The following is a 57,671-nucleotide window of genomic DNA, read 5'->3' as shown; positions in this document are numbered from 1 at the left end:
CCAGAAATTCCTTGAGTTCCGCCAGAACCTGTTTGAGCAGATCGTTACCCTGTACGAGCGCCACATCAAGCCGACCCTGGTGTTTTTGAACCCGGATACGCGGCTGCCGGATGGCAGCAACCTGTTCGAAACCCTGGAAGCGATGGTGCGGTTGCTGGAAAATCACGGCGATCACAGCCTGGCAGATCAGTTGTTCCGTTCCTCCATTAGTTTGAACGCCCTGTACAAACCCATTCAGGCGGTGGCCCAGGAGGTGGAGCACTTCCTGCGCAAGACGCGCCAGGGCATGGTCCAGTACAACGCCATGGAGCATTTCTACGGCAAGCTGCAGGAACTCAAGGGGGAAACCGAGACCCTCAGCCTGAAACGAAAATGGCTGGAAGGTGGAGACTTTGCCCGCAGCACCGGTTTTCTGATCGGCCTTCGGGCCCAGCAACGACCGAAACACTACGCCTTCGGTGAATCGTCCAGCTACTACCAGCTGTTGTTCAGCGAACTGGAGCTGCGCCTGAACGACCTCCGACGCAAGGCTGAAGTGCCGGTTCTGCAGCAAGTGGATGGCAGCGGACGCCATACCCGGATTGATGTCCAGCGTATCAACCAGCTCTATCAATGGCTGGAAACCCTGGAACTTCGGCCTACGACCGACCTGGTGCGTGAGCTGCACGGCCGCCTGGACGGCTTTATCCCCGGCTATCGCTTTCCGGACCTGCTGGCGGCGTTAAACCGGCTGGTAAACTCGCCCCCCGAGGGCTTGCAGGTGGTGACTACCAATCGCTTCCGAATCCTCGATCAGTCATCCGACAGTGAACAGTTTGTCTACCGAAAGCGTCGCCTGGAGCAACAGAATGTCTGAATTTGAAGAAATCCTCCCGGCCCACAGCGCTGCCATCTACCGGGAATTCCAGGCCGGCCGGGTGATTGTGCGTGATGTGTGGGACAGCAACCGCTCGGAGTTGCGTGCCAATCCGCTCTACAATCTGCTGTATAACCATCTGTCCCACTTCCGGACCTTATACGAGCACCTGGGCAGCGAGCTGGTGTTCAACGAAACCGGCGCGTTTTTCTTCCTCAAGGAAAGCAGTGACGACGAGAATGAAGAGCACGACGAGAACGCCTTCCGCGTGCAGGTGATCCTACTTTTGATAGGGCGTTATTTCGCACGCAGCGGTCGGGATCTTGAATACCTTGGCCGGCCCGACGCCGGGCTGAACGAGCAAGACCTATCGGCCCTGGCGAGCGATGAGGAATACCAGGAGATCCTGAGGGCCGCACGGTTTGAGAAAGGCCTGCCGGAAGCCCTGGACTACCTCGATAAACGCCACCTCTTGTTTCGAGCCGGTGCAGGGCGGTGTTTCCTGAGTTCCGCCGGGCTGTATTTCCTGCAGGAGTTGGTTCGGGAGTTTGAACAGGGGTAGTGTTTTCCTGGTCAGAAGCTGGCCAGGAATTCTTCAACTTTGTTTGCCGGCATGGGCTTGGCATAGAGAAAACCCTGAGCGAGATCACAACCCAGTTCGGTGACCAATTGGGCCTGTTCATCCGTCTCAACGCCCTCGACCAGCACGCTTAAGCCCAGACTGTGGCCGACGGTAACCATTGCCTCCATGATGGCCATGTCGGCGCTGTTCTGCATCGCATGTTGAAGAAAACTCCTGTCGATTTTTATTCCGCAAACCGGGAGCTTTCTGAGATAGACGAGAGAGGAGTGGCCGGTACCGAAGTCATCGATCGAAATGTGAACGCCTGCCTGTTTCAGTTTTTCCAACTGTTTGGTTTGGCTTTCATCGCTCCCGAAAACCTCGTTCTCGGTCAGCTCCACCCCAAGCTGGTGTGGCTGAAGATTGTAACGCTCCACCGTTTCGAGAATGTGGCTCGCGAGATGTGGATTGGTGAGCTGTCGTCCCGACAGGTTGATATCAACCCGCAGGTTTTTCAGAGGGGTATCCTGCCATGCGTCGAGTTGCTTGCAGGCTGCTTCGATTACCCATTCGCCGATCCGGTTGATGAGACCGGACTTTTCAGCTACTGGAATGAAAGTAGCTGGCGACACGGCCCGGGATTGACCGTGAAAACAGCGGAGAAGTGCCTCGCAGGAGTCGCTTTTTCGATCAGCCAGGCTGATCTGGGGCTGGAAAAACAATTCCAGCCCATCGTTATTCAAGGCGTCTCTGAGCAGGTTGGTGATTTCCTGATAATGGACCAGCCTGTCGTTGATGTCGGGGGTATAGAAACACACGCCGTTCTTGCCGGTTTCTTTGGCCTGGTACATGGCCGCGTCTGCATTGCCCATCAGCTCGGCCACGGTAGTGCCATTATGGGGGAAAAGACTGACGCCGAAGCTGGCGGTAACCTGGTAACAGTCGCCTTCCAGATGCACTCTGTGTTCCAGAGCGTCTATCAACCGAAAAACAAGTTCGTGAATACCTTCAGGGCCTTCGAAATCGAAGATCAGCAAGACAAACTCGTCCCCGCCAAAGCGGCTCAACAGGTCTCCGCCTCGAAGTTCGGCCCTCAAGGTTTCGGCCACCGCTTTCAGGAGGCTGTCACCATGATGATGGCCAAGCGTATCGTTGATAATCTTGAAATTGTCCAGATCGATAAAGACGACCGCCAATTCCTGATGCAGGCGATCAGCCTCATCCAGTCGGCTCGACAACTCGGCTTCCATAAAGTGCCGGTTGGGTAATCCGGTCAGGTCGTCAAAACTCGCGCGCCGATAAAGCTCGTCTCTGGCTTGTTTCTGCTCTTCGAGGCTTATGTCGATGCAGAACATTTCACAGGCCCCGCTGTCCTGTTTGATCATCACATGGCTTGAGTAAACGGGAACCAGATGTCCTTCTTTGTGTTTCAGTTCAAGTTCGTCGGCGGGAATGCTGATGTTTTTCTCAAGCCAATTGCGGTGCGCGTCGATCACAGCGTTGCGCATGTGATCGGGGATGATCAGGTCCTCCAATAACTGTCCGAGCGCTTCCTCGTGCGAATAGCCATAAAGGCGTGTGCTTGCCTCGTTCCAATATATTACCCGCCGGTACCTGTCATAGCCCTGAACAGCCACCATGGGCAGACTCTCGATCAGCTCGTAAAACCTGTTTTCACTGTCCTCGGTAGCCGATCGACTTCCTTGTCCAATATCCATTGCGGGTCAGCATCCTCATGATTAGCGATAAACGTTTCGCGAAGCGATGATGCAATAGAATGAGAATAGTTCGGGATCCCAGGGTTATCTAGTTGGTTTACTGATTGGTAGGGCGGTGCTGTCTTTAGAGCGGCGTTGCAGTCTGCTCTGCGGTTTCCTGCTCCAGCTCTTGCTCCAGCCTGGCGATACAGCGATCGAATGCCCGGCTGATCCTGGTCTGGTCCTTGATCATGGCCAGCCGTGGCCATGTGGCCTGTTCACCGAGATTGATATACATCTCGAGATCTTCAGGGGTCGGGTTGGAGAGGACCTTTCGGTAAAGGGACGCCTTGGGCGGGAAATGGATGTTGATGTCCCCGAGGTATTGCTGACTGGTCATGGCGTAGGCCTGCTCGATGAGTGGCCGTGGCTTCTGCTGGGTGCGGGTGGGGGAGACGGAGATATTCAGTGTTCGGCCACTGTGCTCATAGGCTTCCTTGAAACTGACGCTGCCCAGATTGTGCTGGAGATGCTCCTGAAGTTGGCGTGGATCCATGGCATGGCCGGCCCTCAAGCCTTCCGTGACGCCGAGCCAGCGGAAGGCATTCAGGTGAATCCGTTCCGGATGGTTAAAGAACTCTGCCAGTTCCTTGTCGTTCCGTGTGCAGATGGCACCCGCCACGATGGCACCCATGCTGGAACCGGCCATGACATCCGGCAGCAGATCCTGTCGCCAGAGCGCCCGGGTGACACCGATGTGGTAAATACCAAAGGCCGCACCACCGCTGAGCATCAGGGCCGGCCGGCCATAGACCCGCTCGGCGTCCTGAAACATTTTCAGTTTTCGGGCGGTTGTCACTTCCGGAATAGGGTGGTCGCAAATGAATTCCATGGACGTCTCGACGGCATCCAGGAATTCACCCACCAACCGATTGGTGCCGCTGCGCGCCACGGTGTAAAGATCGGGATAGGATAATTCGCCCAGGTGACGGTAGAGGCTCTCCTGAAGGATCCGGATCAGTCGCCGCGTGTCGCCATTCTGCCGGCAATGGTCCATGAGGCCCATGTGCTTGCGCATCAGGCTTTCATGCAGCATCCCGGTCTCTTCCTGCTCGCGCCAGTCCAGCAGCCCGTCCATGTCATCGAGCGCGGTAGCGGCCTCGCACCAGTGCTCGTAGTCGTGGGCCTGTTCCAGTTGCTGCTGGAGCTGTTTTCGGGTCTTCAAGGCGTGTTTCATGCTTTTTACCTTAACCCATACGGCCCAAGCTGTGCAGAGGCTGGTTTCCTGGCTCCGGGTTATTTGCTATGTTTAGGCCCGTGGGTTGGGTTTTATTACCAATCAGACATGTCTGCGGGAGAGACTGAATCCCTTGCGATCAGCGCCGAAGGAGCAACTGCCCCGGAAACTCTCAGGCAAAAGGACCGCTGGCATGAATACTTTCCGAAGAGCTGTCGACAATCGCGTCAGTCGGCACACCGAAGGAGCAAACGACCGTTTTCGTTAAAACGGCTCGTGAATCTCTCAGGTCCCGTGACGGAAGGGGTGCTTTCTGCCATTTCGAGCAGGGAGGAAACCCTTGGCGCTCACGGAGATTGGAATGAAGCGAATCGCAGTAATTGGCGGTGGTATCACTGGTATTACCACGGCCTACACCCTTGCCAAGCGCGGGCTTGACGTTACGGTTTACGAGAAGCATCGCTATGCGGCGATGGAAACCTCCTTCGCCAACGGTGGACAGCTCTCCGCTTCCAACGCAGAGGTCTGGAACAACTGGCAGACCGTGATGAAGGGCATCAAGTGGATGTCCCGCCGGGATGCGCCACTGCTGGTCAATCCCAAGCCTTCCTGGCACAAGCTGAGCTGGTTCGCCGAGTTCATTGCCGCCATTCCCCAGTATGAAAAGAACACCACGGAAACTGCACGCCTGGCCATTGCTGCCCGTGACCACCTGTTTGCCTGGGCGCAGGAAGAAGGCATCGATTTCGACCTGAAGAAGCAGGGTATCCTGCACATCTACCGGGACAAGGCCGGGTTTGATCACGCTGAAAAAGTATCGCGCCTGCTGGCGGCTGGTGGCCTTGAGCGCCGGTCGGTGACCCCGGAGGAAATGAAATCCATCGAGCCGACCCTGGCCGGCAACTATTACGGCGGGTTTTTCACAGAGAGTGACTCCACCGGTGATATTCACAAGTTCACCAATGGACTGGCGGATGCCATCAAGCGGCTGGGCGTTAAAACCTGTTATGGCCACACGGTGACCGAGCTGAGCGCCGATGAGCGTAATGCCTGGGTGACCGCCCACGATGGCACCGAACAGTCCCGGGACACATTTGACGGCGTGGTGATCTGTGCCGGCGTCGGCAGTCGCGGACTCGCGAAAAAGCTGGGTGACCGGGTGAATATCTATCCGGTTAAGGGTTACTCAATTACCGTGGAGCTGGACGACGAAGCCTCGCAAAAGGCGGCACCGACCGTGAGTTTGCTCGACGATGCCACCAAGATCGTCACCAGTCGCCTGGGCGATGGCCGTTTCCGGGTTGCCGGTACCGCCGAGTTCAGCGGTTACAACCGCGATATCAAGGACGACCGCATCCGCCCGCTCACCCGTTGGGTTGAGCAGTGCTTTCCCGGAGTCTGTACTCGCAAGGTAGTGCCCTGGGCCGGCTTGCGGCCAATGCTGCCGAACATGATGCCAAGGGTTGGGCCAGGTCGCCTGCCGACCGTGTTCTACAACACCGGTCACGGTCACCTGGGCTGGACGCTCTCTGCGATTACCGCTGAGTTGGTCGCTGAGAGCGTTACCGGGGATAGCCGGTAATCTCGCGGATTTTCCGGTACAGGGGTTGAAGCTGAGGGTACATCTTCAGATAAACCTCGGAATACAGCCGCTGGTAAAGAGCCCGGGTTTCTTCGTTGGGATGAAAAACGTCGCCAACCCGGGTCATCTTCGCCACGGCGGTGTCGAAATCCGGATGCAGCCCTAGCCCGACAGCGGCATCAATGGCGGCGCCGAGCCCGGAGGTCTCATAGGTGTGAGGCCTCTCGGCCGGCAGCCCGAGCACATCGGCGGTGAGTTGCATCGCCGCATCGCTCTGTGAGCCACCGCCGGCCACTCGCAATTTCCTGATCTTCACGCCGCTTCGCTTCTCGATTTTTTCCTTTCCTTCCCTGAGCGCGTAGGCCAGACCTTCGAGGATGGCGCGATAAATGTGGGAACGGGTGTGAACGTCCCCGAACCCGATGATCGAGCCTTTCGCTTCCGGCCCCGGCTGGCGCACGCCGGGTGACCAGTAGGGCTGAAGCATCAGGCCCATGGATCCTGGTGGCACTGCCTTGACCAGTTCATCGAACAGCGCTTCCGGCTCGATACCTCGTTCCTCGGCCAGTTTCTGTTCTCTCAGCCCGAACTCCCGCTTGAACCAGCTCACCATCCAGAAACCCCGGTAGATCATGACCTCCGTCGAGTAATGGCCGGGCAACGCAGACGGATAGGGCGGCATCAGCCGGATCGGTTCGACGTAACGCTGGCTGGTGGTGTTGATGGTGGCAGTGGTGCCATAGCTCATACAGCCGATATCGGGTGTCAGCCCGCCGGAGCCGAGAATTTCGCAGGCCTTGTCGGAAGCTGCGGCGATTACTGGGAGGCTTTTTGCCAGGCCCAGGTGCTTGCAGGCTTCGTCGGTCAAATGGCCCAGTGTTTCGCCGGGTGCAACCAGCTCAGGCAGCATGGAAGGCTCGACTGGCATCGTCTGCCATTTGAAATCCCGCCGGCCGGCCCAGCGATGCTTTTTATAGTCGAATGGCAGGTATCCCACCTGGCTGCCGGTCGAGTCCCGGAATTCTCCAGTGAGTCGGTAGTTGAGATAGCCGGACAGCAACAGGAAATGCCGGGTTTTGGCCCAGATCTCGGGTTCATTCTGAGCGATCCAGTTGGCCTGGGTTTTTTCCCGGAACCGGTTGATAGTGTCTGCCAGACGGGCAACTTTGAACAGCCATCCCCAGGGCCCTTTGACGGGGCCTTCTACCCTTGCATGGCGCTGGTCGAGCCAGATGATTGCCGGACGTAGAGGCTGTCCATTTTCATCCAGATTTATGACGGTGCCGCGCTGGGTGGTCACGGTAACGCCGGCAACCTGATCCGGTGTCGCGTCTGTGGAGCTCCAGAGCAATTGGCAGGCTTCCGCGAGCTGCTCCCAGAAGTAGTCCGGGTGCTGCTCGGCCCAGCCGGGCTCTCTCGAAAAATAGGGCTCTATTTCCTGCTTGCCTTTGCCCACCAGATTGCCACTGGTATCGAAGAGCAGCGCCCGAACGCTCTGGGTGCCATTGTCGATGGCCAGGATGAGCGGCTCAGCTGGCATCGGAGGCCTCCTGCGGTGGCAGCGAATAGGCGTTGTGATAGATCGACAGATAGCGGGCCTGTTCCTCCTCCCAACGCTGGTCAGCCCAACCAAGCAGCGGCTGGCAGTGGTTACGAATCTGCGGGAGAAGGGCTTCGCCGGCATTCGGTAGTACCATGCCTAACCGCGTTCGTCGCAGAAGCAGGTCATCCAGATGCTGCACATCTTCTCTCCGGCACGCCCAGCAAAGCTCCGCCCAGAGCAGGTTGGAAGCCCGATTTGGAGTGACAGGCTCCAGTGGGCCCGAAGCAAGCAGTTGATCAAGCTCGGGGCCATAGAACCCCTGCAGTCGCTGCCAGCACTGGTGGCTAATGGTGGCTGGCCTTGAGGGGTGATCTGTGCCCTGAAACACCGGTTTGGATGCGGGCCGCAGAACCTTGCTGGCGTCTTCTCCAAGCCCCTGGACGAGTGCCTCGCGGGCGATGACCCGGAAGGTGGTGAGCTTGCCGCCGGCAATGCTGACCAGCCCCCGATTCACCCGAAGTGCGTGTTCCCGGTTTTCCTTGGACGGCGCCTTACCCGTACCATCGGTTACCACCGGCCTTACACCGGCCCAGGTTGAAAGGATGTCGCTTCGGGTAATGGGGCTGCCCGGAAACAATCGTGAGGCGATTTCAAGCAGGTAGGCGGTCTCGGATTCAGAAATCACCGGCTCCTGATCCAGGTTTCCCTCATGGTCGATATCGGTGGTGCCGAGAACTGTAGTGCCCAGCCATGGGAAGGCAAACACCGGGCGGCCATCTTCCGGATGAAACAGGGAAACCGAACAGGACACCGGCAGACTGGACCAGGGCAGCACCAGGTGGCTGCCACGCAGGGGCCGGATGTGCATGGTGTCTTCAGAGGTCTCGCTGGACTGCAGCCGATCTGCCCAGGCACCGGTGGCGTTGATGACCAGGGGCGCGAAGACCTCAATGGGCGTATCGTTTTCCTCTGCTTGAATCAGCAAGCCGGATACATCGCCGTTGCTGCGCTTTATTTCACCGGCTCTTGTGTAATTCAGGCACATGGCTCCGTCCCGCCGGGCTTCGGCAATCAGGCGCAGGACCAGGCGCGAGTCGTCGGTGACTGCATCGGTAAAACCGCTGGCGCCGGCGAGTTTTTCGCCCGTCAGGCCCGGCACCCAGAGCATGGATTCGGCCGGGGTCAGAAAGTGGCGGCTTCGGTTGCGGGCAATAAAGTCGTAAACCCGAAGCAGTGTCTGGAACAGGCGCGGTCCGGGGAACTGGCCTTTAAAGTGTGGCATGATGAAGCGCAGGGGCTCAATTAACCCCGGTGCTTCCGCCATTAACCGTTCCCGCTCGCGCACGGCGTCCCGGGTAAGACCGTAATGCCCGCTGCCCAGGTACCGAAGGCCACCATGCACCATCTTTGAGGACCGGCTGGAGGTACCCCAGGAAAAGTCCTTCTGTTCCACCAGAAGCGTGCGCAGCCCGCTGCCTGCTGCTTCCCGGGCCACGCCAGCGCCGGTAATTCCGCCGCCGACCACCACCACATCAAATTTGTTGGTCCCTGAGCGCAGCGCATTGAGAATGTCAGTCCGGTTCATATTGGGGCTCCCTTTGGGCGTTGCGCTCATTTGACCAGTGTTTCCGGGTTCAGGATCGCGTCGGGGTCAAAGGTGCTGCACAGGGAGCGGATGGCAAGCATTCCCAGTTCCCCTTTCTCCACCGGCAGATAAGGGGCGTGATCCTTGCCGACACCGTGCTGGTGGCTGATGGTGCCGCGGTTGTTCACGATCAGTTCGGACGTGGTGGTCTTGAGTTTTTGCCAGCGGGCGAGCGTTTCCTCGTAGCTGTCGCCCACCCGGAACACGTAAGTGGTGTAGATGCTGCAGCCCTGGCTGTAGAAATGGGACAGGTGAGTGAATACGTGGGTGTTCTCCTGCTGGTCGTTCAGCCCCTCACGAAGATTGGTCTCGATCAGCCCCAGCAGATTGTCGGCGTTGTCCCAGTCGGTGGCGGTTTCGAGAGTGTCTACGGCGTACCCCATCTGCCAGAGCGCCTCCCTCAGATAGGGCATGGTAAAACGTTTGGCCGCCCATTTGTCGCCGAGCCGGGTGCCGGTATAGACGCCGTTTTGGGCCTTGCAGATGCTGCGGGCTTCTTTCAGGGCATTACGGGTCTGGCGTCGGGTGCCGGTGATGCCGAAGGTCATCATGCATTTGCCGGTACCCGCGCCACGGAGCGAAAGAAAGCTCTCGAGCATACCAATCAGTTTGGGGTGGCCAGCCAGGGCCAGCTGGGTTTCGGTTTCCACTGCATTACTGAGCCTGAGCATGGACAGCTGGGTGCGGTTTTGCACCAGCCGGCGGCTGGTCGTCCGGGCGCTTTCCCAGTCCGGGAAAAAGACCACATGGAAACTCTCATGTTCGGGCAGCGGGGTTACCCGGACCTTCACCTCGGTGATCAGCCCGATACGGCCCTCAGAGCCCAGAATCATTTCCCGGATATCGGGGCCGGCGCTGGAGGCCGGTATAGTTGGCAAGGTGAGGGTGCCTTGCAGGATTTCGACGCGTCCACCCGCAAAGAGCTGTTCAATGCGCCCATAACGCAGGGACTGCTGGCCACTGGACCGGGAGGCCACCCAGCCGCCAACGGTGGACAGCTCGAAAGACTGCGGAAAATGCCCGAGGGTATAGCCGTGGGCCCGGAGCTGGGATTCCACCAAAGGGCCCGGCGTACCCGCGCCGAACGTCGCGATCTGGCTTTCCGGATCCAGATCCAGCAGGCGATTCATCTTGCCCATATCCACGGTCAGCACCGGCTTGCCCCTGTCCAGCGGGTTGATATGCCCGGCCACACTGGTGCCACCACCGTAGGGGATCAGGTGAATGCTCTGGTCGGCGGCCCAGGCGAGCAGGGTTTGAACGTCGTCGCTGGTGGTGGGGAGGGCAACGCCATCGGGAAACACACCAAACTCGCCACTGCGCATCGCCAGCCAGTCCGCAAGGCTCTGGCCACGGGCATGGCGCACCCGCGCTTCCGGGGCTGTATCGATCAGTGGTTCCAGCTCTGCTGGCGGGTTGAGGCGGGATTCCGGCACTTTGGCGCAGACTGACTCCAGGGTGGCGTCCGCAAGCGGGCGGCCGTTACCGATCCGCGCAGCCAGGAAGTCCTGACCCTGTTCCGGCATTGCCAGATTGAATCCTTCGTCACCCCAGCCGTTCCAGCGTCGCATGTGTCTCATTCTCCCGGTTAAAAACAATGGGGCGCATTCTAGCGGGTCTGCGCCTTCTGAAGATGTCGCTTGGCGCCAATGGCGCTGTCATTTGCCGCCAGCCGATACGTTGAAATAGAGCTCAGGGCCGGAGTGATTCGGTCAGCCGGCTGTTGAGGTCCTGCCACCGTGAGAGTTTGCCCGCTTCGCCGATCCGGGTGCGCGCTCCGCCGGACTGGTTCAGCCAGAGGCCTTCACCGTTGAAGCTGTAAACGGGTTCAAGATCAGTACGTTGAGATGCAGGTTTAATGTCATTTATCAGGTTGTCCAGAATCAACGGATCGGCGTCTGGCTCCGGGTACCACGCCAGCACCATGTGGGCCTGGTTCAGTTCCAGCGCTTTGACATACACGATCCGGAGCTGATCATCGGGCACGCCCATGGACTTGAGGGTCAGGTATTTGGCAATTGAGAAATCCTCACAGTCACCACCGTTGGTGGTCAGCAGTTCTACCGGGGTTGCCCAGTAGTCTTCCTCGCCCCAGTGGCGGATATCGCTGACAAAGGTGACTCGATTGAAGAAGGAGTTCACCAGCCGGAGCTGTCGGTCGATGGGGGCATTTGCGGCAAGAGCATGCAGGCGCTGCCAGTTTTCCAGACGCTGGTGGGCTTCGGTTCCGAATTCTTCCTGAACATAGTTCATCAGACGGGAGCCCAGCTCGAAGGCACTCACAAGAGAGACCACGAGCAATAACGCAGGCAGAAGAGTGGAACGGCGGCGAATCTGAAGGGCGGCCGTTTCCATAGCGCGCCTCAGTTATTGTTCCGTAGGCGTTCCCTGAGCTGCTCAAGGCGCCGGCGGATTTCCTCCCGGCGCTGCTCATCGCTGGTGGCGGAAGCGGGCGCTCTCGAGGGTGAGGGGGATGCAGCCTGCTGGACGGCGGGCGAAGGCTCTGCCTGCTGGTCGGCCGTAAAGGATATGCCGCTGCGGTCTTCGGATTCCGGGAAGTAGAGGTTTTCGAGTTTGCCGGAACGTTCAATGATCACCCGGTTCGGATGTACCGAGCGCAGTGTGGCATTACCGGGCAGTTCGTCACCCACCAGGTAGGCTTCGGTTTTACTTTTGTCATCTTCGATCAGCGCGCTGCCCGGGAAATCACCATCCGCGGCCAGTACGCCCCGAAGGAACAGCCGGAGGTTGGTTTCAGGGAGATTCTCGGTATCCATTTCTACCGGCTCGCTTTCGCCGGATGCAGCTCCGAACAATTCCAGGGAGGAAAGGTCCACGCTGGGTGGCTCGCGACCGGCGGCCGGGTCGGAGACCAGTGGCTGCACGTTATCGTACTGTCCCTGCTGGCCTTCCATTTGCCAGAAACGGTAACCCTGCCAGGCTGTCAGGGCGACCATGGCCGCCCCTGCCACGAGCGCGAGAATCAGGGGAAACCGTTCATTGTTTAGGAGCATTGATCATCCTGAATGCAAGTTTGTGGGCCGGGAAAAAGCTCACAGGTTATCAGACTGCAACGTTTTATTGGGAGTATAGTGTATAGAGTTATTCAGCGGGTCCATATCCTGTGGTAGCCTTTCTGAATTAGTTGAATCGAAAAGGGTTTCACGAACGAGGACGACCTTGACCACAGACACTGAACTTCAGCCGCAGGATGCTCCGCTGGGCCGTCTTCCGTTTACTTTTGCCAAGCGCAACGGAGTAATCCTGACCCGTTCGGACGCCGGCGAGCCGGTTATTCTGGTTCGGCCCGGTGCGTCCCATTCTGCGCTGGCGGAAGCGAACCGTATCAGTGGCGGTCGTGCCCGTTTTGCCACCATCGATCCGGACCGTTTCGACCAGGCCCTGAATTCCGCCTATCAGAACGATTCTGCGGAAGCGATGCAGATGGTGGAAGGCATCGGCGATGACATGGACCTGGCCTCACTCGCTGACTCCGTGCCGGAAACCGAGGATCTTCTGGAGCAGGAAGACGATGCTCCAATCATCCGTCTGATCAATGCCATTCTCACTGAAGCAGTGAAAACCAGCGCCTCGGACGTTCACATTGAAACCTATGAAAAGCGCCTTGTGGTTCGCTTCCGGGTGGATGGTGTGTTGCGTGAAGTGGTAGAGCCCAAGCGCGCACTGGCCCCGCTGCTGGTGTCCCGGATCAAGGTTATGGCGAAGCTGGATATCGCTGAGAAACGGGTGCCCCAGGATGGCCGTATTGCGCTGAGGGTCGCTGGTAGGGAAGTGGATATTCGTGTGTCGACCATGCCGTCTTCTAGCGGTGAACGCGTGGTTCTGCGTTTGCTCGACAAACAGGCAGGTGCCATACGGCTGGAATCCCTTGGCATGGCGGGGCAGGACCTGAAGGTTCTGCGCAAGCTGATTTACCGGCCTTATGGCATTTTGCTGGTCACTGGCCCGACGGGTTCCGGTAAGTCCACCACACTCTATGCTTCGCTCCAGGAAATCAACGATCGTAGCCGCAACATCCTGACTGTTGAGGACCCCATCGAGTATAACCTGCCGGGCATCGGCCAGACCCAGGTGAATACCAAGGTGGACATGACCTTTGCCCGGGGTCTTCGTGCCATTCTGCGTCAGGATCCCGACGTGGTTATGATCGGTGAGATTCGGGATCTGGAAACGGCAGAAATTGCCGTACAGGCGAGTCTGACGGGCCACCTGGTCCTCTCCACGTTGCACACCAATACCGCCGTTGGCGCGATTACCCGGCTTATGGATATGGGTATCGAGCCCTTCCTGATTTCATCAAGCCTGGTGGGCATTGTTGCCCAACGGCTGGTTCGGGTTCTGTGCAAGGAATGCCGGGAGCCGTATACACCTACAGAAGAGCACTGCGAGTTTCTGCAGCAGGATCCCGCCAACCCGCCCACCATTTACCGGGCAACCGGCTGTAGCCATTGCAACCAGCTCGGTTACCGTGGGCGTATTGGTATCTATGAGGTGGTGGAGATCTCCGAGGAAATCAGTTCTCTGATCCACAAACGTGCCGGGGAGCTGGGCCTGGAAAAGGTGGCTCGCCAGCATGGCCCGAGTATTCACGCAGACGGCGTGCAGAAAATCCTGGATGGTGTGACCACGGTGGAAGAAGTACTCCGCGTTACGCACCGGGGTCAGTAAACCATGCCAGCATACGAATACAAGGCGCTCGATTCCCGAGGCAAGCAGAAACAAGGTGTCGTGGAAGCCGATGCGCCGAGAGCCGTTCGCCAGCAACTTCGGGAGCGAGGCCTCACGCCGCTGGCCGTCGAACCGGCCGCCGAGAAACAGGCCAGGAGCAATCCCCTGGGCAGCCGGGGTTCGCTGGCCGCGGCCGATCTTGCACTGGTTACACGCCAACTGGCAACCCTGATCCAGTCCGGCATTCCCATCGAGCAGGCGCTCTCGGCGGCCGCTCAGCAGTCACCGAAACCCAGAATACGCAGCATGCTGATCGCCATTCGCGCGAAAGTCATGGAAGGCTACACCCTGGCGGACAGCCTGGGTGAGTTTCCCCGGGCGTTCCCGAGGCTGTACCGGTCTACCGTTGCTGCGGGTGAGCACGCCGGCCATCTCGATCTGGTTCTGAACCGGCTGGCGGATTACACCGAAAACCGTCAGGAGGCTCGCCAGAAAATTCAGCTGGCGGCCATCTACCCCATCATTCTCAGTATCGTCGCCATTGCCATCGTCGTGTTCCTGCTGACCTACGTGGTGCCGGATATCATTGATGTGTTTCTGAAGCAGGGGCAGGAGCTGCCAACGCTGACTATGGCCATGCTTGCGGTGTCGGAATTTCTGGCGGATTACGGTGTCTATCTATTTATACTGCTGGTCGCCGCATTGATGGTGTTCCGCTTTTTCCTGACCAAGCCCGGGTTTAGACTGCGGTTTCACAAACGTCTGTTACATCTCCCCTTGTTTTCAGGGATGGTTCGTGGCGTTAACACTGCCCGCTATGCCAGCACCCTCAGCATACTGACGACCAGTGGCGTGCCGCTGGTAGAGGCAATGCGCATTGCCGGTGAGGTGTTATCCAACGATTTTCTGCGGCAGGAACTGCGGGACGCAGCCAGAAAGGTCAGCGAAGGCGGCTCATTGCACCGTTCCCTCGATCAGACCGGGTATTTTCCGCCGATGATGCTGCACATGATCGCCAGCGGGGAGGCCAGTGGTGAGCTGGACAGCATGCTGGAACGAACCGCGCGCATGCAGGAAAACACCCTCCAATCAAAGATCGCTGCGATTGTGGGGCTGTTCGAGCCGATGATGCTGTTGGTGATGGGCGTGGTGGTGCTGATCATCGTGCTGGCCATCATGCTGCCGATTCTGAATATGAGTAATCTCGTGGGATGAAACCCGCGCCGGAGTGTCAGTTGACGAGCCCGGACCAAAGCAATCCATGCCAATAACGAGTGAGACAATGACGACCAAGAACCTCAATTCACGCAACCGTAACCGCGGCTTTACCCTGATTGAAATCATGGTGGTGATGGTGATCCTGGGCCTGCTGGTGGCCATCGTGGCTCCAAACATCATGGGTCGGAGTGACCAGGCCAAGGTCACCGTGGCGGAAACCCAGTTGAGCAACATTGCCAATGCGCTGGACCTTTATCGCCTGGATAACAGCCATTATCCCTCCACCCAGCAGGGTCTTGAGGCGCTGGTTTCCAAGCCAAGTGGCAGCCCGGAGCCCAAGAACTGGAATTCCGACGGTTACCTGAAGAGCGTGCCGGAGGATCCCTGGGGTTCTGAATACCAGTACGTAAGCCCGGGTACCGAAGGTCCCTACGATCTGTATTCCTATGGCTCTGACGGCCAGGAAGGTGGCGACGGCGACGCTGCGGATATCAGCGTCTGGGACACCGAGGGCTAAATCACTGTGCAGATCAGATCCCGACAGACCGGTTTCACCCTGATTGAAATACTGGTGGTCCTGGTGGTTGTGGGTCTGCTGGCGTCCCTTGCGGTATTCACAATGGGGGGAAGCTCCCAGCAGCGTGAACTGGAAAACGAAGTGCGGGAGTTGTATCTGCTCATGCAGACAGCCTCCGAGCAGGCGGTACTCAATAACCTGGAACTGGGCCTGAAGCTGGAAGAAGACGGCTATCAGTTTGTGGCCTTTCAGGATCAGACCGGGGACTGGAAAGCCTCTGGCGAGCGCATGTTCCGGGCCCGAAGCCTGCCGGAGTGGCTCACTGTCACCGAGTTCATCGAAAGCGACGCGCCCAGGCTGGCATCATCCGAAGATACCCTGTTGCCGGACGTCGTTTTTTTCTCCAGTGGCGAGACAACGCCGTTCGAGCTTGAGTTCACTATCGGAAACGGGTCAGACACGATGCACGTTCTGGCCTCGGATGGGGCGTCGCCCATGGACTGGCGCAAACCGGGCGATGAGGGGAGCAGCGGGTGAGGACGCAGAAAGGGTTTACCCTGATCGAAGTACTCATTGCCCTGCTTGTGTTCGGCCTGATTGCAACGGCTGCGGCCGAAGTTGGAAGCCAGTACATTTCCAGTTACGAACGGGTTCGGGACAAAACCCTGGCGAGCTGGTTGGCAGATAACCGAATAAACGAAATTCGACTGCAGGAAAACATTCCGGGCATCTCCGAGAACTCCAAGGATACCGACTTCGGGCCGTATCGTTGGCGGGTGACCACCGCGATTCTTGCAACCGCCGAGGCGAAGATGCGTCGTGTGGAGGTTACGGTTGCCCGTTATCGCGAGGAAGGCGCGACGCCGGAGCCGATCCATACCCTGTCGGCTTTCGTGGGGGCACAATGAGGTTCCCGTCCGCACACAGCTGCCATCCGCAACAACGTGGTTTTACCCTGCTGGAGGTTTTGATCGCGGTTACCATCACCGCCGTTATCGGGCTTGGCGTTTGGCAGGTTATCAACGGAGTGGTCAATTCCCGCGATCGGGTGAACGAACTGGCGGAACAGTTCGACGGTTTGCAGCGGTCCATGCTCCTGCTTGAGCGGGATATCATGCAGGTGGTCAACCGGCCGGCCAGGGACATTTACGGGGATTTCCAGCCAGCGCTCTCCAGCCGTGCGGACGACTTTTCCCTGTTGCTGACCCGGCAGGGCTGGCGTAACCCCCTGGGCATTCGCCGCAGTGGCCTGCAGCGTGTCGGTTGGGAATATACTGGCAGCGAACTGCGGCGCCGGTACTGGCCCATGGTGGATCAGGGCCAGGAAGATGACAGCCGCGACGTGCTGCTGCTGGAAGGCGTAAAGCGCCTGGAAATAAGGTTTCTGGATGCCAACCGGAGCTGGCAACCGCAATGGCCAACCGATGAGGTGATGGCCGGACTGACCCCGGGTAGCCGCCCTGATATTCCACTGCCGCTGGGCATGGAAGTGACTCTGGAACATGAGCGTTTTGGAACGCTGGTGCGGACCTTTGCATTACCGGATTTTGATCCGGCCGTTGCCCAGGGTGCAGTAAACCAGGCCAACCAGGCTGCCAGCGAAGCGGAAGAAGAAAGCACAGAAGAAGAGGCTACCGGAGAACAAACCGGAGAGAATACCGGTGCAACGGGGCAGGGAGGCTAGGTAGCGATGGGCCAGACCCCGAGGTTATCGAATCGTCAGCGCGGCGTTGCTCTGATCATGGTGCTGCTGGCCATGGCTCTGGTGGTCATGCTTGCTTCGGGGATGACCCAGCAGCAGAGCTTGCGAGTGTTCAAGGCGGGACATTATCTGGCTCAACAGCAGGGCCAGAGTATCGCACTTGGCGCCGAGGCGTTCGCCCGCCAGATCCTGCGCAGGGATTATGACGAGGACAAGGAAGAAAACCTGATGGTCGATAGCCTTGACGAGTTCTGGGCCGCCAATGCAGCCGTTCTGCCGCTGGATGACAATGGTGTGGCTGAGGTCCAGATTGACGACCTTGGAGGCCGGCTTAATCTGAACGACCTGGTCGGCGCCAATGGCCAGGTGGATCCCATCGTCAGAGATCGTTTCGTTCAGCTGTTTGCCGCACTGGGGATTACTGCAGTTTCCGTGGATTCGCTGGTGGACTGGATCGACCCCAACGACCAGACCGTCACGGCGTACGGCGCAGAGGATGGCCAGTATCTGATGGCTGAGCAGGGTTACCGGGCTGCCAACCAGCCGTTTACCACGGTGACCGAATTGCGCCTGATCGAAGGCATGACCGAAGAGATTTATCGGGCCCTGCGGCCCCACGTGGCGGCACTTCCTGTAAATGGTGCGGGGATCAACGTGAACACCGCGACGGCCATGGTGATCCGCTCTCTCCATGAAGAGCTGACGGACGCCCAGGCTGCGTCTATTCTTGAGAAGCGGGAAGAGGAACGGTTCGAGAACCTCCAGGACTTTCTGGCGTTACCAGAGTTCGCCGGGCTCGGGCTCAAGTCGGTTGGACTGGGGTTGCAGACCCGGTTTTTTGAAGTTGCCTCGCGGATTACCTACGATAACCGTGTCGTGAATATGGTCAGTACCGTGTTCCGGACTCCGGAAGGCGAAGTCCAGACGGTTAACAGGGATATCGGGCAGAAAAACCGAATCACCAAAGAGCCTTTCACAATTTCAGAAGGATAATCATGTCTTATCGCCTTTACGTCCGCCCAATACCGCCGTTTGCGGACGCTGACCAGGACCCCGGTGCCCAGATGTTCAACTGGGTCCTGCACGATGCCAGTGGCGATGCGCAGGCTCGCGGCGCAGGCGACAGTCGGGAAACCATCGAGCATACCCTCGGCCAGAATGCACTGGATAATGTTCTGTTGATCGGCCTTATCCCCGGCGAAGAAGCGATTTATTGTCTGGCTGATATTCCCGCGAAGCAAAGCCGCTTTATCAATCAGGCGTTGCCCTACGCTGTCGAGGAGCAGATTGCCCAGGACATTGATTCTGTTCATCTGGCGCTGGGCGCCCATACCGATCACGGCTACCGCGTAGCGGCCATTGATCGCGAACGGATGGGGCAGTGGGTGAATCTGTTCAGCGGCTGGGAGCATGTTCGCCTGGAAGCGATTTTTCCGGATGCCTCATTGTTGCCGCGCACCGAAGGCGGCTGGTCGGTCTGCCTGGATGGCGAAACGGCAATGATGGTGAGCGAACGCGGCGAGTGGCTGAGTATGCAGTCTGCGAACCTGGGAATGTTTGCTCACACGCTGGCTGCACCGTCTGCGGAGGAAGTGGTGGCTGAAATTCCGGTCACGCTTTACGGCACCGCTGAAGAATTTGATCTCCAGCAATCGGCCATCTCGGAGTTGAACGGTTCTGGTCGGCTTGCGGTTCGCAAGGAAGTTCTTGAACTCATGCCTCTGGAACTGCTGGCCTACGCCCATCACCATCATCTGTGCGAACCGGTAAACCTGTGCCAGGGCATGTTCTCGTCCAAATCGGGCAAGGCGAGTCCGCTCAAACCATGGAAACCCCTCATCGCAGTTGCCGCCGTCTGGTTCGTGGTTCAGGTGGCGTTGAATGCCGGAATGGGATTCTACTATCAGAATCAGGCAGAAAAACTGCGAAACGAGGCCATGGCAATCTATCGCGATGCGTTTCCGAATGACCGGCGTACCCATGCCGGCAACGTCCGGCGCGTGATCGAAGGCCAGTTGCGGGTTGCCGGCGCAAGTGGGCCGGAAGTGGACTTTATTACCCTGATGAAATACACCGGACAACAGTATTCCCGTTTGCCGGGCAGCCAGGGAGTGAATTTCAATTCAGTGAATTACAGCCGCTCACGGGGTGAGCTGGTCGTAGACGTGAGAGCCGATAGTTATGACCGTTTGAGCGCTCTGCGCAACGGCCTCGCGAACCAGGGGCTTGAGGCGCAGATTGGTTCGGTGGTGAACGAAGCGAGCGGCGCCCGCGGCCGCCTGACGGTCTCAGGAGGTTAAGGTATGTTTTCCCGAATCAAGGATCAGCCGGCGGTCGGCAAACTCATTGCGCAATACGACCAGTTGCCCCGTCGCGACCAGCAGGCTTTGGTGGTGCTGGCCATCGCTGTGTTTCTTGGCCTTCTGTATTTTGCCGTTTGGCGACCGGCGGCCGGGTTCTACGACCAGGCGGAAGCTGCCAGAGACAATGCCGGCGAATTGCTGGCCTGGATGCAGGCAAACCAGCGGACAATTCAGCGTCTTGGCAATACAGGCGGTGCCAGCACCACGGCGTCGGCAGACAAACCTGCGGATGGCCGTGCCCTGATGGCGCTGGTGACCCGTTCCGCCGGGGAGGCGGGTCTGTCACTTCAGCGCTTTGAGCCCAGCGGTGAAGACGCCATCCGAGTCTGGCTTGAGAATGTGCCTTTTGCAGAGGTTGCCGCTTGGTTAGAGCGATTGAATGGCAACCATGGTGTCGTCATTGACCAGGCGGCCATGGACAGGGCCAGTGAGCCAGGGCGGGTTTCCGTTCGTCTCACACTGGCCATCTGATTCTGAAAACCAGATTCCGGGCCTTTTGTCCGGAACTGACGCAGGAGAGGGAAGCGATGAGTAACGGCAGCGACAACAAGAACAAATCCGAGCCAGCCATTGTTCGCCTGGACGAAACGGCGCGGAATGAAGCCAGATCCATTCTGTTTCACGCCTACCGGAACGAACCGACGTTCCAGTACCTGTTTGATCACCGGCGCCCCGGCTACGATCAGAGGGTGAGGGCGACCATAAGGGAGCTGATAGACCTTTATTTTGAGCTCGAACAGGATGCCATTGGCGTGATGGTTGACGACACGCTTGTGGCCGTTGCGTTCATCGGGGATCCCGAATTAAGGATGAACCTGGCTGATCAGATCAGCTGGCGGATTCGTATGGTGCTGACGACGGGGTTTGCCTCTACACGTCGGTATCTGGACTACCACGAGAAAATTCGCGACATGTTGCCACAACCACTGGCGCATCAGTTGCCCATGATGGGGGTTAATCCCAAATACCAGAATCGCGGCTACGGCCGTTTGCTGCTGAAAACCGTTGAAAAACTCTGTGCCGAGAACCCGCGTGGCAGCGGGCTGGTGCTCGATACAGGAAACAACCGTTATCTGCCGTTTTACGAATCCGAGGGTTTCCGGAGCCTTGGCAAGATTCAGCTCGGCGATTTTGAAGATCACGTGTTGTTCAGGGAAGTGCATCCGGAAACCAAAACGGCCACCTCCGGCCAAACCTGATTTTAAAATGTGTAACGGGAGAAGCTGTGTCTGACCAGCAGGATTTTGATCTGATCGTTATCGGAGCCGGCTCCGGCGGCGTTCGCCTCGCGCGGATGTCTGCCCAGCGGGGCGCCAGGGTGGCCGTGGTTGAATCCAGGTATCTTGGCGGAACCTGCGTAAACGTTGGCTGCGTGCCCAAGAAACTGTTTGTGTACGGCGCTCACGTTCACGATGAGCTGGAAGATGCAGCCGGCTACGGTTGGCAGGTTCCACTCGACGATGTCAGTTTCGACTGGCCGAAGCTGGTTGCCAACAAGAATGCCGAGATCGAGCGTCTGAATGGCATTTATGGTCGGTTGCTGGAAAACGCCGGTGTGACCATCATCGAAGGAACGGCGTCCTTGTCAGACGCCAATACCGTGGTGGTCGGGGATACCTCCTATCGGGCCAAACACATCACGATAGCCACCGGCAGCTGGCCGGTGATTCCGGATGTGCCCGGCAAGGAATGCATTCTTACGTCCAACGAGATGTTCTACCTGCCGCAGCTGCCGAAGCAGGCCGTGGTCTGGGGCGGTGGCTACATCGCTGTAGAGTTTGCCGGCATCCTGGCCGGGTTGGGTGTTGATACAACCTTGCTGTATCGCGGTGATCTGTTCCTGCGCGGGTTTGATGGCGACATCCGACGGTTTACCGAACAGGAAATGCGGAAAAAAGGCGTAAACCTGCAGTTCGGGGTGACCATCGAATCGGTTGAGGCCGAAAATGCCCATTACCGGGTTCAACTTAACAATGGCGAAACCCTGGAGACTGGCCTGGTGATGGCGGCAACCGGCCGTCGTGCCCTGGTTGACGGTCTTGGTCTGACTGATCTTGGCGTTCAGCTCAGCGCCTCGGGGCATGTTGTCGTGGATGATCACTTCCAGACTGCCGTGCCCTCAATTACTGCGCTGGGTGATGTGATTGGAACTCCTCAGCTTACGCCGGTTGCCCTGGCACAGGGCATGGTGCTATCCAGACGTTTATTCGGCGATGGCAAAGGCGAAATGGACTATTCGGCGATTCCAACGGCCGTATTCTGCCAGCCAAACATCGGAACGGTTGGGCTGACCGAGGAAGAGGCCCGGGAAGCGGGGCATCGACTGCGGATCTACCGTTCGGAGTTCCGCCCGATGAAATACACCCTCAGTGGTCGTGACGAACGGAGCTTGATGAAGCTGGTGGTAGACGACGAGACTGATCGAGTATTGGGTGCCCACATGGTGGGTCCGGACGCTGGTGAGATTACCCAGGGGCTGGCGGTTGCCATCAAGGCTGGTGCGACCAAGGCCCAGTTTGATTCTACCCTGGGCATTCATCCGACATCTGCCGAAGAGTTTGTCACCATGCGCGAACCGGTGGCGTGATTTAGTGCCGGCGTCCGGTTCTGGGCGCCGGAACCTTTCTAGAGCTTGATCCAGCGGCTGAGCACTTCGCGGAGCATTTCCTTGCGAACAGGCTTGGCCAGATAGTCGTTCATGCCACAATCGAGACAACTCTTTTCCGTGCCGGGCAGAACGTCTGCCGTTAGTGCAATGATCGGTGTCCCAATCTGCGCGTTGCTCTGCTCCCATTCCCGGATATAGCGGGTGGCCTCGTATCCGTCCATCACGGGCATCTGACAGTCCATCAATATGATGTCGTAGCCTGTGTGGTTAGTGGTCACCCTGTCCAGTGCTTCCTTGCCGTTGTTGGCGGAATCGGTATGGAAACCCAATCGCTTGAGCATAGCCGTGGCAACGCGCTGGTTTACCGGGTTATCTTCCACCACCAGGGCGTGGCTGGTGCCATTAATCGTTTCCCTTGGCGGTGTCCCGGTCGGCTCGGGATCGATGGGTCGATCCGCCAACTCGAAGGGCAGCTCAAACCGGAACGAGGAACCCTTACCCAGATCCGTTTCCACCTGAATGTGCCCGCCCATGAGTTCAACCAGCCGCTGGACCAGGGACAGGCCAAGCCCGGTGCCCCCGTATAGCCGGCTGTTTCCGCCGTCGACCTGTTCGAAGGAGTTGAAAATGTCGTGAAGGCGCTCGGTCGGAATGCCGGACCCGGAGTCGCTGACCGAGCAATTCAGAATGATGCAGTTGTCTTCCAGGGCGAAAAAGCCCGCCTGGATATTGATAAAGCCATCGCCGGTAAACTTGATGGCGTTGTCAGCCAGCCCCGCCAGAATTTGCCGCAGACGTGCGGGGTCACCGATGACAACGGGGTTGTCCGGCCAGTCGCCAAAGAACTTGAGGTTGAGGGCTAGGCCCTGTTGCTCGGCGAGGTGTCGGTAGGTGGCGGTGCAGTTGGAAATCAGTTCCCGAAGGTTAAACTCCTGGCTGTCGAGCTTCAGGGTGCCGCTGTCCATCTTCGAGTAATCGAGGATGTCCCCGATGACGGTCAACAGATCCTCGGTGGACTGGCGGGCAGTGTTGAGGTATTCGCGCTGGCGTTGGGTAAGCGGTTCTTCCTGGATCAGATCGACCATCCCAAGCACCCCGTTCAGGGGCGTACGCAACTCATGGCTCATGGTTGCCAGAAATTCGGATTTTGCCTGATTTGCCATCTCGGCCTTTTCCCGGGCACCTTCGGAGGCGGCGAGGGTCTGGTCCCGTGCTGTTTTCAGGCCGGCCAGGTGATGAGCCAGCTGGTTGAGTTGCTCTTCAATGGCAACGATCTCCTTCGAACTCTGGTGAGTATTCAGGGGACGTTCCTGGTAGTCACCATCGGTGAGTTGACCGATTCGCCCGGCGAGGTCCCGTATCGGTGCCAGAATTGCTCCAAGGAAATGATTGATGATCAGAATGCTGAACAGCAGCAGGGCCACGCCAACGGCGATCGATGTCCAGAGAATATCCTGCCGCCTTTCGGCAAGAACATCCTGACTTACGCCAACCTGAACAGTGCCAACCCTCAGAGAACCGGAACCAAAGCCATAGTCTGGCTCAAACCACTCCGCAGTGCGCTCCGAACCAAATTCCAGGGGCTGCTGGAGAATCTCGGCTTCGTAGATCTGGTAGCGCTCGGGTGTTTCACCCGGGTTGATCGGTTCGTGGGAAACGAAGCCGAGTTGGTCTCCCATAACGTCAGAAACCCGGATCCAGTCGGCTTTGCTGCGACGCAGCGACTGGGAAAGGATCTGGTCCAGTGCCAGAGTGTTGCCAGAGACAACGGCGTATTCCAGGGCAGGGGCGAGGCTGTCGGCAAGCATCTGGCTGCTGTCGGAGAGATCCCGGCGCGCATCCTCAAGGCGCACAGACGTGAAGAACACCATCAGCACGATAAACATGACTATGGCTGGCAGAGCTCCGAGGAGCAGCAGCTTTCGGGACATGGGGCGCTGTTGTCTGTGGCTGTTATTCATCAGACGCCTCCCCATTAATCGCTAATTGTCGATCCACCCGTGTGGCAATATCCTCACGGCTCGGCAAGGGAATGTTCAGAGAACGTGCAACCTGGGCATTGACCTCGACCCGAAACTCTTCCGGATACGAGGGTTCCGGATATGCACCAGTTTCGAAAAAGGTCGATAAAAAGCTGCCAGCCATCTCAACCATTTCAGGGAACGGAGCGTAACTGGAGGCCAGGGAGCCTGCCTTGACATAAGCCTGAGTGGGGCCGATGACGATCTGGTTACGGCGGTAGGCGGTCAGCAGAATATGTTTGATGGTTCTGGGGTTGTATATGGCACTGTCTGGGGCGGCCAACAGAAAATCTCCATAACCCAGGGCCCGGACAAGTGTTGAGATCAGGTTGTCGTTGCTTTCTACCAGAAATATTCTGGCCGACATGCCATAGGCCGGTAGCTCATCAATCAGCGGTTCGTAAAGTTCCACCGAGTCTGCGGTTGCCAGCAGGGCTATCTTGTTGGCCTGGGGCAGGATGGCTTTCCCTGTCAGGGCCTGGCGGATCAGGGGTACGTTGTACAGCACCCCGGTGATCTGGCCCGGAGACCGCTCTGCAAACCCCGAGATAAAGGACTTGTCCACCAGCATGGCCAATATGGGTGCCGAGCGGTTTGCCTGACGGACCCGGGAGAAGGCGGCGGGCCCCACGCTGATGATCGGCCCGGAATCAAGGGTGGCCAGCTGATCATCAGTAATTTCTATCAGGGATGTTGCTGGAGCCAGCTCTCCTCTCAGCAGCTGAATCAGGTGTTGGTCGAGAGGGGCATTGCCCGAACCCGCAAAGTAAACCACTCTTCCTTGCGATTCCTGGCCTTGCGATTCCTGGGCGCCGGAAAACACGGAAAAAACGGTCAGCAGCAGAATGCACAGGGTCTTGGGGAAAAGACTCCGGATTCCACATATGGACCGTTTTTGATCTGCCTTGCCTGTACTTCGCTCCATACCGTCCAGGGCTCACGCTTTCCTTGTTAAATTCAGAAACGAATCCCAGCTTCAACAAAAAACTGGTTCTGATCCTCAATCCGGTTGTCAGGGCTGATCCATGGCTTGGGGTTAAGGTAATGCTGGATCGTCAGTGCCAGCATATAACTGTAGTTGGTTCTGTCCACCCGACGTGCGAGCCTGAAATCGGCCCGCTCGAACCGGGTATTGCGCACTTCATTGGTCCAGTACATGGCCGCTGAGGTCATGAAGCCCATTGGCAGATCCTGGATCCAGGCAAAACTACCGGAGTCACGGGCGGAGAGACGGCCCATAAGATCTACGGCACGTTCCTGCTTGTCGACCGGAAGCGCGGCCGGGTCGCCAGTGTATCTGCCTTCCTGCTCAAGATACGCGTAGGTAGCCCGGAGCTTGGTTCCGGAAAACTCCAGCGAGGTTTCCAGCTCGACGCCTTCCTGCTCAAGATCAACGTTGTTGGCGATATACCATTCTTCTTCGTTGATGACGCCACTGATCATGTCATGGAAATCGTCGTTGAAGTAGCGCACTTCCACCGAGAGCAGGGCACTTTCCAGATGGAACTGGCCAAAGTAGCTGATCTCCCGGGAGGTGATCCACTCCTCTTCCAACTCCTGCCCGTAAGTGGACGTAGTCGGGTCCAGGATGTCTTCCACTTTGATTCTCTGGCCATCCAGTGCTTCAAAGGGTGGCTGAACGTTGGTCGGTGTATAGGACCAGTCCGGATTCTGCTCGAAGGCATCCGGTGTGCGGACCGCCCGGGAAAAGACAAACCGCAGCGCGTGGTTGTTGTTCAGGATAAAATTTGCCGCGGCTCTGGGGGAAAAATAGTCTTCATCGGTGGTCGTGGTCCGCTCCCAGTTGCCGCCTGCGTTGAAGGTCAGCCACCGAAAGGGCGAGTACTCAGCGTTGGCGAATACCCGGGATTGGTAATTGTCCCCTTTACCGTTAAAGAAGGTTTCGGAATTGAACGAGTCCTTGCGATAGCCCACACCGGAGACCAGCTTGAACTGGTCACTGAAAATAATGGTGTCCTGGAATTCAATTTCCTGCCGGGTTTCTTCCAGGTCTTCGTTCAGGTCAGCGATGAACGGACCCTGATCCTCGGGGAAGGGTGGGAACCCTGTCGGCAGCAGGGCATTGATCTCCGCTGCAGGCGCGGAAACGGTCCACCGCTGCCTCTGTCGCTGATTCTGATAGCTCGCCTGGATATGGTAGAAGTGGTCGGGCGAGGTCGCTCCGTCGAACCGGACATGGAGGTAGTAGTCATCCATGATAATGTCCGGGTTTGTGGTGGCGCCCAGCTTTCCGGACTTCTCGAGATCTTCTTCATTTACGCCATCCAGAACGCCTGCTCGCACGTCAACCGAATGCTGGCGGTCAATTCGGAATACGCTGTCGAAATTGAAGTTGTTGATGTCGTGGCCATCGTGAAAGGGGATCTCCTGGCCGCCATCAATCTGACTATCAAAGCCGTTGGATTTGCGCTTCTCGTACGACAACCGCCAACTTTTGTCGGCATCGGTATCGCCCACGGAGGTAAACGTGCGAAGGTGACCACGGGACCCAACCGAGGTGTAGGCTTCCACCCCCGCCGTGTCTTGCGGTGAGCGGGTAATGATATTGATGCTTCCAAGAAACGCGTTGATGCCATAGGCGGCGGAATTTGGGCCCCGGCTCACTTCAATACGTTCGATATTTTCCAGTGCCACCGGCATGCCCAGCCAATCTACGTCTGCGAGGCTGATTCTGTAGGCGGTTCGCCCGTCAATCTGAACCTGCAGGCGGCGTTGCTCGTATTGGGAAGTACCGCGATAGGTTGCCACCGGGTTGGTACTTCCCCAGTGGCCAACCACCATGCCCGGAACCAGCCGGAATGCCTCTACGAGGTTCATGATGCCGAGGTCACGGATCATGTCGCCGGTGATGATCGTGGTGGTGCCGGGAACCCTGAGTTTTGACTGGCGCAATCGTGTCGTAGTCAGTACTTCGGGGATTTCGCTTTGTTCGCCTTCGAGGGCAAGCAAGCCGGGCATGAAATCAGGTGTGTCAGTTTGGCCGAGCGCGGTAGCCGGAAGCAGGGCGGACAGGGCAAGGCTGATGCCGAAGCAGGTTGCCAGAGGGCGGCGGTCACCCATTCCTGCCGTTTTTGTCGATTGATGCATGGTTGACGTTCTATAATCTGCCGAGAAAAAAGGATAAAGCGGTTTTATTATGATTAGGTCCTATCGTAAGGGACTACAGACAGTTTGTCTCTCTGAAATGTAATAAATCTAGGCCCGGGAGTTGCAGCTTTATGAATTGTTGGGAAATCCTTGGAATTGAGCCGACCGGCGATCGCCGGAAGATCCAGGATGCGTATGAGCAACAGCTCAAGTTTGCTTCGGAAGACGAGGCAAAGAGCCTGGAAGCGGCTTTCCGGGAGGCAGTCGGGGACGATCCGGGCCCGGTAAAGCAGGCTTCTGACACGGTTCAGACTGAACCGCATCGCGAGGTGCAGGACGAGGAGCCTGATCGTCCGCTGGATGCCAACGAGGGCCAGGTGGTTCGTGAGGTGGTTATCCAGATCAAGGCCTTGCTCAATGACTCCTCAAGAAGCAAGGACCCGGGCATCTGGAAAGCCATTCTGGACGAGCCGCCCGCCGATCAGCCGCGGTTGCGACGCGAGATTGGTCGCCAGTTGGAGCCCCAGATACGGCCGATGGCGGAAAACGGTACCTTTCCGGCGCCGGTGGCCCAGTTTCTCGGTGAGTGGTTCGACTGGTTCACTGTGGAGCAGGCGCCTGAGGCGGCCGACGATCGGAATTACCCGGAACCCGATATGGCTGAAGAGCAGGGCGAACAGCCACCGCAAATGGTCAATTTCTGGCCGGCGGTGATTGGCTGGATTGTAGGGCTGGCGATTCTTGCCACACTCTTTGGCGGAATGGGTGGCGGTTGATTTCGCCGCCCGGATCAACCCGTTTTCTCTGCATTCGCCCTTTCAATTTTATCCCGGTACTTCTGGGCCAGGAAGGCTCCGACGATAACCTGTATCTGGTTGTAGCACATGATCGGTAACACGATCATGCCGAAGCCCGGGTGCCCTGAGAACAGGACCTTGGCCATGGGCAGACCAGACGCCAGGCTCTTTTTGGAGCCGCAGAACACCACCGCGGCTTCATCCTCCAGGCTGAACCCGAATCGCCGTACCAGGAACCTGGCAAACACCATGAATAGCAGCAGCAAGCCCAGGCACAGCGCAATGGCGAAAAGGATGGCCTGCAGGGGCAGATTCTCCCAGAGTCCGCTCTCTACCGAATGTGAAAAAGCGGAGTAGACGATCAGCCAGATCACGCACTGATCGTATCGGGCCATCAGTGTTTCGTTTCTGCCAAGAAATCCGCCGAGCCATGGTCGGAGCGCATGCCCAACCGCAAAAGGCAGCAGCAGTTGCAGAACGATGTCTTTCAGGGCTTCCGCTACGGAGAAATCCCCACCGCCGGACGTGCTTGCCAACAGCAACAGCAGGAATGGCGTCAGCATCATGCCAAAGACATTGGAGGCGGCTGCGCTGCAGATTGCCGCCGGAACATTGCCCCGCGCCATCGCGGTATAGGCGATGGAAGAGGACACCGCCGACGGCAGGACGCCCAGGTAAAGAAACCCCAAACCAAGATCTTTCGGCATCCAGGATGGTGCGATATTGCTGAGGCCGTTAATCGGCAGCACCGCAAGTGGAAAAAATACGAAGGTGAGCGAAGTGATCAGAATGTGCAGCCGCCAGTGGGTGGCACCGGCAATAATCTGGTCCCGGGACAGCGCTGCGCCATGGAAAAAGAAGAGCAGGGCGACGGCGACCGTTCCGGCGGTGGCCAGTGCCTCGCCTGCCTGGCCAGTTGCAGGCAGAAAGGTGGCTAATACGATGGCGCCCAGGAGCAGCAGGGTAAAGGTGTCGATCCGGAACTTCATGAATCAGGACTCCCGACGCTTCAAGGCCTGGAGGCTGGGTTTCAAAAGCGCCCTTGCCAGGGATTCTGCCTTGCCCTCATCCTGACGCCGGACCGCCGCGAGCAGGAGTTCATGGTCTTCCTGGGAGGGTTCCGGCAGGTCTGCGTCGGTTTCGGTCTGCTCGATGGTCTGGCTGACAGCGTGGGAAAAGTAGTCGTAGAGCTCGATCAGCGCTGAGTTATGAGAAGCGGCAACCAGGGCATGATGGAAGGCTTCGTCGTGCCGGATGCGAGCCTGCAGGTCATCTCCCGCTTTGGCGCGAGCATCGAGGGCTGTGGTCATGTGCCGGAGATCCTGTTCTGTCCGCCGGTGCCCTGCCAGCTTGGCGGCCTCCGTTTCCAGCATGATCCTGACCTCCAGCTGCTCCGCCAGCTGGGTGCGGGCAATTCTCCGCAGTGTCTCCCCGGCGTCCCGTGTCGCTCGTACGTATGTGCCATCCCCCTGGCGGGTTTCCAGCATCCCCACGTGTACCAGCACCCGAACCGCCTCACGAACCGTGTTGCGGCTTACTCCGAGGGATTCGGAAAGTTCTGATTCGACGGGCAGGCGATCGCCAACCGACCAGTCACCTTTTTCGATGGCGTTTCTGAGACTTTCGATAGCAGTCTCGACCAGCGAGCCTTTGCGAATACGTTCCAGCATGTGTATGTCATCCTTCTAACCTATAACCCAATCATCCTATGAATATGGCCGAGGTTCAAGGGCAAAGGCTTTCACCCGATTACCCCGCGGTCTGGCCGGGGTAAAGAAATTGGTAATCAGCGGTGTCTACCCGGCGGGTCGCGAACCGGTAGGTGAAGGTGAATCCCGGCCAGTTGATGGTATTGCGCCCATGCTCATCGAGGTACCAGGAGGTGCAGCCGGAGCTCCAGACCGTGTCTTCCAGGCCCTGTTGAACCACATGGGTGAAACGGTCCTGCCGGTCTTGCCGGACGTCCATGGCGGAGTGAGGGTACTTTTCGAGCGCCTCCAGACATTCCAGAACGTAGCGAAACTGGGACTCAAGCATGTACAGAATCGAGTTGTGGGCCAGGTTGGTGTTGGGCCCATAGAGCATGAACATGTTGGGAAAGCCACTGACGGTGATGCCTTTGAACGCCACAGCGCCGTTCTGCCAGGCCTCGTTCAGGGTCTTTCCGCCCCGGCCTGTTATCCGGATGGGTGACAGGAACTCCGAGGCCCGAAAACCAGTGCCGCAGATAATTGCGTCCACTTCATGGTGGTGTCCTTCGTGCGTAATGACGCCGGACTCGTCAATGTGGTCAATAGGGTCGGTAATAAGATTCACGTTCGGCCGGTTGATGGCCGGATACCAGTCGTTGGAAATCAGAATCCGTTTGCAGCCGATCTTGTAGTCTGGAATGATCTTTTTCAGCTTGGCGGGATCTGTGACCTGTTTTCTGGCCTCCCGCTTTGCCATGTTCGCGTAATACTCGAGAAGGCCACTGAATTTGGTGAAAGCGAGGGCGCGACTCTCGTTTTTCCAATAAATGAGGTATCGATAAAGGCGATCCCAGGCCGGCACTTTCTGGAACAGCGTCTGCTCCCAGCGCTTGAAAGGCCGATCCGGCTTGGGCAGGACCCAGGCCGCCGAGCGCTGAAACAGGTCCAACTGCTTTACCTTCGATGCAATCTCCGGAACAAACTGAATGGCACTCGCGCCAGTTCCAATGACCGCCACTCGTTTATCGGAGAGGTCGTAATCATGATCCCAGCGGGCTGAATGGAACATCTTGCCCTGGAAAAGGTCCAGGCCCTTCAGGTTTGGCCAGGCAGGTTGATTGAGCTGTCCGGTGGCGGTGATGAGTACGTTGGCGGTCAGCTGCTCACCGTTTGCGAGAGTCACCGACCATTGATTTGTTTCGTCGTCAAACGCGGCTTCCTGCACCTCGGAGTTAAACCGGATGTGACTGCCCAGGCGATATTTCTGAACGCAGTGCTCCATATACCCGAGTATTTCGGGCTGCAATCCGAATTTCCGCGACCAGTTGTGCTTGGGTTCGAAGGAGTATGAATAAAAGTGGGATTGCACATCGCAGGCGGCACCGGGGTAGGTATTATCACGCCAGGTACCTCCAACCCGGTCGGCTTTTTCCAGCAGGGTCAGGTTATTGAATCCGGCCAGTTTCAGTTTGATGGCCATGCCCAGACCACCAAAACCGCTACCGATAATCAGAATGGACGGGTGTTCTCGCAGGCTGGCTTGGCTCATGATCATATGTCCGGCGTTATTATTGTGGTCTTTCCGCTTCAGTATACGGATGTAAGTCAGCCTTATGGATGACATTTTTCGCCACTCGGGCTAGTCAGAATGACCAATCAGCGTCCGGGTCAGGTAATTGTCCTGAGTCTGGGATAGCAGTTCCCTGAGTGCCGGCGTCTCGAACTGGCGCCGGATACTGATGGCGTAGAACTCCTCGAAGACGCCTGGCAGGGCGCCGTAGTCTGCAAGGGTTCCGCTCTTCATTTCGTCGCGCACGACCACCGGAGGCATGATGGCGAAATGACCGGTATCCCGGGTGAGAAGTCGCATCATCGCCATATCATCCACCTCGGCGGCGATGTTGGGACGCAGCCTGTGATACTCGCACAACTGGTCGAAGGCCTGGCGTATGTTGTTGTCCGGGCCCGGCACAATCAGGCTTCGGCCACGCAGTACGTCGACAAAATCGCCCTGAACGTCTATTCCCCGCGGCCCGATGATGCTGACCGGCTGCTTGGCAATCAGCCGTGACCGCCAGGGATTCTGTTCATCTCCCTGTACCGCCTGGTTTGCGAGGATCAAGTCCAGTCGATGCGCCGAGAGCCGTCTTAGCAGCTCATCCATGTGGCTACTTTGCAGGCTCAACTCAAGGTCTTCGCGGTTCAGCAGCGGCTGAAGAAAGCCTTCCTGGAAGTTACGGGAGAGGGTGGCCACCGCCCCGATCCGGAGTATCTCGCGGTTTGGTTGAGCGCCGGAGGCGAACAATGCCGTCAGTTCCTCACCCTGGCGGAAGATCTCCTCGGCGTAGGAGAATGCCATTCTCCCGGCTTCAGACAGCTTGAGGCGCCGCCCCTCGCGAATGAAGAGGTCGTGTCCCAGGCTGTCTTCCAGCTTGCGTATCTGACCCGACAGCGCCGACTGGGAAATATGCAGCGAGTCAGCTGCCCGCGTCAGGTGACCGGTTCGCGCGACCTTCCAGAAGTAGTAAAGGTGATGGTAATTCAGCTTCATGTGATTTCGTTCTCTAAAAACGAATGATCTGATAAGTATAAACCATTTTTTATATGTGACGAGGATCGGCAAAGTACTTGCAATCAGGAGGTTTGCAAGTATGAATCCAATCGCCGAATTTTCATTGCTCTCGATCCTCGCACTCTGGCTGCTGCTGCCGGTCGGTCTCTTCCTGCTTGCCGGTTTGACTGGCTGGCTGAAGAATCCACTGAAAGTGAACCACTGTTGGCGACTTGCCGGGTGGGCATTGTTGGCTTCCATGGCTGTTTCGGTCGTGATGGGAATCCTCCTCCTGATTCAGCCCTATACAGGAGGCGACAGCAATCGTTTAGCCACCCTGGGTGGGCGCTTCGGCCTGTATCCAGACGGGATAGCGGTCTGGATGGCCACGATGGTGGCGTTTATTGGCTGGGTTATTCTTCGGTTTGCAGACAACTACCTCAGCCAGGACCCTGGCCGTGACCGTTTTCTTCCATGGTTTCTGGTGACGGTTGCCTCTGTTCTGGTATTGGTGTTTACCAACCATCTGCTGATTCTGGCAGGCGCCTGGATTGGTGTCAGTCTGGCCCTGCATCATTTGCTCACCCTCTATCAGGACCGGCCCCAGGCGCGAATGGCGGCGGTTCAGAAGTTCATCGTCAGCCGGGTGGGGGATGCGCTGGTGGTCTTTGGTGTGGTGGCGCTCTACCTGCATTACGGCACCTTTTACCTGCCAGACATCATCCAGAATGAGGGCGCCCGAGCCGGTGGCTCAACAGCGCTGACAGTTGCCTCGGTGGTTCTGGCTCTGGCGGCGGTTCTCAAGTGCGCCCAGATTCCCTTTCATGGCTGGCTCATCCGCGTTATGGAGGCTCCCACGCCCGTGTCTGCGCTGCTCCATGCCGGGGTTATCAATCTTGGCGGTTTCCTCTGGCTCCGTTTATTCCCGGTGTTCGATGGCTTTACGGCCGGCCACATGATTCTGCTCGTGATCGGCGGCATGACGGCGGTCGTTGCGGTTCTCACCATGATGACCCAGTACTCGGTCAAACATGCTCTTGCCTGGTCAACCTGTGCGCAGATGGGCTTTATGCTGTTCGAAATCGGCATGGGGGCCTACACACTGGCACTGCTGCATCTACTGGCCCATTCGCTGTACAAGGCGCATTCGTTCCTGGCTTCTGGTCGCACGGTGGCGGTATCGGCAGCAACGCGTTTTCCCGAATCTCCCTCTGCTAACCGGCTCTCCTGGGCCGGGCTTACCGGCCTGTTGGCGGCGGCGATCCTGGTTCAGTTCCCGTGGATCGTGGAAAACAATCCGGTTTTCGGAGCATTGCTGGTGCTGGCGGTATCGGCGGCCGCCATGGGCATCCCGGCCGGAGCAACCAAAGCGGTGAAGCTGAAGCTTGCGGGACTGGCAGTGCTCCTGGTTCCGCTGTACTCATTGTTGCACTTTCTCATCGGCCCGGCCGTTCCCGAGCAGGAAGGGTTTGCTATCCCCGGCATTGCTCTGGGAACGGGCGCCACTCTGGTAACGCTGCTCGCCGTGTGCTCTTTGATGATTGTATTCGGTGCTCGCTTCCCGGCCACCCGCGCTCTGGGCGTTCATTTTCTTCAGGGGCTTTACCTGGAATTGCCCTTTGATCGGTTGACCCGCTTCCTGGCGGCGGAGGCTTTGAAGGTGCCGGCCATGTTCCGCAGGGTTCCGCATCATCCGTTCAGACTGGAGGAGAGATCATGAGCGATGTAAGCGCCCCGTTACCGGAACTGCAGTGGCTGAGCGATGACTGGCGTAAACCGGTTAAACAGGCCTGCGACCTGATCGCCCCTGTTTGGCCTCTCGATCAGTGGATAGCGGTGAATCCGTTCTGGGGGCTGAGACATTTTCCGGCCCCGCGGGTTGATCAGGTGCTCAACGAGCGCGCGGGTTTCAGTATGCTTATGCCAACCGAGTTTTATCGAGAAGCCTGGGAAGGTGGCCGGATTCGGGAAGACGATCTGAGGGCAAGTATTGCGGAGCGCGGCGATGAGCGGAATACCGCCTGGTACCTTGATTGGCTGGGTCGAAAGGGGGCGATAACTGCGCCAATGCGCGGTTCCATTCTGGATACCGTTGCGGTTGCGAATGCCCACGAGGAGGCCGGTGTTCTGACTGACATCGTTTGCGACCAGGTTTCTCGCGTTTGCGGCGCCTTTTTCGATCAGCGCCAGAGCCGATGGTCCGTTTCGGGCAACCAGGCCAATGGGGGGTTGTTCGGTTTTTGGCTTGAATCAGTCAGGCAGGATCTGGCGCTTGATTTTACGACCGGGTTGAAAGGGGGCCGTGCGTTCTTCAAGACGGTTCCGGACGGCAGGGATCAGGCAGTACAGGAGGCGCTGAATCGGATCGGCGCTCGTGGAGATGAGTTGGAAGCGCTGTGCCATAGCCTGTTGTTGAGAGTGAACGGCTGGGCCTCCTGGTGTCGCGGAGAAGACTGGCGGGCAGGCCTTGAGGGGCGTTCATCCGATCGGTGTGAGGACATTCTAGCGATCATGCTGGTCTGGGAGTCCGCAGGGGTAGCCTTCGCCTCGACGGCACAGAAAGCAGAGTGGCAGAGGCAGAGAGCCCGCGCGAGTCGCAGGGGCGCCTACGATGACCGCAGCAGGCTGTGGGTGTGGCAGCGTGCCTTCGAGATTGGTTACCAGCGCACCTTGTGGCAGGCACTTGAATCTGCGCCGCTCAAGCAGGCGTTGCCAGACTCCGGGCGTGGCATTCCTGCAGTCCAGGCGGTTTTCTGTATCGATGTTCGCTCCGAAGTGATGCGACGCCACCTTGAAGCAGTGTGCCCCGACGTGCAGACGCTCGGATTCGCCGGTTTTTTCGGAATGCCAATCGATCATCAGCAACACGGACCGCTTGCCCCGGCCCGCCGACTGCCGGGCCTGTTGCCCGCGTCTTTCCGGTTGATTGATACCAAGGGCAGCCTGCGAGAGGATCTGGCAGTGAATCGCTCTCTCGATCAGAGAGAGATCGCCCGTGAATCAGTCAGAAAGGCGAAATACACCAGCTTGTCGACGTTCACGCTGGTTGAGACCACCGGTTTGGCCTGGGCCTGGAAACTGGTGAAAGACACTCTGAAAAAGGGCCACAAAACCCGCCCTGACCAAAGTGTAGAGGGGCGTCTGGTCCATAGCCACGGAGGCGACCCGCTCTCTGATGCCGAGAGGGTTGCGCTGGCGGCCAATATGCTCCGCGGGATGTCTCTGACCAGTGGTTTCGCGCCTTTGCTGGTACTTGTTGGCCATGGCTGTCATACCGATAACAACCCGAACCAGGCTGGTCTCGACTGTGGTGCATGTGGCGGCCAGAGCGGCGGCGTGAACGCCCGGCTTGCAGCAAGCCTGGTCAATGATCCACAGGTCAGGGCGGGGCTTGCCGACGAAGGTATCAGAATTCCGGACTTCACCTGGGCGGTCGCTGCCGAGCACTGCACCGCGACGGACAAGGTAACGATTGCTGATCGCCATCTTATCCCGGATTCGCACATGCAGCACCTGGCAGATCTGGAAGCCGGATTCGAAACAGCCGGCATCCGGGCTCGAAAAGAGCGGGCAACGCCGCTGAAATTGAACGGGTTGGACGACGATAACCTCAAGCAGGCCATGGAAACCCGGACCCGGGACTGGTCAGAGGTTCGTCCGGAGTGGGGGCTGGCCAATAACGCGGCAATCATCTTCGCGAAGCGCAGCAGGACCCGGGGCTGCAACCTGTCCGGCCGCGTATTCCTGCACGATTACGATCCGACTCTGGACGAAGATGGCGGTCTTCTGGAGGCTTTGCTGGCGGCACCAATGATCGTCGCCAACTGGATCAACCTTCAGTACTTTGCTTCGGTAACGGTTCCCGAAGTGTATGGCTCGGGTAACAAGCTCCTGCACTCCGTGGTTGGCGGGAATGTCGGCGTTGTCGAAGGTAATAACGCACGGTTGAGAATTGGCCTGCCGCTGCAGTCGGTTCACGATGGTACTCATTGGCGCCATGAACCGGTTCGTCTTACTGTTCTGATTGATGCGCCGGAAGATCGGATCGAATCTGTGTTGCGTCGCCAGCCAGATGTGGCGGCTCTGGTGGAAAACCAGTGGGTCAGTCTGCACCGGATGTCTGGCCGGGGCGTAGCGCGTTACGACAATGGCAACTGGGTAGCCGTGGCATGAGAGAAGGGCGGCGGCGCCGCCCCTGTCCTGCTATTCCTGTTCTGCGTTCAGCAGCTCTGGCTTTTTGAGAGCTTTCTGGAACAGGTCTTTGTCCTCCGCTATGGCCATGGCACAGCGTTCGGCCAGATCGTCGCCCAGGCCTTCAACCTTGCGGCCAAGGAATACCTGAATTTCCTCCGCCAGTTCGAGCACTTTGTCCCGGGCGTCGGCTTCGGCTTTTGAAGTGAACAGCATCGTCTCAGGATTTTTCAGTGCCATATCCAGGCCGTCCCTATCAGAAAAGTAGACTGCTTGTACTGCCATGGTTATTCCTCGCAGTGAGCGTTATTGGTACTGTATAAAAATACAGTCTATCTGACAGGGTGCGGTAAACACAATGAAAAACGGGCTTCAACAAAAGCTGAAGCCCGCCTCTGGTTCAAAACGAGTGGCGATCAGAAAGCTGGCCGATCAGTAACGGAGCAGTGCAGAGCCCCAGGTAAATCCGCCGCCAAAAGCCTCAAGGAGAAGCACCTCGTTGCGCTTAATCCGCCCATCTCGCACAGCCACATCAAGGGCGAGGGGGATAGATGCAGCGGACGTGTTGCCGTGCTCATTCACCGTCACGACAACCTGATCCATGGACATGTTCAGTTTCTTTGCCGTGGCCGAGATGATTCTCAGGTTGGCCTGGTGCGGAACCAGCCAGTCGATCTCGGATTTCTGCATCTGGTTGGCTGCCAGGGTTTCATCAACGATCTTGCCCAAGGTGTTGACCGCCACCTTGAACACTTCGTTACCTTTCATCTCGACGAAGGCCCGCCCCGCCTTTACCTGATCGTAATTATCTGAGATGCCGCAAGGCACGTGGAGCAGATCTTCGTATTGACCGTCGGCGTGGATATGGGTGGAAAGAATTCCGGTTTCCTCGTCGGCTTCCAGAATCACGGCACCGGCCCCGTCTCCGAAGAGAACACAGGTACCGCGGTCTTCCCAGTTAATGATGCGGGAAAAGACCTCAGCGCCGATAACCAGGGCTTTCTTGCTGCTTCCGGTCTTGATGAACTTTTCGGCTGTTGCGAGGGCGTATACAAATCCGCTGCATACCGCCTGTATGTCGAACGCGGGGCAGCCATGGATGCCAAGACGCGCCTGCAGGATGCATGCGGAACTCGGAAAAATCTTGTCCGGGGTGGAGGTGGCAAACACGATCAGATCGATGTCCTGTGCATTGGTGCCCGCGGCATCAATGGCATTCCTGGCAGCCTGCTCCGCAAGATCCACTGTGGTCTGGCCTTCAACGGCAATGTGACGTCTTTCGATTCCCGTGCGCTCGCGAATCCACTGGTCGGTGGTGTCGACCATTTTTTCGAGGTCTTTGTTGGTAACAATGTTTTCAGGCAGGTAGGAACCGGTGCCGGTAATTCGTGCAAAGGTCATTCGCAAGTGTCCCGAGGCGTAACTGGATAACGTACTACCATGCTATACCCATGCAACGTCGTGCGTAATTAGCGATTTGTCAAAGACGCCCAGAAACTGGCACGCTCGTCTATGCTGAAGGTGATCAGCTTTGATCAACACTCTGCAAAGAAGAGGAGAGGAATACGATGGGCATTTCCAGCCATGAGCTTCACGTAGAATTCCCGCAGTACCGAGAACTGATTCAGGAACTCAAGAACAATGATCTCAAGTTCAACGAAAAGCTTCAGGAGTACACGCATCTCGACCACGAAATTGAAGGGCTGGAAAAGAGGGATTCTCCCATCGGTGATGACAAACTCCACCGCATGAAGCAGAAACGCGCACAGCTGAAAGATGACCTTTACCAAGTGTTACTTTCAAACGCCAAGGCGTCATAAGACTGCCATCAAAAGTACACAATTCTGACACCCAATAATGCTTGGAGCCCCTGTTTATAGGGGTTTCCAAGTATTCAGAAAGCTCCTCGTCAAGCTTAGAATAGGACCCTAATTAAACAAGGTCCCGGTTTTCGGAGACCAATATTCTGGGGTTGACCAAGGAGTAATGAAATGAAAAGAGCTGCTTCGCTTTACAAAGGCTGGCGGATGAAGCGCAACTTTATCCATCTGGTGATGACTATGGATCGTCGGTTGCTGAACGATGTGGGATTTTCCCCTGAACTGGTTGAACAGAAACTGAGCACTCCGTTCTGGAAATTCTGATCCTCGTGACTGATCGACTCTGCTTTCGGTAACCTTCTGAACTGGTTGAAAAATAATCAGCCCAGAAGGTTACAGACTGTCACAAGAATGAAATATCCCATTGTTCTTAAAGCCCTTTTATCTCGAAAAAATCTAAGAAAATTGATCTGAATCTGTATTCTCTTCTAGCGGATCGTCCTATAGTTACGCTACCTCCAGAACCACACCGGTTCACCCTGAAAGGAGAGCTTGACGATGATCCAGGAATTCCTTCAAAGCAATTTGCCCTTAGACTCCTCAGTAAGCCTCAAGCGTTCAGATACCGAGCCTGATAAAGACATTGCCAATGCCCGCAGCGAAGCCTTTGAGATCGTCTCAGACTCCGGTGAAACCGTAGGCTTTGTGAAGGCCTGGGAAGATGATCCGAGTTTCCGCGGCTACGTCCACTTCGATTCCGACGGCAACGTGATTGACTGGAAAGTCTTTAAAGACCGGTTGCAGAGCTGACGCTCACACCAGCCAGCCAAAAAAGAAATCGAACAAGACGCTGAAAAACCCGCCGCCGGTGCTCTGAGAATTATCGGCAACCGCGGAATTTTTCGATGCTGTGTTTTCTCCTTCGATTGGCTGGGCTTTCTTCATTTCCGTTGCTTTCGGTTCGGTAGGGCCCGCACTGGTGGGCTCTGAAGGGAGCTGGGCCAGCACCGGGTCTGGTTCTTTGGTGGCTTCCGGTATTGTTTCCTCGGCGACCGCAGGTTCCGGCGCGGGAGCTGGAGCTGAAATGGGAGCAGGGGGCTCTGAAGCTACCGGCTCGGGTGTTGTCGGGGCTGCTTCCGCCACTTTTTCTTGTGCCTTCACTTCAGGTTTTTTCGAAGTTCCCTCAGTATCTATCTGGTTTTCATCAGGTTCGGCATCGAGCGAAGTTGTTGGCTCGCCCTGTTCGGAAGATTTTTGAATGGGGGCCGGGGTAGGTTCTGGCGAAGGCTTTGGTTCAGCCCTGGCAATGGTCGGGGTATTGGGCGCGGGCTCGGGGAGGGACAAACCGAGCTGTGCCAATGACGCCTTTCGACTGCCGACTGAATTTGCAGTGATGGGTGCGCTGGATGTTTTGGTCACGCCGAGCGCTTTCAGTGTTGCCGTATCCAGGTTGCCGTTGGTTTGCAGCCCATTTTGAGCTTGATAGGCGCGTATAGCAGCTCGGAGTTGCTCATCAATCCAGCCATCCGCCCGTCCGATATCATGACCGGCACCGTAAAGTGCATTTTCGGCGGCGAAAATGACTTTCTCGGGTTCGGCGGCTTGAGCAGTGCCGAGGCAGGCAGCCGCTGTCAGCATGGCAATGACAGGGCCGCGAGCGCCTTGCTTCCTGGGTGATTGAGAGCGCGTCATGGCGGGATACCTCCGGGCAGTCCGTTTCCGGTTACATTGTGTAACTTGAAACCCAAAGGTATCAGGTAATCATCTGCGCTCTCGTGAATTGGTTAACATCTGCAACCATTGTGTGTTCAGGATTCACTGGCCCTGAAGCGTCGCACGAGCGTATTCAATTCATCAGCCATGTTCGCCAGAGAGCGGCTTGACTGATTCACCTGTGAAATGTCTCCGGCCAGTTCCTCAATTGCGCCACTGCTTATTTCCACATTCTGGGTCATCTCCGCGGCGGTCGCTCTCTGCTGCTCGGTCGCGCTTGCAATCTGGGTGGTCATTTCAACGATGCTGTTAACCGCCGCGAGAATGTCCGTCAAAGCTTCGCCCGACTTGCTTGCCTCCTCGCTGGCCTCTTCGGCCATCTGCTTGGCTTTGCTCATGTCCACTACTGCGCCGGCCGCGCCCCTCTGGAGCTGGGACACAATTCGCTCGATATCGACGGTTGATTCCTGAACGCGCTTGGCCAGTCCTCGAACTTCATCGGCAACCACGGCAAATCCCCGCCCGGCGTCACCGGCTCGAGCCGCCTCAATGGCGGCATTGAGCGCAAGGAGATTCGTTTGCTCAGCAATGCTCTGGATGACAGCCAGCACATTGCCGATTTCGGCCGATTCGTTCTCCAGTTGTTGGATCCGGTTAGACCCCTTCTCAACCTGATTGGCCAGGTTCGTAACAGCCCTGATGGCTGAGCCAACGGTTTCTTGTCCGGAATCCGCAAGCGATGAGGCCTTACGGGCCGATTCGTCAGTTTCGCTGGTGTTCGAGGCGATCTCTTCGGAGGTGGACACCATTTCCTGCATGGCGGCAGACACCTGCGTGATCTGGTCGCGCTGTTGCTCCGAATTGGCCGTTGTACGCTCTGTGATACCGGAAAGTGATTCGGACTCGCCGGTCAGTTGGCGGGACGCCGTTACAATTCGGGAAATCGTTTCCTCGAGCGTTTGCAGGAAGGTGTTGACTGCGTCGATGAAGTCACCGATTTCGTCTGGGCGACCCGGGGTCAGCCTGGTGGACAAGTCGCCGTTATTGTTGGCGATGTCGTCGAGGTAGCCCAGAATTTCTGTTTTCGCACGCTTCACGCTTGAGCCCATCAAGCGACTCATCAATACCGCAACGATCAATCCGAGAACCGCAGAAGCCACAAATGCGATGAGCGTGAATTTGAGTGCAAGATCAGTGGCAGCCGTTGCCTCATCCGCTTCCATCTCGAGAGACGCGAAAATACTGGCCTCCAACTCGCGCGCCATGCGGGCGATTTCGGGCCCGAGTACATCGAGTCGGTCTGCCTTGACGCTGACGACGATATTCTGCTGTTCCACCATTCTCTGAACTGCAGCCTGATAGTTTGCCAGCTCTTCGACAACGGTTTGCATGTACACCTGCACAAAGTCCGGGCCATTTTCAGGTTGCAGCAGCTCCAGTGCATCGGTCAGGTCTTCGATGGCCCAACCGAGAGCCTTGCGGGAATCCTCATCGCCGTTGGTCAGGTAGCGTTGGGCGGTCAATTGCATGACCATGGCATCGTTTAGCAGTTGCTCGAGGCCGGCCCTCAAATCGCTTTCGGGTTCCCTGTTGGCAACCCCGTTAAGGGCCATCCGCAATGCCTTGGTGGCATTTGGACCGTATACGTCCAGCTCATCCTTGATAATTTTCAGGACCTGGCGTTTGGCCGGAACCAGCTCGTTCCGGAATGCCTTGATGTATTCATCGGTGGTGGTCTTGATCCGATCCACCAGTTTGGCCGCACCAGGGTCCTGGATGTTCTCCTGCGCTCTCGCCATCACCTCATTGAACTCGGCTTCTAGCTCGCCGAAGTGGGCAAGGGTTTCTTCATCGCCAGTGGTGAAATAGTCGAAAACACGCAGGCGCATCCGATAGACGCTGATGACCGATTCGGTCCCAATAGAGGTGTCCGGTGCCAAGTCCCTGGCGACGGTGTTCATTCGACGGTCTAGTTCCTGGAATTCATAAACACTGAAAAAAGTTACCGAGGCAAAGAGCAAAAGAATGAATACCGGCGCAATCAACAGTTTCCCTGGGACACCCAATTTACGCTCTATAGATGAGAGGACAGAGGAAGCCAAAACGTCATCCTTCAGTAAGTTGTTTTAGTGATTATCGGCAGCGCTACTGAAACCTGAAGCCTTAAGGCCGGTGTTTCATTTGGGCGCAGCCGTCTCTGGTTGAGCGGCGCCCCGGTTACTCGACAAAGTTGGCCTGGCTCGCAATCATGGGGGAGAGATCAAGATTCCAGTGTTCAAGGCCGCTCGCACTGTACACGTAATGCCCACTTAGGGATTTAAGCTGCGGTATCTGATCGGGTCTCATGCCATTGAGGATCAACGAGGCCAGCCTGGCTGCGGTGAGCCCCTCTTGTTTGGCCGAGATAGTGAATCCGCCGATGCTTTGTTCTTCGCCAACAAAGATATCCCAGAATGAAAACAGTGGGAGCTGAGCCCGATAAAATGCTTCCTTCAGCAGATCGTAGGGTATGACGTACTCGCCATCTTTGTCACGGATGGTGTGGTGGGTGCCCAACACAACAGCATCATAACGTTCGTGGGCATTTACGACCGTGTCCAACCAGGTGTCCCTGTCGTTGGTCAGAACGATGTCCAGTTCGGAACCGTAGATCGTGGCCTGGCGCTTGTCACCAAAGTATTCGTTCACCGCATTACGCATGGTAGGTGAGTCATCCATCAGAACCAGGAAACGCTCTTTCTGCCGGAGTATCTTTCTCAGGTGACGGATACTCTCGGAGAAGAACGGGCGTTCGAGGATCCCAGTGACCAGCGGGTGTTCAAGGGTAGGGTGCTGAACGGGGCCACCATTCACACCAAGAAAGACCACGGGAATCTTTTGGGCGACCAGGTGGTCAGCCATCAACGTAAAGGCGTTGTCATCACCCAGAATGGCAACGTCGGGATTAACGTTTGCAATTTTGCTCTGGATTTCAGCCACTTTCTGTGGCCATTCCGGTTTCGACAGGCGCTTGGTGTCGAGTTCGAACACGTGAAGGTCGTGATCCTGCCCGAGCACGGACCGGACCGCGTCGATATAGTCCGCGTCCCATTTGTACTCGAGGTGGTAACTCTGGATGACGACGACGGTTTTGCCAAAACACAGGGGACTGACCAGCAAAAGAGCCAGGAAGAGTAAACGCATAGTTGTTCCTTATTATTGTCCGAGCAAGGTTGAAAAACCGAATACTTAACGATTTGTTCTTCAGGCAGTTTTTATAATTGTGACCGGCTTGAATACAGAAACCGTGCCAGTTAGCCAACTCACTGAAAATAAGAGTTTTTTAATGATATGGAGGGTTTGCTTTCCCGTTTTTAGCGTGAAGTGTCCGGTGTACTGGACAGTTGGCGGCGTGCTGGGCTGAATGTGTTTGATTTGCCGGACAATTGCGTCCGAAAAATCGGACATGGAAAAGCGAGTCTGGGCCGAGGTTTACGCGATCTCGGTCCTTGGATTGCGTGGGTAATACCGCTCAGGGAGGCGTTCGATGTGAGGGAAGAAGCGGGTGTCCTTGTAGGGCATCTTCATGAACCCGGAAACGCCCAGGCCGGTAATCTGCTCCACCGATGACAGGATTACGTCCAACAATCGGCGGAACTCCTGTTCCCGGTCCGGATCAAGTAGCCGATAGTGGCTGTGGATTTTAAGATGGCGGGGCAGGGCTTCGAAGATGATCATGCCAGTGTGGTGAATAGCGTTGAGTTCTTCGAGGGCGTGAATAATGGTGTCGGGTAACACCAGGAATTCCTCCGGGTCCGGGCCGTCCTCGAAGTAAGAGTGGACCCGGCTTTCGTCTTCAACCTCAGGCGCGGGGCTTACCTCGTAGTGCAATTTCATATCGGGTGATACAACAAAGGGGTGGGTTGGTTCATCGCGATCAACGTGCAAGGTATTGCGGGCGTTGAACAGACAGCTTTTGAAAATCCCCTTGCGGTAAATGGCCTGGGCCAGGAAAACCATATTGTTGACGGCCTGCACAAACGCCGACTTCAAGGCAGGATCGTGCAGATTCAGGGAAGTGTCGATGTAGATGCCATCGGTTTCCCAGCGCACGGCCAGTCCACCTTCCACCGGGTAGCGCCCGAGCCGGCTCACGGCTGCCAGAAACGCCTTTTCGGTTTCGCCCATGCCCTGCATGAAATTCTTGTAGTAGCGGTCCAGCTGTACGTCATTGACGTCGTTGAGGGTTTCCGGTGCGCCTTCCTCCCTGAGAAAGGATTTACGCGAGCTGTAAACCACGGTGTCAATTTCCTGGTCAGAGGCACGCACCCACACGGGTACCTGGGCCGCGACCGGGGTTTCCGGCAGATCGATCATCACCGTGCGGGCCATACGCGGCATCTCTGTCAGATAGTAATCGCCGGCCTTACGGCGAGTTTCCGGATCCGGTGACAGCATGCCATCCAGCATGCGCGCGAATTCCATGGGCAGGCCCAGTGAGGTGGCCGGGATGGCCCGATGGCCAAAGCGGCAGGATTGGGCTGACGCCAGGGCATAGAGCGTGCCGGCTGCTCCCTGTTCATCGAAACGGGGAGACGACAGCCCGCCGTTGAGCTGTTCCTCGCCGATAAAATACACATCCCCGAGCCGTGCGTTTGTTTGCTGGAGGTTGTCGGACATCAGCTCCATCACGTTGGCGGTGATGAATTGCTGGTTGGCGTCCAACTGAGCAAACACGGAAGAGCCCCAGTCAATCAGGGCAATGTTTTCAGTGCTGGCGTCGAAGACCAGATTGGAAGGTTTGATATCGCCATGAACGATTGGCCTGCCGGCCGGTCCATTTTCACGGCGAAGGTTTCGCAGGGTGTCGGCCAGCTGGTCCGCGATGCGCATGATGAGCCGTGGTTTCAGACGACCATCACGCAGGGAAACCTCTTCCAGATTTAATCCGGCAGCACGCTCCATCACCAGAATCGGCTGGTTATTGGCTCTTTGGTAGGAAATCAGCCGTGGCACCCTGGGATGGCTGACCTGCTCCAGAATGTAGGCTTCATCTTCAAGCCGGTCCTGAAGATGCCGAGGCAGGTTGATGCGGGTGAATTTGAAAACATGTTCCGGGCCCCCGGCTGCGGTGCCGGGCAGGCGGCCTGAGAATACAAAGCCGTAAGCACCCTTGCCAATCAGCTCTATGTTCTGGTAGCCGAGTTGGCGGAGCTGGGCGGCGCAGAGCGCCACCCAGTCTTTGAGCTTTTTGGCATCATCATGGCTGAGCAGGTAGATCGACTGCTCTTCGGGTATGTAGAACTGCTGCAGTTGCGTCTTCTGCGCCATGATGAAACGTCAGCCCATATGCAGGAGCATGGTTTGGGGCGATTCGAGGTAGCCCTTCCAGCGGTTGCAGAACCGGGCGATGGTGCCGCCGTCGATAATGCGATGGTCGCCGGCCCAGCTCACGGTCATGATGGCGCGCTCCACCACCTGGCCGTTGGCGTCAAACCGGGGCAGTTTCTGTGTGCGCCCAAGGGCAACGATGGCCACTTCCGGCGCGTTGATAATGGGCGCGGTGTAAGTTCCGCCCAATGCGCCAATGTTGGAGATGGTAATGGTGCCGCCCTTGAGGTCTTCCTGGCTGACGCGGCCGGATCGGGCTGCTTCGGTCAGGCGCACAACCTCGTCGGCAATGCCCAACAACGAGAGGCTTTCCACGCCTTTGATGTTCGGCACCGTCAGGCCGGCTTTTCCATCCACCGCCATACCGATATTGCACTGGGGCAGGTAGTGAATCTCCGTGACGTCATCGTTGAGCTGGCTGTTAAGTACCGGGAATTCCTGAACTGCCAGGGCCATGGCCTTCATGAAGAAGGGCATGAGCGTCAGCCTTGAGCCCCGCGCTTCTGCCTCCGGTTTCAGTTGTTCCCGCAGCTTGAGCAAATCGGTGACATCAATATCCTCGCTGTAGATAAAGTGAGGAATGGTGGTGGCCGATTTGACCATGCTTTTCGCCATCGCAGCTTTTATTCCGCGGATGGGTTCGACTCGTGCTTCCTGTTCGGCGGCAGGCGCCCTGCGGGCACTGCTGGTGGTGGCCGTTTGCGCATCGTCGGCGGGAGCCTGGTTCTGTGCCTGGACGTGGGCCTGTTTCGGGCCTTCCTCGATATGAGCCAGTACATCGGCTTTCAGAACACGGCCATCTTTGCCGGATCCCTGAATATCCGAGAGGTTGAGCTCATGCTCCCGAACCAGACGGCGAACGGCAGGGCTGGCCGGAATACGCTGTCGGCTGGCCGTAGCGACAGGCGAGGCTGTCGCGGTTGAGAGTTGAACCGCGGGCTCCGGTTTGGTTCTAGCTTCCTCCGGCTCTTCACGATCCCGGGGAATGAACGCAAACAGCGGGGCATGAACCTTGGCCATAGCCTGCTGTTGATGGTAAAGCTTGGTCACACGCCCGGCTTTGGGTGCGGTAATCTCGACCATGGCCTTGTCGGTCATAACGTCCACAACAGGCTGGTCTTCCTCGATTTCGTCACCTTCGGCAACGCGCCATTCCACCACCTCGCACTCAACGATGCCTTCGCCGATATCCGGCAGGATAAAGTCTTCGGTGGCGTTATCGTCCGATTCGGCGCCGGAGGCCGGCTGTTTTTCCGCCTCGGGAGCCGGCTTTGCTTCGGCAGGCTCCGGAGAACTGGCCGCCGGCGCCTGGCCATCGCTTTCGCTCTCATCCACCAGCTCAAACAGCGGGGCGTGGACCTTGGCGATATCGCCTTCCTTGTAATAAAGGCGGGTCACACGGCCCTTGTAGGGTGCCGGAATTTCCACCAGGGCCTTGTCGGTCATTACCTCGGCCACTGGCTGATCTTCCTCGATGACATCGCCTTCGCTCACCAGCCATTTGACCAGTTCACATTCCACGATACCTTCGCCGATATCGGGCAGTATAAAATCACTCATAGTCGCTCTCCTGTCCTGATATCAGCCTAGAATTCAACGCTCGCCCTGATGGCCTCGTAGACCTTCAGGTGGTTGGGTAGGTGCTCTTTTTCCAGCACCAGCGGGAAGGGGGTGTCCATCCCGGTTACCCGAGCGATCGGAGACTCCAGATACAGGAAACAGCGCTCCTGAATCGTGGCGGCGATTTCACCGGCGAATCCGCCGGTCAGGGGAGCTTCGTGGGTGACCACCAGCCTTCCGGTCTTGAACACGGAGTTGGCGACGGTTTCCACATCCCAGGGCAAAATGGTCCTGAGGTCGATGACCTCACAGGAAATGCCATCTTTCTCGGCCCGTTCCACGGCCTGATCAATCACTTCCATCTGGGCGCCCCAGCCCAGAATCGTTACATCCGTGCCTTCCTTGGTGACTTCGGCCTCGCCCAGAGGCAGGCGGTAGTCTTCATCTGGCACCTCACCCACCGAGGCCCGGTACAGGCGCTTGGGCTCGAAGAACAGGGTAGGGTTGGGATCGTGGATAGCTGCGAGCAACAGCCCTTTGGCCTGATGCGGGTTGCGCGGCACCACGATTTTCAAACCCGGGGTGTGGGCAAAGTAGGCTTCCGGTGATTGTGAGTGATACAGGCCGCCGGCAATGCCGCCGCCGTAAGGCGCGCGAATGGTCAGCCCACCCACGTCGAACAGGTTGCCTGAACGATAGCGGAACTTGGCGGATTCGTTCACGATCTGATCGAATGCCGGGAAGATATAGTCGGCAAACTGGATCTCGGCCACCGGCACCGACCCTTGGGCCGCAAGGCCGTTGGCAAACCCGATGATGCCTTGCTCTACTAGAGGCGTGTTGAAGCAGCGGGCCTTGCCGTATTTCTGTTGCAGGTTGCTGGTGGCACGGAAAACACCGCCAAAGACGCCGACATCCTCACCGAAACACAGCACTCGCTCGTTTTCCGCCATTGCGGTGTCGAGGGCATTGTTGATGGCCTGGAGCATATTCATCTTGGTCATCTCAGGCCCCTCCCTTGGCGTGTTCGGCACTCTTCGGGTATTCGTCCGGGTACCGGCGGATATGCGCCTTTAGTTTGTCGAACTGCTCAGCCAGGGCAGGTGGCACCTCGTCGTAGACATCGCTCACCAATGATTCAAGCGGCGGTGGTGGCCGTTTCTGGGCTCGCTTCATGGTTTCGAGCACTTCCCGGCGCATGTTTTCCTGGAGCTGCTTTTCGTCGTCCTCGCTCCACCATTTCTTGCTTTCCAGCCAGAGGCGCATACGCAGAATCGGATCTTTCTCGCGCCACACGGCTTCTTCATCCTTGCTCCGGTAGCCGGATGGATCGTCGGAGGAGGAGTGGGCAGCCAGGCGATAACTCATGGCCTCAATCAATACGGGGCGGTTGTGTTCCACGGCGAGCTTTCGGGCCTCCTGCGTGGCCTGATACATCGCAAGAATGTCGTTCCCATCCACCCGGATCACGTCCATCTTGTAGCCGTAGGCCCGGGGTGCAACGCCGTCGGCAGCAAACTGTTCGGCGGCCGGCGTAGAAATGGCATACCCGTTGTTGCGGCACAGGAAGATCACCGGTACCCGATGAACCGCAGCCATGTTCAGGGCAGCATGAAAGTCGCCTTCGGAGGCGGCGCCTTCACCAAAATAGGTAACCGTGCAGAGGCCTTCGCCTCGCAGTTTCTGACCATAGGCATAGCCTGCGGCCTGGGGAATCTGGGTGGCCAGCGGCGAGGAAATGGTCATGTAGTTCAGCTTCTTCGAGCCATAGTGGACCGGCATCTGGCGGCCCTTGCCATAGTCCATCTCGTTGCCGAACAACTGGTTCATGAATTCATCAATGGTAAAGCCGCGGTAGGCCAGGGCACCTTGCTCCCGGTACTGCGCCATGATCATGTCGCCATCATCCAGTGCTGCGGCACTGCCGATCACGGCAGCTTCTTCGCCCGTGCACTGCATGTAAAAGCTCAAGCGGCCCTGCCGTTGGGCAGCAAGCATTCGCTCGTCAAGAATTCGGGTAGTGACCATGGCCCGGTATATACGGAGGGCCTTGTCTTTGTCGAGATCAGGAGCTTTGGCGCTCTTGTAGAGCTTGCCGTCCTGTTTCAGGAGCTTGAAGGTGGGAATCCGGAACTCCGCACCGTCGGTAAACACTGGGGAATACACAACTTTGGACTTTGTTGTTGTCATAATCCTCTTCCTGGGGTAGTGGCCTGAGGAACAAACACTCCTTGTGGGAGTGTAGTTAATGTCATTGTAGACAGCCTGGCGAAATCTGGTGTGATTCCCGCCAGTTCATGTTTACCTTAACGTAAACTGCGAAACAGGGGTAGACCCTTCTGTTCAGAAATTTCCTTTGTTAATGAACGCTCGGCACGCGTTTTCCGTGTCTGCCGAAGCGTGCTACCGTCAATACACACACTTTTCCAACCTTGTTCAGACATTCGACTCACGTGGGTAGGTTTTAATGAACGTAATCATCATTGGCGCAGGGATCATGGGCACAACTTTCGCGACCCTCGCGAAGGAGTTGGCACCGGAACTGGATATCACCATTCTCGAAAGACTGGACGGCCCCGGGGCAGGCAACTCCTGGGTGTTCAATAACGCCGGAACCGGGCACGAGGCGAATTGTGAGCTGAACTATACGCCGGTGGACGAAGAGGTTATTTCAGTCGAAAAGGCGGTGAAGATTCACGCTCAGTTCAATGTGGCCAAGCAGTTCTGGGCGTACCTGATCCAGAAAGGGGCCATCAAAGACCCCAAATCGTTTATCAACCAGACCAAGCACTGCACCATCGTCTCCGAGCCGTCTATTCAGGAACTGAAGCTCCGGTTCAATGAGATGTCGTCCCACCATTTCTTCGAACAGATGCGTTACTCCGAGGATTTCGACGAGATCAAGAGCTGGATTCCATACACCATGGAGGAGCGGCCCAGACACGAGAAAATGGCGGCGACCGTTATCGAGACGGGCACGGACGTCAACTTTGGCGCCCTCACAGAGCAAATGGCCAAGCATGCTGTTGACGATCTTGGGGTGAAAATTGAATACGGGACGCACGTCAAGCGAGTGCATCGCAGCCCCGCCGGAAGCTGGCTTGTGGAAACCCAGAGCAGGGGCGTTGATCGCCGCTACAAGGCCGACGTTCTTTTCGTCGGTGCCGGCGGCGGTGCCTTCCCGATCCTGAAAAAGAGTCACTTGCCTTTCGCGCGCCGCTTCACCGGTTTTCCCGTCGGCGGACGGTTCCTGCAGGCCGAGATCACCGCCGAACAGGCCGAGCAGTACAGAGCGAAAACTTACGGAAAGGCGAAAGTGGGTGCGCCTCCGATGTCCGTTCCCCATCTGGACCTGCGGGTTTCGGATGATAGGTATTATCTTCTGTTTGGTCCTTTTGCCTCGTTTAAACCGGTGCTGGAGAGGGGCCGGGGGTTCCTGGACTACCTCCGATCCATGCGCCTCCACGATATCCCGAGCTTGCTGAATGTCGCCATTGAGCACTTCCCGTTGGTCAAATATCTGGTTTCAGAGACCTTCAAGGGTGAAAAGAGCATGTTCGAGGAGCTGGACAGTTTCGCACCGGGCATGAGCAAGAAGTTCAACTGGAAAGCGGTTGAGGCCGGGCAGCGGGTTCAGATCATCCGCGATGGAGATCTGCAAATGGGTACAGAGATCCTCGTCTCGAAAGACAAGACCTACGGCACGCTCCTGGGTGCATCGCCTGGTGCGTCGGTATCGCCGGAAGTCATGCTACGTTGCCTTGAACAGCTTTTGCCGTCTATTTTTACCAGTGAGGAAGCCGGCAAAAAGAAAAAAGAGATATTCCCCGAGGACAATCTGGATTTCCTGGCGAAAAATCCCGAGCGTTACCGGGAGATCCGGGATGCCGTCAATGAACGGCTAGGGATCAAGCAGTCGGCATCGCAGCAGGACTGACCAGGCCAACAAACAGCAGGGAGATTTTCATGGACAGTAGAATCAGTGTGACCTCGCCCCTTGTAATCCTTCACGGCGACGAGATGGCTCAGGTTGCGTTTGAACACATTCTCAAGAAGTTTGTGAGCTCACGGCTTGATATTCAGCTTGAGGAAATCGATCTGTCTGCGGAAAACCGGCTGCTGACCAATGGCCAGGTGGTTATTGATGCCATCGATTCGCTCCAACGCCACGGAGTGGGTGTAAAGAACGCTGGCATGACGGTAAACCGCCAGCAGTTGGAGGACTTGCTCAGGAAACACCCGGATGTGGATGGCGAAAATCTGCACCCGCTGGCGACCAAGTCCCCCAATGGTGCGATCCGCAAGGGCATCAGTGGCAATATTACCCGCGAGGATATCCAGTTCCGCAACCTCAACATCCGCCGCCCCCAGTGGGTCGGGCGTGACATTGAGGTGGATACCATGGAATTCGGCGGCATCAAGGACAGCTTTAACCAGCTTTCCCTGGCAACCGGCGTGGTCAAGCTGATGTTTGTGGGCAGCAGCGGCGACCCGGTAGAGCTTCATCGGCGAGAGATTCGCAAAGGCGATCCGTGGCTGCTTGCGACGAATGACATCGAGGATGTGAAAGCCTGGGCGCATCGCTTTTTCCAGCGTGCAATCGCAGAAAAACGAGACGTATACCTCGGCCTCAAGGATACGGTGATCCCCGGCTACGATGGGGCCATGCGCTCGGTGATCGAGGACATCTATCACAGTGACTACAAGAAGCAGATTGAAGACCTGGGGCTGAATTACTACTACGAACTGATTGATGCCCAGGCAGCCCGCATTGTTTCCAATCCGCCGGAGCGTGCGCTCTGGGGTGTGCCGGATAATACCACCGGGCGAAAGCTGCTCAAGCTGGTGAACCAACTCAAGGAATTCGGCATTCCAGGCCGCGGGGCTCATGTGTCCATCTCACGGATGAGCGCTGGGGGCGGCGACCAGTATGGTAGCTTCAACATGGCGGCCAAGGAGGATGGCATTCTCAAGGTGATCGTCGACGGTGACGAGAAGCATGCCCGCCGGGTCAGGAAAGGCGACCCGATGCTGCTCATGTCCAATGACCGGGAAGCCATCAAGGACTGGGTTCTGCAAGTCTTCCGGGATGCCTCCCGCAAGGACAAAGAGGTGTATTTTGGTCTCAAGCGCGAGTACATGGAGTACGACGAAGTCTACAGCGAGGTCATTACCGAAGTGCGCAGGGAACTGGCCAGCGAGCATACACCGCCGCCCTCGTTCATGATCATGCGGCCGTCCAGCCAGCTTAAAAAGATGATCACGGATCCACCGAGAAATGCGCTTTATCCCTCCCAGAACCTCGACGGCGATATCTTCTCGGACATTTCCGCCGCTCTCGGGGGAAGCCTGGCGACGGCCAGTTCAATCATCGAGAGCAAAGACGGAACCATGCTGTTCGAGGCACCCCATGGCACCGCCCATGATCTTTACCTGAAGTATCTCGAGAGCGACGGTAAGGTAGCTCATTTCAACCCGTCGGCCCTGATTTTTGCGCTGGGCAACGCTCTGGAAACCCTGGGTGAGCGGGAAGGCAACGAGCCTTTGAGCCAATACGCCGTTCAATTGAAAGCGGCATTAACCGACACGGTGGACAGCGGCATCGTTACTGCCGATCTGAAAGGAAAAACCGTTGATCCGGAGTCTGAACAAGTGGTGGATATGATTGGCTTTCTGGAGGCGGTGGAAAAAGCGCTCCAGTGAGCGTCTGAATCATCGGAGCGCCGGCTTTCCAACCGTATTTGACGATATTGCCCTGAATCAGCATGCCGCCAAGCTTAACGGTGCCCTGAAAAAGTTAATGGGGAGGAAAAACGAGTATTCTGCTTTGGTAGCCTGCAGAAAGTGCTAAGTTTTTGTTATGACCATGACCATGACCTTTCGATAAAGGATAGTAAACATGATGCGAAGCGAATTTCTTCAGGAATTGATCAAGCAGCTCTCGCCAACACTGGATTCGACAACTTATGTCTACTGCACGGTGCCAAAGGCAAAGTACGGTGAACTGGAACACCTCAAGCCCATTGTCAGCATTGCCGAACTGGAAGGCCTTACCCTGGTCATTCCTCTAGATGAGGCCAAGACCGAAGGCCTGGACTACTACAGAGTATTCCGTCGCATCACTCTGGAGGGCCACTCCAGCCTTGAAGCTCTCGGGCTCACATCTGTCGTCACAAGCCTATTGGCTGAACGGGGCATTACCACTAACGTGATAGCAGGGTTCTATCACGATCACATGTTTGTGCCTAGCGATCGCATTGATGAGGCGATGAGAGCGCTTAAAGAGCTTGCCAGTAATCCGGGTGGCTAGCTTTTATGAGCCAGCGAGTTGGTTGTCGTTCTGCTTATCAACCACCTGAGTTTTGCAGGCGGCGTATCTCAGTGTTACGGCCAGAGCGAAAAATGCAGCCAAGCCGCCAAATAGGGTGATCACAGGGATGACGTTCATAAGTTTGAAAACCTCCAATGGTTTTTCGATGGATCCTGCTTCCGTTTTGCAGAGGCTTCTCCCATCGATCAGTTGCAGCGGGCAAACATCGTTTGTCGATGCATTGTGTTCAAGCTAATGATTAGTGTACTTGAAAGAGGCTTTCACGGACGTATGCAGAAACCATTACTGCACGTATGCAAATACCCGTAGACGACGTTAGAAACTTCTCAACCCGCGACGCTGCCCCGGGTTGATTATCTGAGTGTTCTGCTTGAAAAAGTGAGATCAATTCAACATGAGCCAGCCACCTGAACGCTGAAGCTGAGTTCTCTGCTCGGAGGTCAACAGGTCGCGAATGTCCTGTTGGGCTTCAACCTGTAATTCCGTTATTTCCTTGATGACGTCGAAAACCTTTTGCTGTTGATCATTGATATCGCCCGCATCGAGCTCATCTTCGGCGTAAAGCTCCTGTAACTTGAGCGATTCCTCGTACCTTTGGACCTTCAGTTCCTGAAGATCTGATCGCAGCTCCTTTTCAATCCCAGCAATCTCTTCAAGTTGGCCATCGTCAAGATCAAGCTCCATCGAAGGGCCACGAGGCGTGCCCTGATAGCCGTTCATACCATGATGCATCCCACCTTGATTGTGCATGCCATGATGGCGCGAGTGAGCGCTGTTGCCATGGTGTCCTTGATAACCATTTTTATGAGAGTAGTGGTGCTGCATTCCCTGCGCGGTGCCTCCATTCGGTTGGCTAGTGTCAGGGCCCGATGAAGACGGAGCCGGGCCTTCGTGGGCGTGCGCCGTAAAAGCGGTGGCAGAAAGACCCAGAGAGAGAGCCAGGGCAAGCCAATTGCGCGAAGTTTTCTGGAATTTCATTTTTTGTTCTCGCTGTTTTGTGAATGAACTGAGGGACCCATTCCATATCCCGAGTCTAGTTCATACGAGTTGATTCCAGGATTGGCTGATGTGTCTCGCGCCGTCGTTTTGTAAAAACGTATTGGGCGCAGTATCGTTTACTGCGAGTCTGCACCCGTCAATACCTCGACGAGGCCGGCAATCACGGAGCTATGTCTATGACCAAGTCGATGACGGGCCTGCTTACCGATATACTCGTGGCTGAAGGAAAGCTGGACGACAATGCGCTGGTCTCCTCCATCGTTCCAGAGTTTGCGGACAAGTGCATTTGGATCAGCAACTGTCCGACAGGTGATGTATACACCAGGCGGTAGCCGAATATCTTATGTTGGATTAGAGGGAAGGGTTCCTGGGTTATCTCATGCAGCCAAGCGCAATGAATTGCTACAACATCGTTCAGCTCTGTTTGCAGGGACTGATCTCGCTGGTTTTGATCTTATCAGTCACCGGCACGGTTAACGTTTCCGCTTTGGTGACCGCGATCGGCCTGTCGCAAGGGTTGGCTGTGATTGAGGTGTGGTCGGCTGCCAGAGGCAACACCGGGTCAACGTTTGTCCCAAGCCTCATCCAGGTCGGTGCGCGGATCGCAGTATCTGTTCTCTTATTTTTATTCCTGCCTCTCGGCCCACAGTGGATGATTGTGATTTTGGGCGTGGCCTGGGTCGGCGCGGATACCTTGAGGTATCTGTATTACCTTGAGAAAGCGAACCCTTTGCTGGCCTGGGCACGCTACAGCGGCTTCATCGTGCTTTATCCCATGGGTATGGCGCTGGAAAACATGATAGTCTGGCGCTTGATGCAGCACTATCTCAACGAGCCGTTGTGGTTTTTTCTGCCGTTCTTATCCATCTACCTCGTCTTTGCCGTACAGATGTATCTCTATATGAGGGCTGGCAGACAAACGCGAAAAATAGCGCAAAAACACTCTCAACCTATTGAACTACTGATTTTTTGGTCACCCAACCTCCCGAGTACATGCCATTCTGGCCGATAAGCGGAACTTGGCCTTGTTGTCGACCCCGCATACTCTACCCGACTGGGGACTGACCTTAGCGGATGCGGATTGCCTGGAAGACGTCGTGCCGAAGACCGGGCTGGTTTCGAGTGAAGATGCTACAGCGTTGTGGAGCGCTCGGCGCCAGCTTTTTTAAGCCGGTTGCCGGTCACGGTGCAAGGGTGTCTACCAGGGCGACAATACGCTGAAGGCCTCCTGTCTCTGAAAAAGTGAGGAGTTACCTGTCTCACTGGAAGGAGAAGTTCCTTAGCTGGCCTCGGAATCCGCGTGATGTTGCATATTGATCTGGCGCAAGCCTGATCCCAGATCAATGTGTGACTTATGTTGGCCTCAATGATTAGCTTACGATTTACTGTTACTGAGTCAGCAATAGCAGGACAGCGATATGGACCCACAAATCCCTCGAGATCAGTTTCCTTTCACCAGTGCTCGGGTGGCAAGGCGCTGGCGCAAGTTTACTGGATGAGCGCTTGAAAGACCTTGGGGTTACCCAGGCTCGATGGTTCACCATGGTCTGCCTGCAGCGTGGTGGTGGAGGATTGACCCAGCGGGAGTTAGCCCATTTGATGACCATCGAGAATCCGACATTGGTCCGCCTGCTTGACAGCCTCGAGGAGCAGGGTATGGAGGCTATTCTCTGTGCTGCGGTGCACGGCATCTTTGCCGAGGCTTCGGATCAGTATCTTTTGGCTGCGGGTTTACAGTCTCTGGTGACCACCAACACCATTCCACACAGTACCAACGGTATTGATGTCAGTGAGTTGCTGGCGCCACCGATCAGGCATTTTCTCAATCAGGACAGGAGTAAGAGTCGATGAATATTACATTCCTTGGTGGCGCAGAGACGGTTACCGGATCCAAGTTCCTGATTGAAGCGGGGGAGACGCGGGTTCTGGTTGATTGTGGTTTGTTCCAGGGTTACAAGTGGCTGAGAAAGCGCAACCGGCAGCCATTGCCGCTGGATATAGAATCACTGGACGCAGTGCTTCTGACCCACGCCCACCTGGATCACTCGGGCTATATACCTGTGTTGTACAAGCAGGGGTTTCGAGGGGCGGTTTATACCCACCACGCTACCCGTGATTTGAGTGAAATACTGCTGGCTGATAGCGGCCATCTCCAGGAAGAGGAGGCGCATTACCTCGGCCGCCATAAACTGAGTAAACATGAAACTCCGGAGCCTCTGTATGACCAGGATGATGCGGACGCCTGTATGGAGTTGTTTCAGCCGGTAGACTTTTACGAAGAAGTCCAGCTCGGTGATATACGCTTCCATCTTCGGCCGGTTGGGCACATTCTCGGTGCTGCCTGCATCATTATTGAGACGGAAGGTAAACGCATCGGTTTTTCCGGCGATGTTGGGCGCCTCAACGATATTTTCATGAGGCCACCTGCGCCTCTGCCAGCTCTGGACATGCTGATGCTGGAGTCAACGTATGGCAATCGTCGCCACGACGATGCGGACCCGTTGTCGCAGTTGGCAGACATCGTTAATGAAACCGTCGACAAAGGGGGCAATATATTGATTCCGGCCTTTGCTGTGGGCAGGGCGCAGGTTTTACAGCATATGTTCACTACCCTGATGAAGGCGGGGCGAATTCCAGTGCTTCCAATTTACCTCGATAGTCCCATGGCAATCGATGTTTCCGAGATTTACTGCCGCTACGAGGATCAGCACCGATTGAGCAGTTCCGAGTGCCACGAAATGTGTAGCACCGTTCATTACAGTCGCAGTGTTCAGGACTCCAAGGCGCTGGCTGGCCAGGCATACCCCCACGTAATTATTGCCGGCAGTGGCATGGCAACAGGTGGACGCATACTTCATCATTTCAAGCGCCTCCTGGGCCAGCACCGCACAACTGTTATTTTCGCCGGCTATCAGGCCGGGGGAACACGAGGGGCCAAGATGATTGGCGGAGCGGAAAGGATCAAGATCCACGGTGACTGGTTTCCTGTCAAAGCCAGATTGGAAGTGTTGAGTGGGCTTTCCGGGCACGGGGATTTCGCAGAGATTGAACAGTGGCTTGCTCAGAGTGACCTGGCCCCCGAAACGCCGATCAACCTGATCCACGGTGATCCGGAGGCGCTGGAGGCGCTGAGGGATCACTTGCGTCAGAACACCCGGTTTGAGGTGGATGTGGCAGGCTACCAATCCATTTTGCGTCTTTGACGATGCCCTGACGGCCATCTTCGAGGGCGACCTGAATGAGCCGCTTAAGATCCGGCAACGACCTTGGTCGCGGCGGCTGCCGAGTGCTAGAGTGGGC

At 56.9% G+C, this 57,671-nt stretch carries 50 protein-coding genes, 1 pseudogene and 1 riboswitch (1 of these 52 running past the window's edge); of the genes and pseudogenes, 27 read left to right on the top strand and 24 right to left on the bottom strand.

Annotated elements, in window-relative coordinates; genetic code table 11:
• Positions 1-856 carry the 3' portion of a hypothetical protein gene (locus KYE_RS05420; RefSeq protein WP_008171211.1) on the top strand. The gene continues 545 nt to the left of window position 1, outside the view, so the window shows 856 of its 1,401 coding nt (coding positions 546-1,401); its start codon lies beyond the left edge, outside the window; its stop codon occupies positions 854-856.
• Positions 849-1,418: a condensin complex protein MksE gene (locus tag KYE_RS05415; protein ID WP_008171209.1), complete on the top strand. Its 570-nt coding sequence runs from the start codon at positions 849-851 to the stop codon at positions 1,416-1,418. Before KYE_RS05420 ends, KYE_RS05415 begins: the two co-directional genes overlap by 8 nt.
• A gap of 11 nt (positions 1,419-1,429) precedes the next feature.
• Here KYE_RS05415 and KYE_RS05410 read toward each other — a convergent pair whose 3' ends face one another.
• On the bottom strand, positions 1,430-3,136 hold the full coding sequence (locus KYE_RS05410; RefSeq protein ID WP_008171207.1) for a putative bifunctional diguanylate cyclase/phosphodiesterase: 1,707 nt from the start codon (positions 3,134-3,136) through the stop codon (positions 1,430-1,432).
• Between the two features lie 124 nt (positions 3,137-3,260).
• Entirely contained in the window at positions 3,261-4,352 is a 1,092-nt protein-coding gene (locus KYE_RS05405; protein WP_008171205.1) for a DUF3336 domain-containing protein, read from the bottom strand.
• Positions 4,353-4,457: 105 nt separating this feature from the next.
• Positions 4,458-4,550: riboswitch (glycine riboswitch) on the top strand.
• A 163-nt stretch (positions 4,551-4,713) separates the two neighbouring features.
• On the opposite strand from KYE_RS05405, the gene KYE_RS05400 reads away from it, so the two are divergent.
• Positions 4,714-5,934, top strand: coding sequence for a D-amino acid dehydrogenase (locus tag KYE_RS05400; protein ID WP_008171203.1), 1,221 nt, complete (start codon positions 4,714-4,716; stop codon positions 5,932-5,934).
• On the opposite strand, the gene KYE_RS05395 is transcribed toward KYE_RS05400, so the two are convergent.
• The 5 genes from KYE_RS05395 to KYE_RS05375 form a co-directional block, all read right to left on the bottom strand.
• On the bottom strand, positions 5,915-7,474 hold the full coding sequence (locus KYE_RS05395) for an FGGY-family carbohydrate kinase (RefSeq protein WP_008171202.1): 1,560 nt from the start codon (positions 7,472-7,474) through the stop codon (positions 5,915-5,917). The two genes, KYE_RS05400 and KYE_RS05395, sit on opposite strands and share 20 nt — an antisense overlap.
• Positions 7,464-9,062: a glycerol-3-phosphate dehydrogenase/oxidase gene (locus KYE_RS05390; protein WP_008171201.1), complete on the bottom strand. Its 1,599-nt coding sequence runs from the start codon at positions 9,060-9,062 to the stop codon at positions 7,464-7,466. Before KYE_RS05390 ends, KYE_RS05395 begins: the two co-directional genes overlap by 11 nt.
• A 26-nt stretch (positions 9,063-9,088) precedes the next feature.
• On the bottom strand, positions 9,089-10,693 hold the full coding sequence (locus KYE_RS05385) for an FAD-binding oxidoreductase (RefSeq protein WP_008171199.1): 1,605 nt from the start codon (positions 10,691-10,693) through the stop codon (positions 9,089-9,091).
• A 121-nt stretch (positions 10,694-10,814) separates the two neighbouring features.
• A complete protein-coding gene (locus KYE_RS05380) occupies positions 10,815-11,477 on the bottom strand; it encodes a transglutaminase-like cysteine peptidase (RefSeq protein WP_008171198.1) in 663 nt (220 codons plus the stop codon).
• Positions 11,478-11,485: 8 nt separating this feature from the next.
• The gene (locus KYE_RS05375; RefSeq protein ID WP_008171195.1) at positions 11,486-12,136 is read right to left on the bottom strand and encodes a type II secretion system protein N; all 651 of its coding nucleotides are present in this window, start codon (positions 12,134-12,136) and stop codon (positions 11,486-11,488) included.
• Between the two features lie 166 nt (positions 12,137-12,302).
• Between KYE_RS05375 and gspE the strand changes: the two genes are divergently transcribed.
• From gspE to gorA, 11 genes are all read left to right on the top strand, one after another.
• The gene (gene gspE, locus KYE_RS05370) at positions 12,303-13,811 is read left to right on the top strand and encodes a type II secretion system ATPase GspE (RefSeq protein WP_008171193.1); all 1,509 of its coding nucleotides are present in this window, start codon (positions 12,303-12,305) and stop codon (positions 13,809-13,811) included.
• Between the two features lie 3 nt (positions 13,812-13,814).
• Positions 13,815-15,026: a type II secretion system inner membrane protein GspF gene (gene gspF, locus KYE_RS05365; protein WP_008171191.1), complete on the top strand. Its 1,212-nt coding sequence runs from the start codon at positions 13,815-13,817 to the stop codon at positions 15,024-15,026.
• 67 nt (positions 15,027-15,093) lie between these two features.
• The gene (gene gspG / locus KYE_RS05360; protein ID WP_008171190.1) at positions 15,094-15,546 is read left to right on the top strand and encodes a type II secretion system major pseudopilin GspG; all 453 of its coding nucleotides are present in this window, start codon (positions 15,094-15,096) and stop codon (positions 15,544-15,546) included.
• Positions 15,547-15,552: 6 nt separating this feature from the next.
• Entirely contained in the window at positions 15,553-16,083 is a 531-nt protein-coding gene (gspH, locus tag KYE_RS05355) for a type II secretion system minor pseudopilin GspH (RefSeq protein WP_008171188.1), read from the top strand.
• Positions 16,080-16,454, top strand: a complete 375-nt coding sequence (gene gspI, locus KYE_RS05350) for a type II secretion system minor pseudopilin GspI (protein WP_008171187.1) — start codon at positions 16,080-16,082, stop codon at positions 16,452-16,454. The genes gspH and gspI overlap by 4 nt, the downstream gene beginning before the upstream one ends.
• Positions 16,451-17,230, top strand: coding sequence for a type II secretion system minor pseudopilin GspJ (gene gspJ, locus KYE_RS05345; RefSeq protein WP_008171186.1), 780 nt, complete (start codon positions 16,451-16,453; stop codon positions 17,228-17,230). The genes gspI and gspJ overlap by 4 nt, the downstream gene beginning before the upstream one ends.
• Before the next feature lie 6 nt (positions 17,231-17,236).
• Positions 17,237-18,241, top strand: a complete 1,005-nt coding sequence (gene gspK, locus KYE_RS05340) for a type II secretion system minor pseudopilin GspK (RefSeq protein ID WP_008171185.1) — start codon at positions 17,237-17,239, stop codon at positions 18,239-18,241.
• A gap of 2 nt (positions 18,242-18,243) precedes the next feature.
• Entirely contained in the window at positions 18,244-19,548 is a 1,305-nt protein-coding gene (gene gspL / locus KYE_RS05335) for a type II secretion system protein GspL (protein WP_008171184.1), read from the top strand.
• 3 nt (positions 19,549-19,551) lie between these two features.
• On the top strand, positions 19,552-20,082 hold the full coding sequence (gene gspM, locus KYE_RS05330) for a type II secretion system protein GspM (protein WP_008171183.1): 531 nt from the start codon (positions 19,552-19,554) through the stop codon (positions 20,080-20,082).
• 56 nt (positions 20,083-20,138) lie between these two features.
• A complete protein-coding gene (locus KYE_RS05325; RefSeq protein WP_008171182.1) occupies positions 20,139-20,810 on the top strand; it encodes a GNAT family N-acetyltransferase in 672 nt (223 codons plus the stop codon).
• Positions 20,811-20,836: 26 nt separating this feature from the next.
• Positions 20,837-22,198, top strand: coding sequence for a glutathione-disulfide reductase (gene gorA / locus KYE_RS05320; RefSeq protein ID WP_008171181.1), 1,362 nt, complete (start codon positions 20,837-20,839; stop codon positions 22,196-22,198).
• Positions 22,199-22,236: 38 nt separating this feature from the next.
• Here gorA and KYE_RS05315 read toward each other — a convergent pair whose 3' ends face one another.
• Genes KYE_RS05315 through KYE_RS05305 form a run of 3 tightly spaced genes read right to left on the bottom strand, consistent with a single transcriptional unit; the run spans position 22,237 to position 27,348 of the window.
• Positions 22,237-24,180: an ATP-binding protein gene (locus tag KYE_RS05315; RefSeq protein ID WP_008171178.1), complete on the bottom strand. Its 1,944-nt coding sequence runs from the start codon at positions 24,178-24,180 to the stop codon at positions 22,237-22,239.
• Positions 24,173-25,165 carry an ABC transporter substrate-binding protein gene (locus KYE_RS05310; protein WP_008171175.1) on the bottom strand — a complete coding sequence of 331 codons (993 nt, stop codon included), beginning with the start codon at positions 25,163-25,165 and terminating at the stop codon, positions 24,173-24,175. The genes KYE_RS05315 and KYE_RS05310 overlap by 8 nt, the downstream gene beginning before the upstream one ends.
• 32 nt (positions 25,166-25,197) lie before the next feature.
• Complete coding sequence (locus KYE_RS05305) at positions 25,198-27,348, bottom strand: TonB-dependent receptor plug domain-containing protein (protein WP_039881866.1); 2,151 nt, start codon at positions 27,346-27,348, stop codon at positions 25,198-25,200.
• Positions 27,349-27,479: 131 nt separating this feature from the next.
• Here KYE_RS05305 and KYE_RS05300 point away from each other — a divergent pair, with 131 nt between their 5' ends.
• Entirely contained in the window at positions 27,480-28,124 is a 645-nt protein-coding gene (locus tag KYE_RS05300; RefSeq protein ID WP_008171171.1) for a hypothetical protein, read from the top strand.
• Between the two features lie 14 nt (positions 28,125-28,138).
• Here KYE_RS05300 and KYE_RS05295 read toward each other — a convergent pair whose 3' ends face one another.
• The 4 genes from KYE_RS05295 to KYE_RS05280 all read right to left on the bottom strand — a co-directional run bounded on the left by KYE_RS05295 (position 28,139) and on the right by KYE_RS05280 (position 32,387).
• Complete coding sequence (locus tag KYE_RS05295; RefSeq protein ID WP_008171169.1) at positions 28,139-29,134, bottom strand: bile acid:sodium symporter family protein; 996 nt, start codon at positions 29,132-29,134, stop codon at positions 28,139-28,141.
• Positions 29,135-29,137: 3 nt separating this feature from the next.
• The gene (locus KYE_RS05290) at positions 29,138-29,815 is read right to left on the bottom strand and encodes a FadR/GntR family transcriptional regulator (RefSeq protein WP_008171167.1); all 678 of its coding nucleotides are present in this window, start codon (positions 29,813-29,815) and stop codon (positions 29,138-29,140) included.
• 79 nt (positions 29,816-29,894) lie between these two features.
• A complete protein-coding gene (locus KYE_RS05285) occupies positions 29,895-31,391 on the bottom strand; it encodes a flavin-containing monooxygenase (protein WP_008171165.1) in 1,497 nt (498 codons plus the stop codon).
• Between the two features lie 84 nt (positions 31,392-31,475).
• The gene (locus KYE_RS05280; RefSeq protein ID WP_008171163.1) at positions 31,476-32,387 is read right to left on the bottom strand and encodes a LysR family transcriptional regulator; all 912 of its coding nucleotides are present in this window, start codon (positions 32,385-32,387) and stop codon (positions 31,476-31,478) included.
• 100 nt (positions 32,388-32,487) lie between these two features.
• On the opposite strand from KYE_RS05280, the gene KYE_RS05275 reads away from it, so the two are divergent.
• Both KYE_RS05275 and KYE_RS05270 read left to right on the top strand, forming a co-directional pair.
• Positions 32,488-34,107, top strand: a complete 1,620-nt coding sequence (locus tag KYE_RS05275) for an NADH-quinone oxidoreductase subunit L (RefSeq protein ID WP_008171162.1) — start codon at positions 32,488-32,490, stop codon at positions 34,105-34,107.
• Positions 34,104-36,560 (top strand): YbcC family protein, encoded by a 2,457-nt coding sequence (locus KYE_RS05270; protein WP_008171160.1) that lies wholly within the window; start codon positions 34,104-34,106, stop codon positions 36,558-36,560. Before KYE_RS05275 ends, KYE_RS05270 begins: the two co-directional genes overlap by 4 nt.
• Positions 36,561-36,590: 30 nt before the next feature.
• On the opposite strand, the gene KYE_RS05265 is transcribed toward KYE_RS05270, so the two are convergent.
• Both KYE_RS05265 and KYE_RS05260 read right to left on the bottom strand, forming a co-directional pair.
• A complete protein-coding gene (locus KYE_RS05265) occupies positions 36,591-36,863 on the bottom strand; it encodes a YebG family protein (RefSeq protein WP_008171158.1) in 273 nt (90 codons plus the stop codon).
• 147 nt (positions 36,864-37,010) lie between these two features.
• Complete coding sequence (locus tag KYE_RS05260) at positions 37,011-37,979, bottom strand: beta-ketoacyl-ACP synthase III (protein ID WP_008171155.1); 969 nt, start codon at positions 37,977-37,979, stop codon at positions 37,011-37,013.
• Between the two features lie 167 nt (positions 37,980-38,146).
• On the opposite strand from KYE_RS05260, the gene KYE_RS05255 reads away from it, so the two are divergent.
• From KYE_RS05255 to KYE_RS05250, 3 genes are all read left to right on the top strand, one after another.
• Positions 38,147-38,398: a YdcH family protein gene (locus KYE_RS05255; RefSeq protein ID WP_008171152.1), complete on the top strand. Its 252-nt coding sequence runs from the start codon at positions 38,147-38,149 to the stop codon at positions 38,396-38,398.
• 171 nt (positions 38,399-38,569) lie between these two features.
• Positions 38,570-38,722: a hypothetical protein gene (locus KYE_RS21610; RefSeq protein WP_008171150.1), complete on the top strand. Its 153-nt coding sequence runs from the start codon at positions 38,570-38,572 to the stop codon at positions 38,720-38,722.
• Positions 38,723-38,956: 234 nt separating this feature from the next.
• Positions 38,957-39,208, top strand: a complete 252-nt coding sequence (locus KYE_RS05250) for a hypothetical protein (protein ID WP_008171147.1) — start codon at positions 38,957-38,959, stop codon at positions 39,206-39,208.
• Positions 39,209-39,211: 3 nt separating this feature from the next.
• Here the strand turns inward: KYE_RS05250 and KYE_RS05245 are convergent, their stop codons facing one another.
• From KYE_RS05245 to KYE_RS05215, 7 genes are all read right to left on the bottom strand, one after another.
• Positions 39,212-40,090, bottom strand: a complete 879-nt coding sequence (locus KYE_RS05245) for a peptidoglycan-binding domain-containing protein (RefSeq protein ID WP_100169454.1) — start codon at positions 40,088-40,090, stop codon at positions 39,212-39,214.
• A 116-nt stretch (positions 40,091-40,206) separates the two neighbouring features.
• On the bottom strand, positions 40,207-42,072 hold the full coding sequence (locus KYE_RS05240; protein WP_227497756.1) for a methyl-accepting chemotaxis protein: 1,866 nt from the start codon (positions 42,070-42,072) through the stop codon (positions 40,207-40,209).
• A 256-nt stretch (positions 42,073-42,328) separates the two neighbouring features.
• Complete coding sequence (locus tag KYE_RS05235) at positions 42,329-43,294, bottom strand: ABC transporter substrate-binding protein (protein ID WP_008171143.1); 966 nt, start codon at positions 43,292-43,294, stop codon at positions 42,329-42,331.
• 288 nt (positions 43,295-43,582) lie between these two features.
• Positions 43,583-45,421: a protein kinase domain-containing protein gene (locus KYE_RS05230; protein WP_008171141.1), complete on the bottom strand. Its 1,839-nt coding sequence runs from the start codon at positions 45,419-45,421 to the stop codon at positions 43,583-43,585.
• A 9-nt stretch (positions 45,422-45,430) separates the two neighbouring features.
• Complete coding sequence (locus KYE_RS05225; RefSeq protein WP_008171139.1) at positions 45,431-47,041, bottom strand: dihydrolipoyllysine-residue acetyltransferase; 1,611 nt, start codon at positions 47,039-47,041, stop codon at positions 45,431-45,433.
• A 26-nt stretch (positions 47,042-47,067) separates the two neighbouring features.
• On the bottom strand, positions 47,068-48,045 hold the full coding sequence (locus KYE_RS05220; protein WP_008171138.1) for an alpha-ketoacid dehydrogenase subunit beta: 978 nt from the start codon (positions 48,043-48,045) through the stop codon (positions 47,068-47,070).
• Position 48,046: 1 nt separating this feature from the next.
• Positions 48,047-49,231, bottom strand: coding sequence for a thiamine pyrophosphate-dependent dehydrogenase E1 component subunit alpha (locus tag KYE_RS05215; RefSeq protein WP_008171137.1), 1,185 nt, complete (start codon positions 49,229-49,231; stop codon positions 48,047-48,049).
• A gap of 277 nt (positions 49,232-49,508) precedes the next feature.
• Between KYE_RS05215 and KYE_RS05210 the strand changes: the two genes are divergently transcribed.
• The 3 genes from KYE_RS05210 to KYE_RS05200 all read left to right on the top strand — a co-directional run bounded on the left by KYE_RS05210 (position 49,509) and on the right by KYE_RS05200 (position 53,351).
• On the top strand, positions 49,509-50,978 hold the full coding sequence (locus tag KYE_RS05210; protein ID WP_008171136.1) for a malate:quinone oxidoreductase: 1,470 nt from the start codon (positions 49,509-49,511) through the stop codon (positions 50,976-50,978).
• 29 nt (positions 50,979-51,007) lie between these two features.
• Positions 51,008-52,744, top strand: coding sequence for an isocitrate/isopropylmalate family dehydrogenase (locus KYE_RS05205; protein ID WP_008171135.1), 1,737 nt, complete (start codon positions 51,008-51,010; stop codon positions 52,742-52,744).
• Positions 52,745-52,940: 196 nt separating this feature from the next.
• On the top strand, positions 52,941-53,351 hold the full coding sequence (locus KYE_RS05200) for an ACT domain-containing protein (protein WP_008171134.1): 411 nt from the start codon (positions 52,941-52,943) through the stop codon (positions 53,349-53,351).
• Between the two features lie 405 nt (positions 53,352-53,756).
• Here KYE_RS05200 and KYE_RS21435 read toward each other — a convergent pair whose 3' ends face one another.
• The gene (locus tag KYE_RS21435; protein ID WP_139043662.1) at positions 53,757-54,350 is read right to left on the bottom strand and encodes a Spy/CpxP family protein refolding chaperone; all 594 of its coding nucleotides are present in this window, start codon (positions 54,348-54,350) and stop codon (positions 53,757-53,759) included.
• Between the two features lie 197 nt (positions 54,351-54,547).
• Here KYE_RS21435 and KYE_RS21350 point away from each other — a divergent pair, with 197 nt between their 5' ends.
• The 4 genes and pseudogenes from KYE_RS21350 (at position 54,548) to KYE_RS05180 (ending at position 57,574) form a co-directional block, all read left to right on the top strand.
• The gene (locus KYE_RS21350; protein ID WP_008171128.1) at positions 54,548-54,703 is read left to right on the top strand and encodes a hypothetical protein; all 156 of its coding nucleotides are present in this window, start codon (positions 54,548-54,550) and stop codon (positions 54,701-54,703) included.
• A gap of 47 nt (positions 54,704-54,750) precedes the next feature.
• A complete protein-coding gene (locus KYE_RS05190) occupies positions 54,751-55,383 on the top strand; it encodes a protein tyrosine phosphatase-like domain-containing protein (RefSeq protein WP_008171127.1) in 633 nt (210 codons plus the stop codon).
• A 406-nt stretch (positions 55,384-55,789) separates the two neighbouring features.
• Positions 55,790-56,030: pseudogene (locus KYE_RS22220) on the top strand (MarR family transcriptional regulator); the annotation flags it as partial.
• Positions 56,031-56,218: 188 nt separating this feature from the next.
• Positions 56,219-57,574, top strand: a complete 1,356-nt coding sequence (locus KYE_RS05180; RefSeq protein ID WP_008171124.1) for an MBL fold metallo-hydrolase RNA specificity domain-containing protein — start codon at positions 56,219-56,221, stop codon at positions 57,572-57,574.
• Positions 57,575-57,671 lie beyond the last annotated feature (97 nt).

Source organism: Marinobacter manganoxydans MnI7-9 (assembly GCF_000235625.1).
GTDB lineage: Bacteria > Pseudomonadota > Gammaproteobacteria > Pseudomonadales > Oleiphilaceae > Marinobacter > Marinobacter manganoxydans.
This window is presented reverse-complemented; position numbering and strand designations above follow the sequence as displayed.

Excerpts from the sequence above, each read along its gene's own strand:
- KYE_RS05415 (WP_008171209.1), top strand. The coding sequence starts at position 849 with ATGTCTGAATTTGAAGAAATCCTCCCGGCCCACAGCGCTGCCATCTAC.
- KYE_RS05410 (WP_008171207.1), bottom strand. The coding sequence starts at position 3,136 with ATGGATATTGGACAAGGAAGTCGATCGGCTACCGAGGACAGTGAAAAC.
- KYE_RS05405 (WP_008171205.1), bottom strand. The coding sequence starts at position 4,352 with ATGAAACACGCCTTGAAGACCCGAAAACAGCTCCAGCAGCAACTGGAA.
- KYE_RS05400 (WP_008171203.1), top strand. The coding sequence starts at position 4,714 with ATGAAGCGAATCGCAGTAATTGGCGGTGGTATCACTGGTATTACCACG.
- KYE_RS05395 (WP_008171202.1), bottom strand. The coding sequence starts at position 7,474 with ATGCCAGCTGAGCCGCTCATCCTGGCCATCGACAATGGCACCCAGAGC.
- KYE_RS05390 (WP_008171201.1), bottom strand. The coding sequence starts at position 9,062 with ATGAACCGGACTGACATTCTCAATGCGCTGCGCTCAGGGACCAACAAA.
- KYE_RS05385 (WP_008171199.1), bottom strand. The coding sequence starts at position 10,693 with ATGCGACGCTGGAACGGCTGGGGTGACGAAGGATTCAATCTGGCAATG.
- KYE_RS05380 (WP_008171198.1), bottom strand. The coding sequence starts at position 11,477 with ATGGAAACGGCCGCCCTTCAGATTCGCCGCCGTTCCACTCTTCTGCCT.
- KYE_RS05375 (WP_008171195.1), bottom strand. The coding sequence starts at position 12,136 with ATGCTCCTAAACAATGAACGGTTTCCCCTGATTCTCGCGCTCGTGGCA.
- gspF (WP_008171191.1), top strand. The coding sequence starts at position 13,815 with ATGCCAGCATACGAATACAAGGCGCTCGATTCCCGAGGCAAGCAGAAA.
- gspG (WP_008171190.1), top strand. The coding sequence starts at position 15,094 with ATGACGACCAAGAACCTCAATTCACGCAACCGTAACCGCGGCTTTACC.
- gspJ (WP_008171186.1), top strand. The coding sequence starts at position 16,451 with ATGAGGTTCCCGTCCGCACACAGCTGCCATCCGCAACAACGTGGTTTT.
- gspK (WP_008171185.1), top strand. The coding sequence starts at position 17,237 with ATGGGCCAGACCCCGAGGTTATCGAATCGTCAGCGCGGCGTTGCTCTG.
- gspL (WP_008171184.1), top strand. The coding sequence starts at position 18,244 with ATGTCTTATCGCCTTTACGTCCGCCCAATACCGCCGTTTGCGGACGCT.
- gspM (WP_008171183.1), top strand. The coding sequence starts at position 19,552 with ATGTTTTCCCGAATCAAGGATCAGCCGGCGGTCGGCAAACTCATTGCG.
- KYE_RS05325 (WP_008171182.1), top strand. The coding sequence starts at position 20,139 with ATGAGTAACGGCAGCGACAACAAGAACAAATCCGAGCCAGCCATTGTT.
- KYE_RS05315 (WP_008171178.1), bottom strand. The coding sequence starts at position 24,180 with ATGAATAACAGCCACAGACAACAGCGCCCCATGTCCCGAAAGCTGCTG.
- KYE_RS05310 (WP_008171175.1), bottom strand. The coding sequence starts at position 25,165 with ATGGAGCGAAGTACAGGCAAGGCAGATCAAAAACGGTCCATATGTGGA.
- KYE_RS05305 (WP_039881866.1), bottom strand. The coding sequence starts at position 27,348 with ATGCATCAATCGACAAAAACGGCAGGAATGGGTGACCGCCGCCCTCTG.
- KYE_RS05300 (WP_008171171.1), top strand. The coding sequence starts at position 27,480 with ATGAATTGTTGGGAAATCCTTGGAATTGAGCCGACCGGCGATCGCCGG.
- KYE_RS05295 (WP_008171169.1), bottom strand. The coding sequence starts at position 29,134 with ATGAAGTTCCGGATCGACACCTTTACCCTGCTGCTCCTGGGCGCCATC.
- KYE_RS05290 (WP_008171167.1), bottom strand. The coding sequence starts at position 29,815 with ATGCTGGAACGTATTCGCAAAGGCTCGCTGGTCGAGACTGCTATCGAA.
- KYE_RS05285 (WP_008171165.1), bottom strand. The coding sequence starts at position 31,391 with ATGATCATGAGCCAAGCCAGCCTGCGAGAACACCCGTCCATTCTGATT.
- KYE_RS05280 (WP_008171163.1), bottom strand. The coding sequence starts at position 32,387 with ATGAAGCTGAATTACCATCACCTTTACTACTTCTGGAAGGTCGCGCGA.
- KYE_RS05275 (WP_008171162.1), top strand. The coding sequence starts at position 32,488 with ATGAATCCAATCGCCGAATTTTCATTGCTCTCGATCCTCGCACTCTGG.
- KYE_RS05270 (WP_008171160.1), top strand. The coding sequence starts at position 34,104 with ATGAGCGATGTAAGCGCCCCGTTACCGGAACTGCAGTGGCTGAGCGAT.
- KYE_RS05265 (WP_008171158.1), bottom strand. The coding sequence starts at position 36,863 with ATGGCAGTACAAGCAGTCTACTTTTCTGATAGGGACGGCCTGGATATG.
- KYE_RS05260 (WP_008171155.1), bottom strand. The coding sequence starts at position 37,979 with ATGACCTTTGCACGAATTACCGGCACCGGTTCCTACCTGCCTGAAAAC.
- KYE_RS05255 (WP_008171152.1), top strand. The coding sequence starts at position 38,147 with ATGGGCATTTCCAGCCATGAGCTTCACGTAGAATTCCCGCAGTACCGA.
- KYE_RS21610 (WP_008171150.1), top strand. The coding sequence starts at position 38,570 with ATGAAAAGAGCTGCTTCGCTTTACAAAGGCTGGCGGATGAAGCGCAAC.
- KYE_RS05250 (WP_008171147.1), top strand. The coding sequence starts at position 38,957 with ATGATCCAGGAATTCCTTCAAAGCAATTTGCCCTTAGACTCCTCAGTA.
- KYE_RS05245 (WP_100169454.1), bottom strand. The coding sequence starts at position 40,090 with ATGACGCGCTCTCAATCACCCAGGAAGCAAGGCGCTCGCGGCCCTGTC.
- KYE_RS05240 (WP_227497756.1), bottom strand. The coding sequence starts at position 42,072 with ATGAACACCGTCGCCAGGGACTTGGCACCGGACACCTCTATTGGGACC.
- KYE_RS05235 (WP_008171143.1), bottom strand. The coding sequence starts at position 43,294 with ATGCGTTTACTCTTCCTGGCTCTTTTGCTGGTCAGTCCCCTGTGTTTT.
- KYE_RS05230 (WP_008171141.1), bottom strand. The coding sequence starts at position 45,421 with ATGGCGCAGAAGACGCAACTGCAGCAGTTCTACATACCCGAAGAGCAG.
- KYE_RS05225 (WP_008171139.1), bottom strand. The coding sequence starts at position 47,041 with ATGAGTGATTTTATACTGCCCGATATCGGCGAAGGTATCGTGGAATGT.
- KYE_RS05220 (WP_008171138.1), bottom strand. The coding sequence starts at position 48,045 with ATGACCAAGATGAATATGCTCCAGGCCATCAACAATGCCCTCGACACC.
- KYE_RS05215 (WP_008171137.1), bottom strand. The coding sequence starts at position 49,231 with ATGACAACAACAAAGTCCAAAGTTGTGTATTCCCCAGTGTTTACCGAC.
- KYE_RS05210 (WP_008171136.1), top strand. The coding sequence starts at position 49,509 with ATGAACGTAATCATCATTGGCGCAGGGATCATGGGCACAACTTTCGCG.
- KYE_RS05205 (WP_008171135.1), top strand. The coding sequence starts at position 51,008 with ATGGACAGTAGAATCAGTGTGACCTCGCCCCTTGTAATCCTTCACGGC.
- KYE_RS05200 (WP_008171134.1), top strand. The coding sequence starts at position 52,941 with ATGATGCGAAGCGAATTTCTTCAGGAATTGATCAAGCAGCTCTCGCCA.
- KYE_RS21435 (WP_139043662.1), bottom strand. The coding sequence starts at position 54,350 with ATGAAATTCCAGAAAACTTCGCGCAATTGGCTTGCCCTGGCTCTCTCT.
- KYE_RS21350 (WP_008171128.1), top strand. The coding sequence starts at position 54,548 with ATGACCAAGTCGATGACGGGCCTGCTTACCGATATACTCGTGGCTGAA.
- KYE_RS05190 (WP_008171127.1), top strand. The coding sequence starts at position 54,751 with ATGCAGCCAAGCGCAATGAATTGCTACAACATCGTTCAGCTCTGTTTG.
- KYE_RS05180 (WP_008171124.1), top strand. The coding sequence starts at position 56,219 with ATGAATATTACATTCCTTGGTGGCGCAGAGACGGTTACCGGATCCAAG.